This is a genomic window from Citrobacter sp. MGH 55 (assembly GCF_016906145.1).
GTDB lineage: Bacteria > Pseudomonadota > Gammaproteobacteria > Enterobacterales > Enterobacteriaceae > Citrobacter_A > Citrobacter_A amalonaticus.
Window position 1 is genome coordinate 3,570,161 of record NZ_CP070239.1, and the last position, 43,614, is coordinate 3,613,774.

Below are 43,614 nucleotides of genomic sequence, written 5' to 3' on the forward strand. Positions count from 1 at the left end.
AGATCACTTATTACTTCAATGTAGGTATATTCGTGACGCATTTATAACCATAACGATGGAGCGGATATGAAAAAATTAACAGTGGCGGCATTGGCAGTAAGTACTCTCCTCTCTGGCAGCGTTTACGCGCATGAAGCTGGTGAGTTCTTTATTCGTGCCGGTTCGGCGACAGTAAGACCGTCGGAAGGTGCAGACGGCACGTTAGGCCATTTAGGCGGCTTTAATGTCAGTAACAACACGCAGTTAGGTTTGACATTCACTTATATGGCGACCGATAACATCGGTGTTGAACTTCTGGCGGCAACGCCATTCCGCCATAAAGTAGGCACGCAGGCGACCGGTGATATCGCCACCGTTCATCACCTGCCGCCAACTCTGATGGCGCAGTGGTATTTCGGTGATTCCAGCAGCAAACTGCGTCCTTATGTTGGCGCAGGCGTTAACTACACCACCTTTTTCGACACGAAATTCAATGATGATGGTCAGAATGCAGGGCTGTCCGATCTTAGTCTGAAAGACTCGTGGGGTGTGGCAGGGCAAGTCGGTCTGGATTATCTCATCAACCGCGACTGGCTGATCAACATGTCGGTGTGGTACATGGATATTGATACCGAAGCCAAATATAAATCCAACGGCGCCGTACTGCCGGAAGGTCGTTACAACGACAACATTCGTCTCGACCCGTGGGTATTTATGTTCTCTGCCGGTTACCGTTTCTGATTGGCTTAAAAAAAGACCCCGTATTTACGGGGTCAACAGGGACATGACACACACGGTTTTATCGTTGTACTTGCTTATGCTTTGTCCTTTGGTTCGCCATCGCCCAGCTCAGCGCCGGTTAATGGGTCTGCGTTCGGATCGGACTGGGTCCTTTTCGCCATGGCTTTGACCATCGCCTGTTGCTCTTTGGTCAGTTTGACGGTCGCCAGGCCATCTCCGCCATCCACGGCAGGCTGCGGATCGGCAACATAATCGAAATAGTCATCGCTGTTCCAGCTTCCACGCGGATCGTCGCCTTGCGACATGTTGTAATACACATTCGTGTATTGCTCGACCGGCGGCAATTTGCCCGGCGGAAAATTATTCCGAATAGAGTAGAGCGCCTTTTCAAAGGAGAGCTGGTGTGCCGCTTCGCGCGTCATCAAAAATGCCAGTGCATCCTTAACACCGGGATCGTCCGTTACGTTGATCAGACGTTCGTAGATGATTTTAGCGCGTGCTTCAGCCGCGATATTGGAGCGTAAATCGGCTGTCACTTCGCCAATCGTATCGATATACGCCGCAGTCCAGGGCACACCGGCGGAGTTAGTGAGGGCCGGACCGCCGCCATACAGCAGCGAGGTGATATGGCTGTCATTCCCATTTGCCGTTAAGGATCGGTACAGTTCGGCTTCATTTTCCGTCCCCTCTGCCAATGCGCCTTTGGCCCCTTTATTCAGCATCCCGACAAGGGAGCCGATGATTTCAAGGTGACTCAGTTCTTCGGTCGCAATGTCCATCAGCATCTCTTTGCGTCCAGCATCATCATCACCCAGGCCCTGAGTGAAGTAACGACATGCCGCAGCCAGTTCGCCCTGTGGGCCGCCAAATTGCTCAAGCAAAAGATTCGCTAAACCAGGGTTAGGCTCGCTGACTCGCACCGTATATTGAAGTTGCTTAACGTGTCGAAACATTATGCCTCCTGATGTATTTGTTATTTTTTGGCTTCTACGCCGTCAGTTTCCGAGCGCAGTAAAAATTGTTCCGTCGTTTGCGGAATATGCTTAATCAGCCAGTCAGCCATTTGTTTCTCTTCATTGAGAATAGATTCAATAGCCGGAATTGAGGCGGTATCGCCTGCTTTTTGCGCCGCAGCAAGCAGGGAGGTATAGCAGGCAATTTCGAATTGTTCAAAAACATAACCGCTGATCGAACCTTTTACGATTTCATCAGATGGAAAAATACCACCAATGGATTGTCCCAGCGCCGCCATTTTACTCATGGAATCTTTAATGACAGAACGTGAGATATTATTGCGGTCGAGGATCTCTTCCAGAATCGTAATTTGATGTTTGGTTTCGCTAATATGTTGCTCAATTCTCGAGCGTAGATCAGGATAGTTATCGATACGACCCGCCATGGATTCCAGCATCGATTCGGCTTGTTTTTCCATAGCATGGGCGTCACGAAGCCAGTCATGATAATGTTCGATAGCATTCATTTGTAATGTCCTCTGGGAATGAATTAATTAAAAGCGGATATTTAATAACCAGGATAAAAATAATTCAGGATTTATTTTGCGCTTTCTGATTCACGTTGCCGATGGCTAAATCGGTCAGTTTAATATCGGTTGCTTTCTCTTCTTCCAGGGTTTCATTCAGCAGTTTCACTGCTTTGCGATAGCCCAGTTGCTCTGCGAGAGTGGCAAGAGTGCCGTAGCTGGCAATCTCATAGTGTTCAACTTTCTGTGCGGCGGCAATAAGTGCAGCGTCACGCACTTCGTTTTTCTCGGTGCTCTCAATGACCTCGTTGGCCTCTTCGATCAGACCTTCCATCGCCACGCACTTCATGCGTTTTACTTTAATACCCGCTTCGGATTCAACGATCTGATCAATACGTTCAATTTGCCCCTGTGTCTCTTCAAGGTGTGCCTGAAATGCCTGGCTTAATTTTTCACTGGAAGCGGCTCTGGCTAATTTCGATAATGCCCGAGTCAATTGTTTTTCTGCGCTGTAGGTGTCTGAAAGCAGGTGGATAAAAACATCTTCAACAGTTTTAATATTCATCTCTATTCTCCTGGGATGATACTGCGAGTCGAAAGACTCGCAGTGTTTGTAAACGATAAATCTTAAAAATTATAAAACAAAAGGATGTCTACGATTTGTCGGATTTATTTCCGCCACGGCTGTTTTGGCCGCCTTTTTTACCTGCTTCAGAAGCACGTTGCGGATCATTTTTAAAATTACCGCCGCTATGTTGGCCACCTTTACGGCCCGCTTCTGATGCTTTCTCACGATTCTCGGCGAAATTTCCAGAACCACCACGATGTTCGGCCATGTTATTTCTCCTGTTTCGTTGGTAAACATAATTGTTAATTTGTGACCAGTGTCGGTACCTTTCTAAAATTAGTCGCTATCCCGGGATAGTCAAATTGTTACGAATTTGTCACGTGGGGGAAATATAATGTGGTACAGCCATCAGAAAATAATAATGCTGCCCTTTAGAAATGAGCGACTTAACGCCTTATAATTCACTTTTCTATTAATAACGCAGGGTATCATAATGTGTGGTTATATTAATACTGTTAATGTAATTGACGTAAATTTACATTTATGTGGATGGGTTGACATTGTAAATAATCATAAGACTGTCTCTTTAAGAATATTCCTGGTCGCAGATCTGTGCTACAACCCAGAGGACGCAGGCATCAAAACCGCGCTTTCAGCCTGATGACAGGCTAACGCTGAGTGTTTGCGCACCACGTAAAGCGGCGCAGGTAGACTAAAATTATTTGTAGCGGGGCGGTTCTACTCACAAGTCGTCTGACAGAAGGGCGAGATTCTCCCGTGAGACCTGTACTGCCTTCTTAAAATCGAATAACGTAGTGTTAACTGCGTGTTGATGCTCAGGGTGCCTTAGTGAAAATCGTGCAGGACAGTTTAAGAAACAGACAGGCACTTATTATTTCAGCGCTAACCACGCTGCTATTTACATCACTTTTCTTGTTTATTATTTATGAGCAGCGACTGGCAGCAGTCAATGAAGGAATGAACCGCCTGCAAACGCGGATGCTTGATATCTTCAATGATAATGAAATGATCGCGGATGCGACCGGCGTGCGCTACCGGCAGATCAAAGCCGCCGATCAGTGTGGTGCCATGTCGCTATTTCTCCCTCGTGGTAGGGTCTGGGGAATTAACGCCGACAGGAAACGCATTCACTCCGCATCGGGCGCGATGGTGGCGCGTGAACCGACGTTGAACGCACTGTGCATGTATACCGCCGCTGAGTTTATTCGCGGTAGGGTGAATGCGCTTAACCCCGGAAATTTCGATGCTCATCGCTACGTTATTGCCGAGGATGCGAGCTATTTTTACTGGTTTACGCCGACTGACACCAAAGCGTTTAATTATCGTACGTCGCAAATGGCGCAGAATATCTCCGACTTCTTTTTACCTCCCGTCGATTTTTATACCCGCCTGTTGGAAAAGAGTGTCAAAACGAAGGCCTTAAGCTCCACGGATTTTTATAACGATAAAATCACGGATGAGAAAGCCTTTAGCGTCGTGAGTTATATTTATGACCTCTCGCGTACTGAGATTTCCGACCATATCCTTGGCTATCTGGTTTACGATCATGCGAAGCCGGAACTTCAGGAGGCATTACGCGACGCCTTTGATGGACAGGTGCCGCATGGGCTGAACGTTTCGCTGGTGAATACTTTGAATCAGCAGTCGCTTTGTCTGTGGGGGGAATGTAAAAAGCGTCCGGAAATTGCCTTCAAAGTGCTCTCTGAGAAATATGTCATTCACTACGCTATCTCGCTCAGTGGGTTTGCGATGCATGACACCCAGGCGGGGTTGCTGATCCTGATGGCGCCGTTCTTCTTTGTACTGATCATGATGGGGTTAAAATCCTGGCTAAATGAGAGCGATCTGAAAGTCTACATCGACTCGTTGACGGGCTGTTTCAACCGTAAAATTCTCGACATCATCAAGCGGCGGGATCTCTCTGACAGTTCGGTGGTGTTGGTTGATTGCAATAAATTCAAAGCAATTAACGACACCTGGGGACACGTTGCTGGGGACAGAGCGCTACAGATTATTGCCAACCGGATGTTGTCCAATACCCGCACCAGTGACGATCTGGTGATTCGCACCGGGGGAGATGAGTTCGTGATTGTGCTGTATAAGGCGAAAACGAGCGATGCGGTCGCCATCGCGGAACGTATCACCCAGCAAATCAATGAGTATCAGTTTCTCGTGAAGGAGACGCAGGTGCCGCTTTCCATCTCATGGGGCGTAGCCGAAGTGACTGAGGGCATTGATGATGCCATTCAGTATGCAGATGGCGAGATGTACAAAATGAAGCAGGCTAAATAATGGGACCGCCAGCGCGAGACTGGCGGTCTTTGGGTATTACTGACGGGTAGCGGCTTTTAATCTGCTGACGAATGATTTGAGTTCTGCGAGCATCTGATCAGGCTGCTCGACATTTTTCTCAATGATTTTGACGATCGCGGAACCGGAGATCGCGCCAGCGGCGCCGGCGTCAATGGCGGCAGACACCTGCTCCGGTGCCGAGATGCCAAAGCCCTGCAAAGCAGGCGCGGCGTTGTACTCTTTCAGTTTCTCTACCAGATGATGCAAAGGCAGCGCAGCGCGGTTTTCTGCGCCCGTCACCCCTGCGCGAGACAGCAGATAAGTATAACCCCGGCCATAAGAGGCGATCTGGCGCAGCAGATCATCATCGGCATTGGGCGGGCAGATGAAAATCGGCGCAACGTTGTGGCGCAGCGCCGCCTGACGGAATGGCGCGGACTCTTCCACCGGCACGTCGGCGACCAGAACCGAATCCACGCCGACCTCGGCACATTTGGCATAAAACGCGTCAATACCTTTGCTGAATACCAGATTCGCGTACATCAACAGACCAATGGGAATGGTCGGATGTTTTTCGCGAATGGCGGCCAGCATCTCAAAACAGCGGGTCGGCGTGACGCCAGCGGCAAACGCGCGCAGCGTGGCGCTCTGAATGGTCGGGCCATCAGCGAGCGGATCGGAGAAAGGGATCCCTAACTCCAGCGCATCTGCACCTGCCTCAATCAGGGCATCGATAATCTTCAGCGACTGTTCAACGCCAGGGTCGCCGAGGGTCACGAAGGGAACAAAGGCACCTTCCTTGCGATCGTTTAGTTGTGCAAACAAACTTTCATAGCGTTCCATCAGATTTCCCCTCGCGCTTTCAGAATATCGTGTACGGTGAAAATGTCTTTGTCCCCACGACCGGAAAGGTTAACCACCAGCAGTTGCGCTTTCTCCGGATTCTCACGCATCATTTTCAGCGCGTGGGCCAGGGCGTGTGACGACTCGAGCGCCGGGATAATGCCCTCGTGCAGACAGAGCGTTTTAAAGGCGTCCAGCGCTTCATCATCGGTGATCGACACGTAGTCGGCACGACCAATGCTGTTCAGGTACGCATGCTGTGGGCCGACGGACGGGAAATCCAGACCTGCAGAGACGGAGTAGGACTCCTCGATCTGTCCCTCATCGGTCTGCATCATTGGCGCTTTCATACCAAAATAGATCCCGACGCGACCGTGCTTCAACGGCGCACCGTGTTCACCGGTTTCAATCCCGTGACCACCCGGTTCTACACCAATCAGCCCAACGTTTGGCTCATTAATAAAATCGGCAAACATCCCGATGGCGTTGGAACCGCCGCCCACGCAGGCGATCACCGCGTCCGGCAGGCGCCCCTCTTTTTCGAGGATCTGCGCTTTGGTTTCTTCGCCGATCATGCGCTGGAATTCACGCACGATGGTCGGGAACGGGTGCGGGCCAGCAGCGGTGCCGAGCATGTAGTGCGCGGTGTCGTAGCTACCAGACCAGTCACGCAGCGCCTCGTTACAGGCGTCTTTCAGCGTGGCTGAACCGCTGTGAACCGGAATCACTTCCGCACCCATCAGACGCATACGGAAGACGTTTGGTGACTGGCGCTCAACGTCTTTCGCCCCCATGTAGATACGGCATTTCAGGCCGAGCAGGGCGCTGGCGAGCGCCGAAGCTACCCCGTGCTGGCCCGCGCCCGTTTCCGCAATAATCTCGGTTTTACCCATGCGTTTTGCCAGCAATGCCTGACCTAACACCTGGTTGGTTTTATGCGCGCCGCCGTGCAGCAGATCTTCACGTTTCAGGTACAGCGTGGTATTGGTCCCGGCGGTGATGTTCTGACATTTGGTCAACGCGGTGGGACGCCCTGCGTAGTTTTTCAACAGGTCGGTAAACTGGGCCTGAAACTCGGGATCTTTTTGCGCACTGACAAACGCGTCTTCCAGTTGACGCAGAGCAGGCATCAGAATCTGCGGCACATACATGCCACCGAATTCACCAAAATAGGGATTGAGTAATGTTGTCATGTCCTTTTCCTTAATATGCGCGCAGTGTCTGAAATACCGAGGCCAGAAGGCGTGCATCTTTGATGCCCGGCTGTGACTCTACACCTGAATTAAAATCGAGACCGGCACAGCCGGTTTTAGCCGCCTCAACGCAGTTATCCGCGCCAAGACCGCCTGCCAGCAATACGTTATCCAGCGATTGTCCTTGCAGTAACGACCAGTCAAAACGCTGACCGCTGCCGCCCTGGCCGTTATCCAGCACGTATTTGTCGACATGCTGATAATCGCGGGCCGGGAGAGTGTCACCGACGCTCAGCGCTTTCCAGATCTGTACGTTTTCAGGCAGCGCGGCGCGTAGCGCATCAACATACGCCTGATCTTCGCGGCCATGCAGCTGTACGGCTGTCAGCGAAAGCTGTGTTGCTTTTTCACAGACGTCGGCGATGTCGTGATTGCGGAATACGCCAACATACTGTAGCGGGGCGGCGGACTGCACTTCGCGGGCCTGTTCAATATTGACAAAACGAGGTGATGAAGGGACAAAAATCAGTCCACCATAGATCGCGCCAGACTCGCAGGCGGCTTTGGCATCTTCTGGACGCGTCAGGCCACAGACCTTATTCTCGCCCAGCAGAACACGGCGTACGGCGGCGTTAAGATCGTCATGCGCCATGAGTGCGGAACCAATCAGGAAACCATTGGCAAAATGGCTCAACTCGCGAACCTGAGCGTAGGTGTTGATCCCCGATTCGCTAATCACCGTCACACCCTGGCCCAGTTTCGGCGCCAGTTGGCGCGTCCGATTTAAGTCAATCGACAGGTCGCGCAGGTCGCGGTTGTTAATCCCGACCACTTTCGCGCCAAGCGCAATGGCGCGCTCCAGTTCGTCTTCATTACTGACTTCTGTCAGCACGCCCATTTTGAGGCTGTGCGCCACGGCAGAAAGCTGGCGATACTGCTCGTCGTCGAGGACCGAAAGCATCAGCAGACAGGCGTCGGCCTGATAGTGGCGCGCAAGGTAAATCTGGTAAGGGTCGATAATAAAGTCCTTACACAAAATCGGCTGCGGCGCGATGCGGCTCACGATCGGCAGGAAATCAAAACTGCCCTGGAAGTACTTCTCATCCGTCAGAACGGAAATGGCGGAGGCGTAATGTTTATACACCCCGGCAATCCGCGCCGGGTCGAAATCATCGCGGATCACGCCTTTAGACGGGGAGGCTTTCTTACACTCCAGAATAAAAGCCGTACGCGCGCCCTGTAAGGCGTCATAAAAGTGACGCGAGCTGGGCTGGACATCGTTTTGAAAACTGGCCAACGGTTGTTGCTGTTTGCGGGCTTCCACCCAAATCGCCTTGTCTGCGACGATTTTCGCTAAAACGGTTTGCATCATTTACCCTCTTGCCGCCAGAGCGGTGACTCGGTCATAAGCGGAACCACTGTGCAAGACCTCGAGAACGGTTTGCGCATTAGCCTTGAGATCTTCTTCACCATGCAGTCGCATTAACATTGCGACGTTTGCGGCAACGGCTGCCTCATGGGCGGCGTCACCTTTACCTTGTAGTAAGCGTGTCAGAATGTCACGGTTTTCTTCCGGCGTACCGCCTGCCAGTTGTTCCTGGTGGTAAGGGGTCAGGCCAAAGTCATCTGCCGTCAGCTGATAGCTTTTGATCTCGCCGTTATGTAGCTCCGCCACAATGGTCGGCGCATGCAGAGAGACTTCATCCATTCCGCCGCTGTGTACGACCGCGGCACGCTGGTAACCCAGCACGCGCAGGGTTTCGGCAATCGGCAAAACCAGTTCAGGGCTATAAACGCCAATCAGCGCCAGCGGCGGATGCGCCGGGTTAATCAGCGGCCCCAGTACGTTGAACAGCGTACGGGTCTTCAACTGCTGGCGTACCGGCATCGCATGACGGAAACCGGTGTGATATTTCGGGGCAAACAGGAAGCAAACGCCCAGTTCGTCCAGCGCCTGACGCGATCGGTCGGCATTCATATCGAGATTGATACCGAAGGCGGCCAGCAGGTCTGATGAGCCGGATTTACTGGAAACGCTGCGGTTGCCGTGTTTTGCCACCTTCAGGCCGCATGCCGCCGCGACAAATGCGCTGGCGGTAGAAATATTAATGCTGTTACTGCCGTCGCCGCCGGTGCCGACGATATCGGCGAACAGATAATCAGGGCGGGGGAACGGCGCAGCGTTTTCCAGTAAGGCGGTTGCCGCACCGGCAATCTCATTCGGATGCTCGCCGCGAATCTTCATGCTGACCAGCGCGGCAGCCAGCTGTTCCGGTTTCAGTTCACCGCGTACCACGGCGGAGAACAACTGGTGGCTTTCCTGCTGGCTCAGGGTCTGTGCCTGATACAGTCTTTCGAGGATCGGCTGCAAGGTATTGGTCGGCTCCAGCTTCTGCTGCGCCCAGGCCAGCGTCTGCTCAAGCAGACGTGCACCCTGGGTGGTCAGAATGGATTCCGGGTGGAACTGTAAGCCGCACACGCGATCGGCATCATGACGAACCGCCATCACCATGCCGTTAAAATGGGCGTTGATGGTCAGGCCGGCGGGGATATTGCTACCGATCAGAGAGTGATAGCGGGCAACCGGCAGCGGATTCGTCAGACCGGCAAACATAGCCTGTCCATCGTGTTCAATGCTGGATGCCTTACCGTGCAGGATCTCGCCGGCCTGTCCGACGTAGCCGCCGTAGGCTTCGACAATCGCCTGATGGCCCAGGCAGATACCGATAATTGGCAGCTTGCCGCGCAGACGGGTCAGCAGTTCCGGCATGCAGCCTGCTTCACTGGGTACGCCAGGGCCTGGAGACAGCACCAGAACCGGGTTCTTCATGGTGGCCAGACGCTCAATCAGAGTCTGAGCCGGAATATGGTTACGGTAAATCACCACGTTATGACCGTTGGTACGCAGCTGATCTGCCAGGTTATAGGTGAATGAGTCGATGTTGTCGAGCAGCAGAATGTCAGCCATCAGAAAGTCTCCTGTGCGTGGTGCGCGGTGGCAATGGCACGCAGGACCGCGCGCGCTTTGTTACGGGTTTCGTCGGCTTCTGACTGGGGAACAGAATCGAGCACAATACCGGCGCCCGCCTGGACGGTGGCGATACCGTCTTCCACCAGCGCGGAGCGAATCACAATGCAGGTATCCAGATCGCCGTGCGCGGTGAAGTAACCGACTGCACCGCCGTAGCTGCCGCGTCGACGGCCCTCGGCTTCGGCAATCAACTGCATTGCCCGCACTTTCGGTGCCCCGCTCAGCGTGCCCATGTTCATGCAGGCGCGGTAGGCGTGCAGGACATCGAGATCGTGGCGTAATTCGCCGACGACGCGAGAGACCAGGTGCATAACGTGAGAATAACGGTCAACTTTCGTCAGGTCTGCCACGTACCGACTGCCTGGCGTACAGATTCGGGCGAGATCGTTACGCGCCAGGTCAACCAGCATCAGATGCTCGGAAAGCTCTTTATGGTCGGTGCGCATCTCCAGTTCAATACGGCTGTCGAGGTCGCGATCTAACGTTCCGTCGGCGTGACGACCACGAGGACGCGTACCGGCAATCGGGTAAATTTCAATCTGGCGGCTGGTGGCATCGTATTTCAGTGAACTTTCCGGCGACGCACCAAACAAGGTGAAATCGTTGTCCTGCATAAAGAACATGTACGGGCTAGGGTTGCTCTTCTTCAGCACGTAATAGGCCGCCAGCGGTGACGGGCAGGGCAGTGAGAAGCGGCGGGACGGGACCACCTGAAAAATTTCCCCGGCGCGGATCGCTTTCTGCATTGAGCGAACGACCGCGCCAAATTCTTCATCGCTCTGATTACATTCACAGCGCATTTGTGGCACGGAAACGACCGGCAACGGCGGCGCAGGTTCCGTCAGCTGCTGGCTCAGACGCGCCAGACGTGCGGTGAGACGCTGTTTTTCCGCGTCATTGTCGCTGAACAGGCTGGCCTGAATGCGGGAGCTTTGTTTCTGGTGGTCGATCACCACAAGCGTTTCCGCCAGATAGAAACAGTAATCCGGGCAGCGGTTGCCAGCCTCAAGCTGTGGTAAATCTTCAAAACCGGCAACCAGGTCGTACGCAAACAGACCGCCAAAGAACATCGCTTCGCGCTCTTGCGCCGGGACGTTCACCAGTCCCTGCAGCAGGCGGAAGGCGTCAAAGACCGAGAGTGCGCACAGGCGTGCATCTTCGTCTAATAATGGGCTGACTGGCGGGAAACGCAGCACGCGACCTGCGTCCTGGCGTTCATTTTCAACGCCTGCGGGCAGGGCGGCATCGAGCAATGTCAACAGTGCGGCGCCATTGTCAGTTAAGGCCTGAATAGTGACAGTGTCACCGGTAGCGGTGATGCGTAGCGCGCTATCCACCAGTAACAGGCTTTTAAGGTCGTCTTTGCTGTCGATATCCGCAGATTCCAGCAGCAGCGTTGCCGGACGATTGCCGCAAACCTGGTGGAACAATTCCGTCGGGTTTTTGCGATAGGCGGCATCGCAGGTAATGAGTTCAAGTGTCGGTTTTGATGTCTGCATGGTTATTCTCATTAATTTTGTTCAAAAAAAAGCCCGCGCTGTTGGCGGGCCGGGTATCTGGTGGCGATCTACACGCGAAATACACTGCCCGAAATCAGGAAGTGCGCCACCCACCGTGCAGAACAAACGTTGCTTTCATTTCGATACCCTTTTGCTTGTGAACTTTCGTACTAGTTAACTAGTTCGATAGGTTATTGTCAACACCTGATTTCAGTAAATTTGCCGGAACCGTTATGATGCGCAGGAAAGACTATTTTTGAGAGACGGGAGTTCGCCTTGAGCGACACGAATTATGCAGTGATTTATGACCTGCACAGTCACACCACAGCATCCGATGGCCGGCTGACGCCAGAAGCGCTAGTCCACCGCGCCGTCGAGATGCGTGTAGGCACGCTGGCGATTACCGACCATGACACCACAGCCGCGATCCCCGCGGCAAGCGAAGAAATTTCACGTTCTGGCCTTGAGCTGACTTTGATCCCTGGCGTTGAGATCTCCACGGTCTGGGAAAACCACGAAATCCATATTGTGGGTCTGAACATTGATATTGAAAATCCGGCGATGTGCGCGTTTCTGGCGCAACAGACGGAACGCCGACAGCAGCGGGCACGGCTCATCGCTGACCGCCTGGAAAAAGCGCACATCACCGGCGCATGGGAAGGGGCATTGCGCCTGGCCGATGGCGGCGCGGTGACCCGTGGCCATTTCGCCCGTTATCTGGTGGAGTGTGGTAAAGCGACCACCATGGCGGATGTGTTTAAAAAGTATCTCGCGCGCGGGAAAACAGGATACGTTCCGCCACAGTGGTGTACAATAGAACAAGCTATTGATGTCATTCATCATTCTGGCGGTAAGGCGGTACTGGCCCATCCTGGGCGGTATGATCTTAGCGCTAAGTGGCTGAAAAGGCTGGTGGCGTATTTTGCGCAACATCGTGGTGATGCGATGGAAGTCGCGCAGTGCCAACAGTCCCCGAATGAGCGCACGCAACTGGCTACGCTCGCCCGCCAGCATCAGCTATGGGCATCGCAAGGATCTGATTTTCATCAACCTTGCCCGTGGATCGAGTTGGGTCGCAAGCTCTGGCTGCCGGCAGGCGTTGAAGGCGTCTGGCAGACGTGGGAGCAGCCACAGAACACCACAGTGAGGGAAGTATGAGCCAGTTTTTTTATATTCATCCTGATAACCCACAGCAGCGCCTGATCAACCAGGCGGTTGAGATTGTGCGTAAGGGCGGGGTGATTGTGTATCCAACCGACTCCGGCTACGCGCTCGGTTGTAAAATTGAAGACAAAGGCGCGATGGAACGGATTTGCCGTATTCGCCAGTTGCCGGATGGACATAACTTCACCCTGATGTGTCGCGATCTGTCCGAACTGTCGACCTATTCGTTTGTCGACAACGTGGCTTTTCGCCTGATCAAGAACAATACGCCGGGCAACTACACCTTCATCCTTAAGGGGACGAAAGAGGTACCGCGTCGGTTGTTGCAGGAAAAACGTAAGACCATTGGTCTGCGCGTGCCGTCGAACCCAATCGCGCTCGAACTATTGCAGACGCTGGGCGAGCCGATGCTCTCTACCTCGCTGATGCTGCCAGGCAGTGATTTTACCGAGTCCGATCCGGAAGAAATTAAAGATCGACTGGAAAAGCAGGTGGACCTGATTATTCATGGCGGTTATCTGGGCCAGCAACCCACAACGGTGATTGATTTAACCGATGATTCTCCGGTTGTCTTGCGTGAAGGCGTCGGAGACGTTAAACCTTTCTTATAAGGACGCAACTCTGTATACTACGCGGCCTTAAAATGGCGCTGAGAAGCGCCGTTGATTCTCCTGTTCGACGCCTGTGAAGGCGACAGCTAAAGGAAGCTCTATGAGCGAAAAGTTACAGAAAGTGCTGGCGCGCGCTGGCCACGGCTCCCGTCGTGAAATTGAATCCATCATTGCAGCAGGTCGCGTCAGTGTAGACGGCAAAATTGCCACGCTGGGCGATCGCGTTGAAGTGACTCCCGGCCTGAAAATTCGTATCGACGGTCACCTGATTTCGGTGAAAGAGTCGGCGGAACAAATTTGTCGCGTTCTGGCCTATTACAAGCCGGAAGGTGAACTGTGCACGCGTAACGACCCGGAAGGTCGTCCTACGGTGTTTGATCGCTTACCGAAACTGCGCGGTGCTCGCTGGATTGCTGTAGGGCGTCTGGACGTCAATACCTGCGGTCTGCTGCTGTTCACTACCGATGGTGAACTGGCAAACCGCCTGATGCATCCGAGCCGTGAAGTTGAACGTGAATACGCGGTGCGCGTCTTTGGCCAGGTTGACGATGCTAAACTGCGCGATCTGAGCCGTGGCGTGCAGCTGGAAGACGGTCCGGCGGCGTTCAAGACCATCAAGTTCAGCGGTGGTGAAGGGATCAACCAGTGGTACAACGTCACCCTGACCGAAGGGCGCAACCGTGAAGTGCGTCGGCTGTGGGAAGCCGTTGGCGTGCAGGTAAGTCGTCTGATTCGCGTACGCTACGGTGATATTCCGCTGCCGAAAGGTCTGCCGCGCGGCGGCTGGACGGAACTGGATCTCGCCCAGACCAACTATCTGCGTGAGCTGGTGGAACTGGAGCCGGAAACCACCTCGAAAGTGGCGGTAGAGAAAGATCGTCGCCGCATGAAGGCAAATCAGATTCGCCGTGCCGTGAAGCGTCACAGCCAGGTGAGCGGCGGTCGCCGTGCAGGCGGTCGTAATAACAACGGTTAATCCGCTATCCCGTAATTGCTAAAAGGCCCCAAGGGGCCTTTTTTAATAGTCAATCCCCATCTGGGCTTTGACCCCTGCCTCAAAGGCATGTTTGACCGGTCGCAGTTCACTGACGGTATCGGCCAGTTCGAGAATATCCCGATGGCAGCCGCGACCGGTGATGATCACCGTCTGGTGAGACGGGCGCGCATTCAGCGCGTTAATCACCTCTTCAAGCGGCAGATAGTCGTATGCCACCATATAAGTCAGTTCGTCCAGCACCACCATATCCAGTTGCGGATCGGCAAGCATGCGTTTGCCGTGATCCCATACAGCCAGACAGGCTGCGGTGTCAGCTTCGCGGTTTTGCGTCTCCCAGGTAAACCCGGTCGCCATCACCTGAAATTCAACGCCGTGCGGCTCCAGCAGGTTACGCTCGCCGTTGGGCCATGTCCCCTTGATAAACTGCACCACGCCGACTTTTTTACCGTGTCCCACTGCGCGAGTGGCGGTGCCGAAGGCGGCGGTGGTTTTTCCTTTCCCGTTGCCGGTGAAGACAATCACGATGCCGCGTTCGTCCTGGGCCTGGGCTACCCGGGCGTCAACCCGGTCCTTCACGCGCTGCTGGCGTTGTTGATAGCGTTCTTCACTCATTGGGCGATTCCTGGTTTGCGGCCCGGTTGGGCGTCGAAGGTCATACCGGTCTTGCGGCGGCTGTCGTCGCCCATTAGCCGCAGGTACAGCGGCATAATATCGGCGGGTGTTTTGAGTTTTTGCGGATCTTCCGTTGGAAAGGCGTTGGCGCGCATCCCGGTACGGGTGCCGCCCGGATTGATGCAATTTACGCGCAGCGGACGGTTTTGGTACTCATCTGCTAGCACCTGCATCATGCCTTCGGTAGCAAATTTAGAGGCCGCGTAGGCGCCCCAGTTAGCACGACCCTGCTGGCCCACGCTGGAGGAGGTGAAGACTAACGATCCGGAATCTGACTTAAGTAATAAAGGAAGCAATGCCTGGGTCAGCATAAACGTTGCATTGACATTGACCTGCATAACCTGTTGCCAGACCTGCGGGTCCTGCTCGATCATCGGACAGACGTCACCCAGTAAACCAGCATTGTGTAAGACGCCGTCCAGTCGTGGATACTGTCCGCCGATGCGCTGCGCCAGTTGATGACAGTCATCAGCGGTGCAGGTTAACAGATCGAGTGTAAACCACTGCGGCTGGCGGTCCGTTTGCTGGGTAATGCTGTCGGCGACGTGGCGCAATTTTTCATCATTACGGCCGAGCAAAATGACGTTGGCGCCGTAGCGAGCGTAGGTCAGGGCCGCTTCACGGCCAATGCCGTCGCTGGCGCCGGTCACCAGAATAATGCGATCCTGCAGGAGGTCTTGTTTCGGTTGATAATGCATGGGGACTCCTCGGCGACATGCCTGGTCGCTCTGCTTCTCGTTGGTGTGTCGGGTTTATGCCTGAAACAGGACTCAATTTCAATCAGCCAACGGCGATAACGCCCTAAAATGAACACTTTGTCATACTTTTATCCATCCGCATATCCCGCGAGACGACGCATTACACCTGTTGTACACTGAGCCGACGCTAAGTTGTTTAACCAAGGTGGGACGTGTGGAATTGTTGTCTGAATATGGCTTGTTTTTAGCAAAAATCGTGACCGTTGTGCTGGCTATCGCGGCGATTGCCACCATTATCGTGAATGTTGCCCAACGTAAGCGCCAGCGTGGCGAACTGCGGGTTACCAACCTCAGCGAACAATATAAAGAAATGAAGGATGAACTGGCGATGGCGCTTCTCGATAGCCATCAACAGAAACTCTGGCATAAAGCGCAAAAGAAAAAGCATAAGCAGGAAGTGAAAGCCGCCAAAGTAAAAGCCAAACGGGGCGACAGCGACACGTCGGATAAACCGCGCGTCTGGGTGCTGGATTTCAAAGGCAGTATGGATGCCCACGAGGTCAGTTCACTGCGTGAAGAGGTGACGGCCGTACTGGCGGTGGTGAAACCGCAGGACCAGGTGGTGGTGCGTCTGGAAAGCCCTGGGGGCGTTGTGCACGGCTACGGCCTTGCCGCATCACAACTGCAACGCTTACGCGATAAAAAGATCCCGTTGACCGTGACCGTGGATAAAGTCGCGGCGAGTGGCGGTTACATGATGGCCTGTGTGGCGGACAAAATTGTCTCCGCACCCTTCGCGATTCTCGGTTCGATTGGCGTGGTTGCGCAGATCCCCAACTTCAACCGTTTCCTGAAAGGCAAGGATATCGATATCGAGTTGCATACCGCCGGACAGTACAAACGGACGTTGACGCTGCTGGGTGAGAACACCGAAGAAGGGCGGCAGAAGTTTCGTGAGGATTTAAACGAAACCCATCACCTGTTTAAAGATTTTGTCCATCGTATGCGTCCGACTCTGGACATTGAACAGGTTGCGACGGGTGAACACTGGTACGGACAGCAGGCGCTGGAGAAAGGGCTCATTGATGAGATAAATACCAGCGACGAGGTGATCCTTGGGCTGATGGAAGGACGAGAGGTGCTGAACGTTCGCTATCTGCAACGGAAGAAACTGGTCGATCGGGTGACAGGCAGTGCCGCGGAAAGTGCCGATCGGCTGCTCCTGCGCTGGTGGCAGCGCGGACAAAAACCGTTGATGTAGGAGACGGTATTAATGAAAAACGCGGGGCTCTCAGGCCTCGCGTTTTTGCTTTAATCAATCAGGTGATACTTTTCAGAAAGTACATGCGCCAGATGTTTAAACATATTGAACACGGCAGTGCTCTTTGGCGTGGGTAAACCTTGCTCGTCTAAAAAGTAATCCCCACTGAAGACCAACACCCCATTTCGCTGGGTCACACCGGTGGCAACAATGCCCGCCAGCGTATCTTCATGCTCACGAATGATTTTGTTGGCTTCAATCAACAGCGTTTCGCGATCGATAGGTTGTGTCTCTTTGCGCATTTTTTACTCCTTAAACAAGGGCATTAGTCTACGCCGACCGACTCTTTTGGGCAAATATTCCCTCAGTGTGTACAAGGGGTTGTCAACCTTTGCTGACTGGCAGGATTTAGTTTTGCATGCTAATAAAGTTGCGTAACGAATTTTATCAGGTACAGTGTGACGCTTTCGTCAACCAGGCAACAGATTTGCTTGACATTCGACCGAAATTCCGTCGTGCTATAGCGCCTCTGTGCGAAAAAACCTGTCAACTCAGTCACCTGGCTATTTAGTGTACAGAGTCAGTACAAGGGGTTGATATCCGCAGACGCAGGGACCATATCCGTGGCTCGTCGCCAGTGGATGGTGTATCAACGTGCGACGCATTCCTGGAAGAATCAATTTAGGTAAAGGTGAATATGGGTAAAGCTCTTGTCATCGTTGAGTCCCCGGCAAAAGCCAAAACGATCAACAAGTATCTGGGTAATGACTACGTGGTTAAGTCCAGCGTCGGTCATATCCGTGACTTGCCGACCAGTGGCTCAGCAGCTAAAAAGAGCGCCGACTCTACCTCCACCAAAACGGCTAAAAAGCCCAAAAAGGATGAACGTGGCGCGCTCGTCAACCGTATGGGCGTTGACCCGTGGCACAACTGGGATGCGCACTATGAAGTGCTGCCCGGTAAAGAGAAGGTCGTCTCTGAACTGAAACAACTGGCTGAAAAGGCCGACCACATCTATCTCGCAACCGACCTTGACCGCGAAGGGGAAGCCATTGCATGGCACCTGCGGGAAGTGATCGGGGGTGATGACACGCGTTATAGTCGCGTGGTGTTTAACGAAATTACCAAGAATGCGATTCGTCAGGCGTTTGAAAAGCCGGGCGAACTGAACATTGACCGGGTTAACGCTCAGCAGGCACGTCGCTTTATGGATCGCGTGGTGGGCTATATGGTCTCGCCGCTGTTGTGGAAAAAGATTGCTCGCGGTCTGTCAGCCGGTCGCGTTCAGTCCGTGGCGGTGCGTCTGGTCGTTGAGCGTGAGCGCGAGATTAAAGCGTTTGTACCGGAAGAGTTCTGGGAAATTGATGCCAATACCACCACGCCTTCCGGCGATGCGCTGCCTTTGCAGGTGACCCATCAGAACGACAAGCCGTTTCGTCCGGAAAACCGTGAGCAGACGCTTGCGGCGGTAAGCCTGCTGGAGAAAGCGCGCTACAGCGTTCTGGAACGTGAAGACAAGCCGACCAGCAGCAAGCCGGGCGCGCCGTTTATCACCTCCACGCTGCAACAGGCGGCCAGCACGCGTCTCGGTTTTGGCGTGAAAAAGACCATGATGATGGCGCAGCGTTTGTACGAAGCGGGCTACATCACCTATATGCGTACCGACTCGACCAACCTGAGTCAGGATGCCGTGAATATGGTGCGCGGTTACATCGGCGACAATTTCGGCAAGAAATATCTGCCGGAAAGTCCGAATCAGTACGCCAGCAAAGAAAATTCGCAGGAAGCCCACGAAGCGATTCGTCCTTCCGACGTCTCCGTGCTGGCGGAAACGCTGAAGGATATGGAAGCCGACGCGCAAAAACTGTATCAGCTGATCTGGCGTCAGTTTGTCGCCTGTCAGATGACCCCGGCGCAGTACGATTCCACCACCCTAACCGTGGGTGCGGGTGATTTTCGTCTGAAGGCGCGCGGTCGTATTCTGCGCTTCGACGGCTGGACGAAAGTGATGCCCGCGTTGCGTAAAGGTGATGAAGACCGGACGCTGCCGGCGGTGAATAAAGGTGATGCGCTGTCTCTGGTTGAACTGATCCCGGCTCAACACTTCACCAAGCCACCGGCGCGCTTCAGCGAAGCCTCGCTAGTGAAAGAGCTGGAAAAACGCGGAATTGGCCGTCCGTCGACCTATGCGTCGATCATTTCGACCATTCAGGATCGTGGCTACGTGCGGGTGGAAAACCGTCGCTTCTATGCGGAAAAAATGGGTGAGATTGTCACCGATCGTCTGGAAGAGAATTTCCGCGAGCTGATGAACTACGATTTCACCGCGCAGATGGAAAACAGCCTCGACCAGGTCGCGAATCACGAAATCGAATGGAAAGGCGTGCTCGACAACTTCTTCAGTGATTTTACTCAGCAACTCGACAAAGCGGAGAAAGATCCGGAAGAGGGCGGGATGCGTCCGAACCAGATGGTGTTGACCAGCATCGACTGCCCCACCTGCGGACGCAAAATGGGAATTCGCACCGCCAGTACTGGCGTGTTCCTTGGCTGCTCGGGTTATGCGTTGTCGCCGAAAGAGCGCTGCAAAACCACCATTAACCTGGTGCCGGAAAACGAAGTCCTGAACGTGCTGGAAGGTGATGACGCGGAAACCAACGCCCTGCGCGCCAAACGTCGTTGTCAGAAGTGCGGTACGGCGATGGACAGCTACCTGATCGATCCGAAGCGCAAGCTGCATGTTTGTGGTAATAACCCGACCTGCGACGGCTACGAGATCGAAGAAGGCGAATTCCGTATCAAAGGGTATGACGGTCCGATCGTCGAGTGCGAAAAATGTGGCTCTGAGATGCACCTGAAGATGGGGCGTTTCGGTAAGTACATGGCATGCACTAACGACGAGTGTAAAAACACCCGTAAGATCCTGCGTAACGGTGAAGTTGCACCGCCGAAAGAAGATCCGGTTCCGCTGCCCGAGTTGCCGTGTGAAAAATCGGATGCGTATTTCGTGCTGCGTGATGGCGCTGCCGGGGTCTTCCTGGCCGCCAATACTTTCCCGAAATCCCGTGAGACGCGCGCACCGCTGGTGGAAGAGTTATACCGCTTCCGCGATCGTCTGCCAGAAAAACTGCGTTATCTGGCCGATGCGCCGCAACAGGATCCGGAAGGCAATAAAACGCTGGTGCGTTTTAGCCGTAAGACCAAACAGCAGTATGTTGCCGCTGAAAAAGACGGGAAAGCGACCGGCTGGTCTGCCTTCTTTGTTGATGGCAAATGGGTCGAAGGCAAGAAGTAACCGCCCACGGTGCAGTTGTGCTGAAGAGGGTCGCGTAAGCGGCCCTTTTTTTTGTTTTTATAGCGGACTTATTATTTTTTACTCACCGCTATACAGCCTGTTTATTAATGATATAGTGGTTATAGTTAACGGCTTTTTTATTATTAAATCGTATTAGCAGCGCATCACTGCCTGCTCTGAAACGATGACCTGATGGCGCTAATCTGGATGGTTTAACATGAAATTACAGCAGCTTCGCTACATTGTTGAGGTGGTGAATCACAACCTTAACGTCTCCTCCACCGCGGAAGGCCTTTATACCTCGCAACCGGGTATCAGTAAGCAGGTTCGCATGCTGGAAGACGAACTTGGCATCCAGATCTTTGCCCGTAGCGGTAAGCATCTGACTCAGGTGACGCCGGCAGGTCAGGAGATTATCCGCATTGCGCGCGAAGTGCTCTCCAAAGTGGATGCGATAAAGTCCGTTGCCGGTGAGCATACCTGGCCGGATAAAGGCTCTCTCTATATTGCGACGACGCATACCCAGGCGCGTTATGCGCTACCGAATGTGATTAAAGGCTTTATCGAGCGCTATCCGCGTGTGTCGTTGCATATGCACCAGGGGTCACCCACACAGATCGCTGAAGCGGTTTCAAAAGGAAATGCCGACTTTGCCATTGCCACGGAAGCGCTGCATCTGTATGACGATCTGGTCATGTTGCCATGCTATCACTGGAATCGTTCGATTGTGGTGACGCCTGAGCATCCGCTGGCCAATAAAGGGTCGGTGACCATTGAAGAACTGGCACAGTATCCACTGGTGACGTACACCTTTGGCTTTACGGGGCGCTCTGAACTGGATACCGCGTTTAACCGCGCAGGTTTGACGCCACGTATCGTCTTTACGGCGACTGACGCCGATGTGATCAAAACCTACGTGCGTTTAGGCTTAGGAGTGGGGGTGATTGCCAGCATGGCCGTCGATCCGCTGTCCGACCCGGATCTGGTTCGCGTGGACGCCCACGACGTCTTCAGCCACAGCACGACAAAGATCGGTTTTCGTCGCAGCACGTTCCTGCGCAGTTACATGTATGATTTCATTCAACGTTTCGCCCCGCATTTGACGCGTGACGTGGTGGATACCGCCGTGGCGTTGCGCTCGAACGAAGAAATAGAAGAGATGTTTAAAGATATCAAACTACCTGAAAAGTAATCGTCACAGAAAACGGTCGGTATCTTTTGTTGGCAGGAGATACCGAAAGTTTTAATTAAATCGCCATTGGTTTTATTAAGGCTGGCGTAATAATAATGTCCACATGATGATTATGGATAATCGACCGTAAAGTAGTGTCTTATTCCCCGCCTCGCAAATTTCCCTTTTCAAATATTTATTTTCGATCAAAAGATTGATTTATTCACTGGAAACGATTCGTAAATTCACTGGATTTTTGACTAAAGTTTCATTAGGATTTGTCTCATCTGATGATTAATTGTACCGATTGTTGGTGCTTAAATGATAAGTGATGCCGATTGTATGAGGTTAGCAATGCCGTCTGAAAATCAGGAGCCACGTCGGGACCCTGAGATGAAACGCAAAGCCTGGCTTGCGGTTTTCCTGGGCTCAGCGCTGTTTTGGGTTGTGATCGCACTGTTGATCTGGAATGCCTGGGGGTAAAAATGGAGATTCACGACCCACAACAGACGTCGTTACCTACATGTCACTCTGGTGACACCGTACGAGAAACGAAAAAAGGCGCGTGCGTGAAAACTGTTCCCAAATCCTGGAAGCTGACTCAGCAACAGCAAAAGTTTATTGAGTTATTCGACGAAGACGATCAACAGAAACAATAATCGTCACCATTCTTATTACCGTTTCTTTTGTACCGATAAATTATCACGGTGCGCTTTTACCTATACACCGCAGCAATAAAGCGTTGAGAAAGTCTCAACACAATGTATTAAACAAAACGGGTATAGCCGATGATGTCTGCAAATATGAAATACTGGTCCTGGATGGGCGCATTTTCCGTCTCTCTGCTCTTTTGGGCTGAACTGTTCTGGATCGTGATGAATTAATCTCAACCCTTCCGCCTGATGGCGCTACGCTTAGCAGGCTCATATGTGGCCTGAGCAACACATTGATATCGAAAAGTCTGTAGAACAGGTAAGCCTTAGCCGCCACCCGACATAAACACAAATCTACAGGTTGCCAGCAATCTGAAACCTCGCTACGGCGAGGTTTTCTTCCCTCTCATACACGCGCTCGCCCTCACTTGTATCTTCGCCGTTCGGTTTTTCCTCTTTTATCAATTTGGGTTGTTATCAAAACGTTACATTCTGTTTGTGTTATCTTTAATATTCACCCTGAGGAGAATCAGGGCATCGCAACCCTGTCATTAAGGAGGAGCTATGTCGTCAACCCTACGAGAAGCCAGTAAGGACACACTGCAGGCCAAAGACAAAACCTACCACTATTACAGTCTGCCGCTGGCTGCGAAATCTTTGGGCGATCTCACCCGTCTGCCCAAATCACTGAAAGTCTTACTGGAAAACCTGCTGCGCTGGCAGGACGGCGATTCGGTTACCCAGGACGATATCCAGGCGCTGGCAGGGTGGCTAAAAAATGCCCATGCCGATCGCGAAATTGCCTACCGTCCAGCACGCGTACTGATGCAGGACTTTACCGGCGTCCCGGCGGTGGTGGACCTCGCCGCAATGCGCGAAGCGGTAAAACGCCTGGGCGGCGATACGGCGAAAGTGAATCCTCTCTCGCCAGTGGATCTGGTGATCGACCACTCCGTCACCGTTGACCATTTTGGCGATGACGATGCATTCGAAGAGAACGTGCGCCTTGAAATGGAACGTAACCATGAGCGCTATGTGTTTCTGAAATGGGGCCAACAGGCCTTCAGTCGCTTCAGCGTCGTGCCGCCGGGAACCGGTATTTGCCACCAGGTTAACCTGGAATATCTTGGCAAAGCGGTGTGGAGCGAATTGCAGGACGGTGAATGGGTGGCTTATCCGGACACGCTGGTCGGCACAGATTCACACACCACCATGATTAACGGTCTGGGTGTTCTGGGCTGGGGCGTGGGTGGTATCGAGGCTGAAGCGGCAATGTTGGGGCAACCTGTCTCAATGTTGATCCCGGATGTGGTGGGTTTCAAACTGACCGGAAAACTGCGTGAGGGGATCACTGCAACGGATCTCGTGTTAACCGTCACCCAGATGCTGCGTAAGCACGGTGTAGTCGGCAAATTTGTCGAATTTTATGGCGACGGGCTGGATTCCTTACCGCTGGCTGACCGGGCCACCATCGCCAATATGTCGCCGGAATATGGTGCGACCTGTGGTTTCTTTCCGATCGACGGTGTGACGCTGGACTATATGCGGTTGAGCGGACGCAGTGAAGACCAAATCGAACTGGTGGAGAAATACGCGAAGGCGCAGGGTATGTGGCGCAACGCCGGTGATGAACCGATCTTCACCAGTACCCTGGCGCTGGATATGAATGATGTCGAGGCAAGCCTCGCCGGGCCGAAACGTCCGCAGGATCGCGTCGCACTCGGCGATGTGCCGAAAGCCTTTGCCGCCAGCAGCGAACTGGAACTGAACACTGCGCAGAAAGACCGTCGGCCGGTAGAGTATGTGCTAAACGGACAGTCATATCAGCTTCCTGACGGAGCGGTGGTCATCTCGGCCATTACCTCCTGTACCAACACCTCTAACCCCAGCGTGCTAATGGCGGCTGGTTTGCTGGCGAAAAAAGCCGTTACGCTGGGACTGAAGCGTCAGCCGTGGGTGAAAGCGTCGCTGGCGCCAGGGTCGAAAGTGGTGTCAGATTATCTGGCAAAGGCGAAACTGACACCGTATCTCGATGAACTGGGCTTTAACCTGGTGGGATATGGCTGTACGACCTGTATCGGTAACTCTGGACCGCTGCCGGAGCCTATCGAAACCGCGATTAAGAAGGGTGATCTGACCGTAGGCGCGGTGCTGTCAGGCAACCGTAACTTTGAAGGTCGTATTCACCCGCTGGTGAAAACCAACTGGCTGGCGTCACCGCCGCTTGTCGTTGCCTACGCGCTCGCGGGCAATATGAACATTAACCTGGAGAAAGATCCGCTCGGCCACGATCGCAAAGGCGATCCGGTCTATCTGAAAGATATCTGGCCGTCGGCGCAGGAAATTGCCCGCGCCGTCGATCTGGTCTCTTCAGAAATGTTCCGCAAAGAATATGCGGAAGTGTTCGAAGGGACGCCTGAGTGGAAAGCGATCAATGTTGACCGCTCAGACACTTACGGCTGGCAAAACGACTCGACCTACATTCGCCTGTCGCCGTTCTTTGACGAGATGCAGGCGCAGCCATCGCCGGTGACCGATATTCACGGCGCGCGCATTCTGGCGATGTTGGGGGATTCGGTGACCACTGACCACATTTCTCCGGCCGGGAGTATTAAAGCTGACAGTCCTGCAGGGCGCTATCTGCAAAACCACGGCGTGGAGCGCAAAGACTTCAACTCCTACGGTTCGCGACGCGGTAACCACGAAGTGATGATGCGCGGGACCTTCGCTAACATCCGTATTCGCAACGAAATGGTGCCGGGTGTGGAAGGCGGCATGACGCGACATCTGCCTGGCACCGAGGTGTTGTCTATCTATGATGCGGCTATGCAGTATCAGCAGGAGAACATCCCGCTGGCGGTGATTGCTGGTAAAGAGTATGGGTCGGGTTCCAGTCGTGACTGGGCGGCGAAAGGGCCGCGATTGCTGGGAATTCGTGTCGTCATTGCGGAGTCGTTCGAACGTATCCACCGCTCCAACCTGATTGGGATGGGGATCCTGCCTCTGGAGTTCCCACAGGGTGTTACGCGCAAAACGCTGGGGCTGACCGGGGAAGAGACTATCGATATTGCCGATCTGCAACAACTGAAACCTGGCGCGACGGTGCCGGTGACGTTAACCCGGACCGACGGGAACAAAGAGGTGGTGCAGTGCCGTTGCCGCATCGATACCGCGACCGAGTTAACTTACTACCAGAACGATGGCATTTTACATTACGTGATTCGTAACATGCTGAAGTAAGTCGTAAAAAAGCCTGCATGACACGATGCAGGCTTTTTTTAACGCATGGCTTATTTACTCAACAAGTGACCCATCTTGGCCGCTTTGGTATCCAGATAATGTTCATTATTGGGATTACGGCCCACAATCAGCGGGACCCGCTCCACGATATTGATCCCCGCTTCAGTGAGAATCTCAACTTTCTTCGGGTTATTGGTGAGCAGACGTACTTCGTCAACGCCCAGCAGCTTGAACATATCCGCGCAGAGGGTGAAATCGCGCTCATCCGCGGCAAACCCTAACTGGTGATTGGCCTCTACGGTGTCGTAGCCCTGGTCCTGCAATGCGTAGGCGCGAATCTTATTGAGCAGGCCGATGTTACGTCCTTCCTGACGATGATAAAGCAGAATACCGCGTCCTTCTTCCGCGATATGCGTCAGGGCGGCTTCCAGTTGAAAACCACAGTCGCAGCGCAGGCTGAACAAGGCATCGCCCGTCAGACATTCTGAATGGACACGGGCCAGAACCGGCGTCTGACCTGAAATATCACCATATACTAACGCGACGTGATCGTGTCCGGTTGCCAGTTCTTCAAATCCCACCATCAGGAAATCGCCCCATGGGGTTGGCAGTTTGGCTTCTGCCACTCGTTTAAGCTGCATGTGTTTCTCCAGATAATGCCGGCACGCGATGTTGTGCCGTTGCCTGTTGGCTTATCTTCTTATTTTGCCATAAGGCGACGGACTTCACCTAATCGCCGCCGCGCAATCATCCTGCGAATGGCACAAATCTGTCAATTTCCCCGAACAGGGGATTTTTCGGTTATGATTGTGACACTTATCCGTTAAAGAGGTGTTCATGCTGTCGATTGCAAAGCGTACTGCGGCTGGCGCGGGATTGTTGTTGATTATGCCCGTTACCGTGTGGGTGTCCGGCTGGAGCTGGCAACCGGGGCAGGATACCGGATGGCTAAAAGCGATGTACTGGATAACCGAAACGGTCACTCAGCCGTGGGGTATCATCACACATGTTATTCTCTGTGGCTGGTTCTTCTGGTGTTTGCGCTTTCGTCTTAAAGCAGCGGTAATGCTTTTTACTATTCTGGCGGGGGCGATCCTGCTAGGTCAGGGCGTCAAGTCGTGGGTGAAAGAGCGGGTACAGGAACCGCGTCCTTTCGTGATATGGCTGGAAAAAACGCATCATATCCCGGTTGATGAGTTCTACACTTTAAAACGTAAGGATCGCAGCGACCTGGTGAAGGAGCAACTTGCCACCCAGCAGGCTATTCCCCACTTTTTACGCCAACACTGGCAAAAAGAGACCGGGTTTGCGTTTCCGTCAGGTCACACGATGTTTGCGGCAAGCTGGGCGCTGCTCGCTGTCGGCTTATTGTGGCCGCGACGCCGGACGGTGACGATTGCCATTTTACTGGTGTGGGCGACGGGCGTGATGGGCAGTCGTTTGCTGCTCGGCATGCACTGGCCGCGCGATCTGGTGGTCGCGACGCTGATTTCATGGGCGCTGGTGACGCTGGCGACCTGGCTTGCACAGCGGTTCTGCGGGTCTTTGACGCCGCCGCCAGAAGAAAGGCAGGAGATTGCTGAACGTGAGCAAAACCGCTGACCAGGGTTGATTTTGACTGGTTTACCCTTAAATCATCCAATAGCTGACTGCTTTCCCATTTCGCACACGCCGTGAAAATGGTAATTTAAAAGGCTAAATGCGGTAAGTTGAACACGATTTATTCGCTTAAACCACATAACGGGAAGTAATGTGAAATATTTACTCATTTTCTTACTGGTGTTGGCGATATTTGTTATCTCGGTAACATTGGGTGCGCAGAACGATCAACAGGTGACCTTTAATTACCTGTTGGCTCAAGGCGAGTATCGTATCTCAACCTTGTTGGCCGTTTTGTTCGCTGCGGGTTTCGCCATTGGTTGGTTGATCTGCGGTCTTTTCTGGCTGCGGGTTCGTGTTTCTCTGGTGCGTGCTGAACGTAAAATTAAACGACTGGAAAACCAACTCTCGCCTGCGACAGACGTTGTGGTGACGTCTGGTACGTCGGTCGCGAAGGAATAATCGTTTATGCTGGAGTTGTTGTTTCTGCTTTTACCTGTTGCTGCCGCCTATGGCTGGTATATGGGTCGCAGAAGTGCGCAACAAACAAAACAGGATGAAGCTAACCGCCTGTCCCGCGATTACGTCGCGGGGGTTAACTTCCTCCTGAGCAACCAACAAGATAAAGCGGTGGATCTGTTCCTCGATATGTTGAAAGAGGATACCGGCACCGTTGAGGCTCATCTCACCCTCGGAAACCTGTTCCGCTCTCGCGGCGAAGTCGACCGCGCCATCCGTATTCACCAGACTCTTATGGAAAGCGCCTCGCTGACCTATGAACAGCGGCTGCTGGCGGTTCAGCAGTTAGGCCGTGATTACATGGCCGCCGGGCTGTATGACCGGGCGGAGGATATGTTTAATCAGCTTACTGATGAAACGGAGTTTCGCGTAGGCGCGTTGCAGCAACTGTTGCAGATCTATCAAGCGACCAGTGACTGGCAGAAGGCCATTGAGGTTGCCGAGCGACTGGTCAAACTGGGTAAAGATAAACAGCGTATCGAAATCGCCCATTTTTACTGCGAACTGGCGTTGCAACAGATGGGCAGCGACGATATGGATCGCGCCATGGCACTGCTGAAAAAAGGGGCCGCGGCGGATAAAAATAGCGCCAGGGTTTCTATCATGATGGGCCGCGTCTGGATGGCGAAGGGCGATTACGCGAAGGCCGTTGAATGTCTCCAGCGGGTGATTTCCCAGGATAAAGAACTGGTCAGCGAAACGCTGGAAATGCTCCAGACCTGCTATCAACAGCTAGGTAAAAATGATGAATGGGCGGAATTCCTGCGCCGTGCGGTAGAAGAAAATACCGGCGCGGCCGCAGAACTGATGCTGGCCGATATTCTCGAAGCGCGCGAAGGGACGGAGACCGCGCAGGTGTATATTACCCGTCAGCTCCAGCGTCATCCGACGATGCGCGTATTCCATAAGCTGATGGATTATCACCTTAACGAAGCCGAAGAGGGCCGTGCAAAAGAGAGCCTGATGGTGCTGCGTGATATGGTGGGCGAGCAGGTGCGTAGCAAGCCGCGCTACCGCTGCTCTAAATGCGGTTTTACCGCGTATACCCTGTACTGGCACTGTCCATCCTGCCGTGCCTGGTCAACGATTAAGCCAATTCGTGGACTTGATGGATTGTAATTTTTAAAAAAAATCCCGCTTTAGTTACAACATACTAATGGTTTTGTCCACTTCCTCACGTTGGCATCGGCGCCACATCGCCTGTCAGTTGTGTAATCGCGTCTGTTAATTTTTGCGCCTGACAGGTAGAATGCACGCCGTTTACCCATTTGCCCCCTTAGCAAGAAGGCCTGGTTATGACGTTAACTGCTTCATCTTCTCCCCGCGCTGCTACCGATTCTCCCGTCGTCGTTGCTCTCGATTATAATAACCGTGATAGCGCCCTGGCGTTTGTCGACCGAATCGACCCGCGCGACTGCCGTCTGAAAGTTGGCAAAGAGATGTTCACGCTGTTCGGACCTCAACTGGTTCGCGATCTCCAGCAGCGTGGCTTTGATATCTTTCTGGATCTGAAATTCCATGATATCCCGAACACCGCCGCTCATGCGGTGGCTGCCGCAGCGGATCTTGGCGTCTGGATGGTCAATGTCCATGCGTCGGGTGGGGCGAGAATGATGACCGCCGCCCGTGAAGCGCTGGTGCCGTTTGGTAAAGATGCGCCGCTGTTAATCGCGGTCACCGTGTTGACCAGTATGGAAGCCAGCGATCTGGCGGATATCGGCGTGACACTGTCACCTGCTGAGCACGCCGAGCGCCTGGCGGCATTGACGCAAAAATGTGGTCTGGATGGTGTGGTCTGTTCGGCTCAGGAAGCGGTGCGCTTTAAGCAGGCATTTGGCCGTGATTTCAAACTGGTTACCCCGGGTATCCGACCGCAGGGCAGCGCCGCTGGCGATCAGCGGCGGATTATGACCCCTGAGCAGGCACTGGCGGCGGGTGTTGATTATATGGTCATTGGCCGTCCGGTGACGCAGTCTGACGATCCGGCGCAGACGCTGAAGGCCATCAATGCGTCACTGAAGCGGGAGGCGTAATGAGCGATTCCAACAGCCGTCTGGTTTATTCGACGGAGAGTGGGCGGATTGATGAACCTAAAGCCGCGCCCGAACGCCCTAAGGGCGACGGGATTGTCCGTATCCAGCGCCAGACCAGCGGGCGCAAGGGGAAAGGCGTGTGCCTGATTACTGGTATTGATCTGGATGACGGCGAACTCAGCAAACTGGCTGCGGAACTAAAGAAAAAATGTGGCTGCGGTGGGGCTGTCAAAGATGGCGTAATTGAAATTCAGGGCGATAAGCGCGATTTAATTAAGTCACTACTGGAAGCTCGCGGCCTGAAAGTGAAACTGGCAGGCGGTTAACGAAAAAGCCACGATATAAATATCGTGGCTTTTATTGTTACCGCTAAATAAACTGTGTAGTGCAGACCAGAAAAAAATAATCGTATTATTATATCGAGCCGGACAACCGTAGATTATTTACGATTATTTACCTACCTGGTGGCCGATAATACCACCGACAGCGGCACCACCCAGCGTACCCAGTGTGCTACCATCCGTTAAGACAGCGCCACCTAATGCACCCGCACCCGCACCAATAGCGGTGTTACGATCACGTTTAGACCAGTTAGAACAGGCGCTCAGGGACATTGCCAGGGCAATCGCCAGCACGGCGGCGGTCATTTTTTTGCTCGTTACAAACATAATACTTTCTCCTGAATTAACGATTCACGGAAGTAAGCTCTCTTTAACTATAGTTAAAATATCGGTCATTAAAGAGGGCATCCGTGAAACCTTAGTGCGCAGGGTAATATCACGCAGGTGATAGTCACTTCCTGTTATATCGCTAATAGTAATTTTACGACTTTCGCCTGTGAACAACAGGTAAATAGTCTTAATTCGGGAGTCAGAATAGTCTCAGAGCGCAAATGATCTGCGATGAGCAAATCATTTGCGGATATTTTACTCAGCGTCGACGATATTAACGGTCAGACCACGCTGTTCCATCAGCTCCCGGTCACTGGCGCTAATTCTGGCATCGGTGATCACACGGCTAAACCGCTCGATAGGGCCAAGGGTGTAGGGATGGACCGCGCCGAATTTTGAACTGTCGGTCAGGACAATGGCTTCCGAACCTTTCTCCAGCACGGCATTGACCACATCAGCACGCATCATGTCGCGCCCCGTGAATCCCGTTTCGGTCTGCCAGCCATCAATGCCGATAAACGCCTTACTGAAGTGGACCTGCTGAATAAACTGGCGAGTCAGCGGTCCCACCATGCTTTCGCTTTTTTTCTGATAAATACCGCCAAGCAGGATCACTTCGCAGGGCGTCTCTTTTAGCAGGTGCGCAATGTAACTGCTGACCGTGATGATGGTGACGTCCTTTTGTTCCGCCAGCGTTCTTGCCAGCAGGGCATTGCTACTGCCATTTTCAATGAATACCGACTCGCCAGGGCTGACCAGCGACGCCGCAAACTCGGCAAGCTGACGCTTCAGGGTGTAGTTGGTCATCATCCTGGTTTCCACATCTTCGCTATCCAGCGAAACGGCGAAACCGTGCGCGCGGCGCAGAAAGCTCTGCTTCTCGAGGGTATTCAGATCCTGTCGAATGGTAACTTCAGAAACGCCAGTGATTTTGGCCAGTTCAGAGACGCTCATCTGGCCTTTATCAATGACCATTTGCAAAATTTTTTGTTGTCGGGAGTTCATAGCGTTAGTTTTTATAGCGGTAATGATACCGCGAGATTAAACACATGCGGCGGTGTGGCATCCAGGCGACACAAGCCGCGCGCGAAAAATTTAGATCTCCCACGGTGCCCGGGGCTTGTTCGCCGCTGATATGGCGTCATCCTGCACCTTACTCAACAATTCCGCCTTCAGAATTTCGAGATTATGGATGGCGGAGTGGACATCACCGGCCACCAGGATATCAAGCACGGTATCAATACGCTCGGCAACCCGTTTAGCATCGATATCAGACATGGGGGGATCCTTGGTCAAAGTATGAAAGAATTTAATGATGCAAAAAATGGCGGCAAAAGAGAAGGGAAAATTCAGCCAGACCTGAACCTTTGGGGAATATTATATATTCCGCGATTACAGACAGATATGAATAGGGCGAAAAGCGAAACTTCCCGTTTCGCCCGGATGATCATATTGCTGTCTTAGCGCTTTTTCTTGTTGAGGTAACGTTTGTACCAGCGCTCAAACGCAACGGCAGGCATCGGTTTGGCAAATAAAAAACCTTGTCGCTCATTGACGCCGTTTTTCGTCAGAAAAGCATCCTCTTTGGCGCTCTCCACACCTTCGGCAATCACCTGGAGATTCAAAGCCTGTGCCACGGCGACGATCGCGCGCACCATCGATTGTGACACCGACTTTTTGTGAATGTCGCGGACAAAAATCTGATCCAGCTTAATGGCATCAATTGGGAAACGCGTCAGTTGCGAAAGCGAGGAATAACCGGTACCAAAGTCATCCAGGTGCACCTGAGCGCCAAGCTGGCTAAACTGCTGAATGACGGATAGCGCAAGTTCTTCGTTCTCAATCAGGCAACGCTCCGTCAGCTCGACATCAATAGGGCAATATTCGAAATTGAGCTCGCGCAATACGCGCTTCAGATCGGTGAAAATCGTTTGATCAGCCAGTTGCCGGGCAGAGATGTTAACCGCCACGCGCAGGTTTATGCCTTTATCCCGCCATTTCGCGACCTGGCGTATAACATCGAGGATCACCCAGCGGCCGAGCGGCACAATCAGCCCGGACTCTTCAGCGTATGAGATGAACTCCAGCGGAGGGATAAGCCCACGTTCAGGGGACTGCCAACGCACCAGCGCCTCAAGGCCGCGGACTTCACCTCGCCAGGTCACTTTCGGCTGATAGTGAATCAGTAACTGATCGTTTTCCAGCGCTTTGCGCAGGTTGGTGTCCAGCCACAGGTATTCGAATACCCGCTCGTTCATTTCTGGCGAGAAGACGCAGAACTGACCACGTCCGCCTTCTTTGGCGGTGTACATTGCAGTATCCGCATTGCGGATCAGGTTGCTGCTGTCCTCGCCGTGCTGAGGTGCCATCGCGATACCGACAGAACAGCCGGTATAGACTTCTATGAGGCCGATACGAAAGGGCTGGCGCAATCGGGTGAGGATCCGCGAGGCGACCGCCTCAAGCGAGCTCTGAGACGTCTGGCTGGCAAGCACAATAAACTCGTCACCGCCGAGACGTGCCAGCAGTTGATTCTCTTCCAGACAGCTCAGGAGGGCTAACGATACCGCCTGCAAAAGCTGATCGCCAAACATATGACCATAGGCATCGTTCACCTTCTTGAAGTTATCCAGGTCGAGATAAACAATACCCACCTGACTGTCGCCAGCCTGTTCGATGGCCTCGTTGATCAGTTCATGGATAGCGTTGCGGTTTGGCAACCCGGTAATCGTGTCGGTATTCGCCAGCACGCGCAACCTTTCCTGCGCACGTCGTTCTTCCGTGATGTCCGTACCGGAACAGATCAGGTAGATTTCGTTTTTACCGCTGCCGCTGTGGACAAATTTATTGCGAAACAGAAACAGACGCTGTCCCTTGCGGGTCTTTACCCAGCGTTCCATTTCATACGAATTGCCGTTGCGAAAGAAGCCGCTGATGTTGCGACGCGAAGCGGCGGCTTCCCGACGGCTCATGAAGAGTTTAAAGACGCTCTGTCCAATCACTTCCTGCTCTTTCAAGCCGGTGTACTCTTCACACAGTCGATTGAAGCGCTGAATGTTACCCCGACTGTCGAGGATCACAATCGCCGAGTTGGCTTCTGTCACTACCTGTTCAGCAAATGAGAGTCCCTTGACCAGGTCACGCGCAACAGAAGGGGTGTCGTGCCAGGCCGACGCACTGCCAGCCCATTCATGTTTGTTAATTTTGCGGCCTACCAGGTGCACCGGGACATCGTTGTCTTCAAAGGGGAGTGTCATCATTAGACCGGAGGTGATGACGGTCATTTCACGGATCCGTTCGGCTTGCTCGGGCGCAAGCTCAACGCTCTCCACTCGGTCGGTCGCTTCGGTGACGGACAAATGCAGGGTGTTGGAATCTTCTGACAAACGCCAGTAAGGCGCGTGAGTACCCAAAAAGCTATACAACGTTGTGGACTCCAGACTGTCTTTCATCATGAACACCCTCCCGCTTAAAGCACAAACAACCCTGAATGGAAGGGATTAGCCAGCGTTAATTAAAAATTACGGTAGCTGAACATCTTGTTTTGTTTATGTATTTATTTGTAATTCAGAACCGGGAAAAAGCATAGGCGCTGTAGAAAATATATCCGGCTGACAGTCAGAGTGTAGTGAGAGAATGGCGATTTGGGGGAAAGAAAACGGCCTTTCCTGAAAAGAAAAGGCCGTTACTGGGCAGGTCGTCAGGCGGCAGGACGGGCGATGATGCTGCGGGTTTCCATCCGCACTTCGGCGATGGTGACATCAATCACATCCGTCACTTTATAGACGGTTTCACCTTTGATCTGGATGGTGCCGCTCTCCTGGCTGCAAACCAGTTCATCGCGCACCGCATGCAGGAATGGCGCAGGGATAAAGGCTACCGCGCCGTTATCCACCAGACGTACACGCATCCCGCCACGGCTGACATCAGTGATTTCCGCCGAGAAGCGCGTATCCGTGCCCGCTTTATCACTCAGGAAGCGGGCATATAACCAGTCGCCAACATCGCGTTCCGCCATGCGGTTCAGGCGACGACGCTCAGCCATCTGTACGGTGATCTCTTCCTGCGGACGGTTAATGGTTTCACCTTTGATGACGGCTTTCAGCAGGCGATGGTTGATCATATCGCCATACTTACGAATCGGTGAAGTCCAGGTGGCGTAAGCCTCCAGACCCAGCCCGTAGTGCGGACCCGGCTCAATGCTGATTTCCGCAAAAGACTGGAAGCGACGAATACGGCTGTCGAGGAAACCCGACGGTTGCGCATCCAGTTCACGACGCAGCTTGCAGAAGCCTTCCAGAGTTAATACTTCTTCGGCGTTCACATGCATTCCGTGAGATTGCAGCAGCGCGGCCAGCGCATCGGCATTGGCCGGGTCAAAGCCCAGGTGAACGTTGTAAATGCCAAAGCCGAGTTTGTCGCGCAGCACGCGTGCGGCGCAGATGTTGGCCGCAATCATGGATTCCTCGACAATCCGGTTCGCGATGCGACGCGGTTCTGCGACGATATCGAGCACTTCACCTTTTTCGCCGAGAATGAAGCGGTAGTCTGGGCGATCTTTAAACACCAGCGCATGCTGATGACGCCACTCACCACGGCTCAGGCAGATACGCTGTAGCAGTCGGATCTGCCGGGCGATGTCTTCACTTTCAGGCTGCCAGCGACCGCTGTTTTCCAGCCAGTCAGAGACGTTGTCATAAGCCAGTTTTGCTTTTGACTCAATGGTGGCAGCGAAGAACGTGATGTCATTTTCAATGGTGCCATCAGCGGCAATGGTCATGCGACAGGCGAGCACCGGGCGCACTTCATTGGCGCGCAGCGAGCAGAGGTCGTCAGACAGTTCGCGTGGCAACATTGGAATGTTGAAGCCCGGCAGATAGTTAGTGAACGCCCGGATTTTCGCGGCGTTATCCAGTTTGCTGCCTTCGGCGATCCAGGCGGTAGGATCGGCAATCGCCACGGTCAGTTGCAATTTGCCGTCAGCCAGTTCTTCGGCATACAGCGCATCGTCCATATCTTCCGTGCTGGCGCTATCGATAGTAACGAAATTCAGCGCCGTCAGATCCTGACGTTCCAGCCCTTCATCCAGCATTTCCGTCGCTACGCCATCCGGCGCTTCTTTTTCAAGATTATGCCGCGCCAGGGTGACCCACCAGGGGACGAAGTGGTCGTCGGCAAACGTGATGAACTGGGTTAATTCGGCGAAGAAGGTGCGATCGCCTTTGAGCGGATGACGGCGCATTTCAGCAACGGCCCAGTCACCCTCTTTAAATTCATGCTCCACACCGCGAGCGGCGCGGCAGGGAATGGCGTCTTTCAACAGCGGGTGATCCGGCACGATGGACAGGCGATCGTTCTTACCCTGTACTTTACCGACAAAGCGGGTCAGGAACGGCTCAACCAGCTCTTCCGGCTCCGCAGATTCGCGATCTTTTTCAGTGTGGATGACGGCGATGATACGGTCGCCATGCATCACTTTTTTCATCTGCGGCGGTGGAATGAAATAACTTTTTTGCGCATCGACTTCCAGGAAGCCAAAGCCTTTTTCCGTGGCTTTTACCACCCCTTCAGCACGTGGCGTCTGGGAATGCAGTTGCTGTTTAAGCTGCGCTAGCAGCGGGTTGTCCTGAAACATATTTGTCTATTTTCGTGGCCATAAGAGCGGCTGACAGTTTTACGCGAAAGTACCTGATGCGGCAAGCGCTCTTTATGGCAATGAAAGGGTTAATGTGTCTCGCCCAGCGCGATTTTCAGACGATTCAGCCATCCGCATAACCCCGACCAGGCCAGCAGGTTGATTGCCTGTTCAACGGAGGTACAGGACTCGCTGAACGGGTTGAACTGCGCGGCACTAAAACGATCGGGGGCACGCGTCAACAATTGTATCGCCTGGAACAGCGGGCGCTCAACCGGCTGCTGTTGTTCCCGGCGTTCTATTTCGTGTTCGCTCTGGCGCAGTAAGTCGGCGATTTCCACTGACGTCGCCTGCTGGTTAAAGCAGCTTGCACTGCCGTTAATTCGCGATGTCAGTAGTGTGGTGAAATTGTGCGCGGGGGACTCAATGGACAATGTGCTTTTAAGCAGGGTACCGAGCAGCGTAAGCAGCGTCGGTTGATGAACCAGATTAGGAGCGATGGGCTGAAGGGCGGCGATTGGCTGATAACACGACAGACACTCCAACTGTTCCGCCGTTGCGTAGCGCAGTTCGACCTGCTCGTGCGCCGAATGCCAGGTGGCATCGGGTTGCTGAAACAGGGATACGTCGGCGAATGATTGCGTGTCCAGACCTGGCACCCAGCGTACCGGTTGCCCCAGCCATGCCTGAAACGTAGCGACGACACGCGCCTGAAAACCGACATAGCCGATGATTTGGTTCATCAATGCGATATCCCACGCAGAAAGGCCAACATCGCATAAATGCTGGCGCGCGCGGTTATCAATCACTGAGGGTGAACTGGCGAGCTGGCGCGCGTACTGAGTAATCTGTGCCAGCCGGTGATTACTTTCACGCGACGAATCCGGGCCGGGAAGCGGCGTCAAACGGGCGGCATAGTGGTTGCAAAGCCGCTGAACACCATACACCTGGGCGACCGTCAACGCGGTACTCATGCGTTCATAGGCGCTGAAGGTATGTAGGCGGTTCAATAAAACGGTGTCAGGGAACAGTTCATGAGCAAGCTGGCGGGCCGGTTGCAGCCAGGACTGAAAGGGTAAAAGCGCATCTTCAGGGATCACCAAATCCAACAGAAAGCGGTCTTCAACGTGTGCGGCTTCGGGCACCAGCGGCAACACGTCCTGCGGACCGGTGCTGGACTGGGTTTCATGATACCAGTGGCTTTTGCCGTTGAATCGGCGTTGTTCCATGGGCGTTCCTTGGTCTGTATGTGGCGACCCGGACACGTCGTCGTCGAATCACGCCGGATCGTTCTCGCTGCTTTATCCTGGCGTAAGCGGGGGAAGGGATGAAAGATTGTTGCGTGATAACAAAGATCAAAAAGCTATATTGCTGGGAAGAGTTAAGAGCATGGGCGGCAGGGCGCCGCCCACGGGGGAAGCCGGCACGATTATTTCAGTTCCAGTTCGTTCATTGCAGCGATACTGAATCCGCCGTCAACGTGAACCACTTCGCCAGAGATACCGCCGGACAGATCGGAGCACAGGAAGGCTGCTGAGTTGCCCACATCTTCAATAGTCACGGTACGACGAATCGGGGTCACCGCTTCGCAATGCGCCAGCATTTTACGGAAATCTTTGATGCCGGAGGCGGCCAGAGTCCGGATCGGACCGGCAGAGATGGCGTTAACACGTACACCTTCCGGACCCATCGCGTTCGCCATATACCGAACGTTCGCTTCCAGAGACGCTTTTGCCAGACCCATTACGTTGTAGTTCGGGATCGCGCGCTCAGCGCCCAGATAGGAAAGTGTCAGCAGGGCAGAACCCGGATTCAGCATAGAACGGCAGGCTTTCGCCATTGCCACAAAGCTGTAGGAGCTGATGTCGTGAGCGATTTTAAAGCCTTCGCGGGTGACCGCGTTCACGTAGTCGCCGTCCAGCTGATCGCCAGGGGCAAAACCGATCGAATGAACGAAACCGTCAAATTTCGGCCAGGCTTTGGCCAGCTCTGCGAACAGGGTGTCGATGCTTTCATCTTCTGCAACATCGCATTGCAGAACGATGTCTGAACCCAGTTGAGCAGCAAATTCTTCCACACGGCCTTTCAGTTTATCGTTCTGGTAGGTGAATGCCAGTTCCGCACCTTCGCGGTGCATCGCCTGAGCGATACCCCAGGCGATGGACAGTTTGCTGGCAAGACCGGTCACCAGAATACGCTTACCGGAAAGAAAACCCATAGCTTAAATCCTTATGTGAATGTTGTGGCGACCGGCCTCGGTTAGGGGGCCAGATGCCGTTAAAGCGCGGTCATTCTAACATGTGACATCGGGCGATCGAGTCCGACCACAACCGGAGAGCGGTTAACGGTCTTTTCGCCAGGCATCGGCCGTTAGCGCTTCGCCAAAATGACCGGCGATTAATCGTTTTGTCAGTTCATGCAGCGGAGAGGCCAGTACATCGGCGGTACTGCCGCGTTCGACGACTTCCCCCTGATGCATCACCAGAACCTGATCGCTAATGTGTTTCATCATGCCAAGATGCTGGGTGACGTAGATATAAGAGATACCCTGTTTCTCCTGCAATTCCAGCATCAGGTTGATTAACTGCGAGCGCATCGACATATCGAGCGACGCCAGCGCTTCATCGGCAATAATGACTTTCGGGCGCAGTATCATCGCGCGGGCGAGTCCCAGACGCTGTTTTTGTCCTGGCGCCAGCATATGCGGATAATAGCTGACATGATCGGGCAGCAGTCCTACCATCCGCATGGTCTCAATAATCTGCTTGCGTCGCTGTTCCGGCTCAAGGTCGGTATTCAGGCGCAACGGAAAATCGAGGATTTGCGAAATACGCTGACGCGGGTTCAACGAGGTCGACGGGTCCTGGAAAATCATGCGAATGCGCTGACTGCGAAACGAATAATCACCAAATTCGAGCGGATGATCGTCAATCAGTAACTCGCCGCTGGTTGGTTCAACCATTCCTGCCAGCATTTTGGCCAGCGTGGATTTGCCGGAACCGTTCTCGCCGATGATGGCCAGCGTCTGTCGCTCACGGAGGGTAAAGCTCAGCGGTTTTACGGCTTCTACGGTCTGACGGCGAAACCAGCCTGTCCGGTAGCGGAAGGTTTTACTCAGATTGCGGACTTCAAGTAAGGTCTCAACCATCTCACTCTCTCTCCATGTTGAGGGGGAAATGACAGGCGTAGAGATGATTTTTCGCTCCGGTCAGACGCGGCGTTTCTATACATTCGCGCTGTGCGTAAGGACAGCGTGGCCCAAGACGGCAACCGATGGGCAATTGTTCCAGCAAAGGGATGGCTCCGGGCATGGTGTTCAGACGACTTTTGTGCGGCATGGCGCTACCAAAGTCAGGAATAGCGCGGATCAGCGCCTGGGTGTATGGGTGATGGGGCGTCGTCACCAGCTCTTTACTCGGCGCGGTTTCCACCGTCTGACCACAGTACAACACGTTAATCTTATCCGCCCACTGGCTGAGCATCTGCAGGTCATGGCTGATCAGCAAAATGGTAGTATTGCTGTTCTGATTCAGGCGCGTCAGCAGGCGGAAGATCTGCGCCTGAGTGGTCGGCTCCATCGCGTTGGTCGGCTCATCCGCAATCAACAGTCGCGGTTGATTCGCCAGCGCAATGGCAATCATGACTTTCTGACATTCACCGTCGGTCAGTTCATACGGGAAGCTGCGCATGGCGTCTTTATGATCTTTAATCCCCACGCGGTGCAGCAGTTCAATGGCGCGACGTTTCCGCCAGCCAATACGCTGCCACCAGCGGCCTTTGTACGTCCATGCTGGAATGTTTTGCATCAACTGGCGACCCACGCGCTCGGACGGATCCAGACACGACTGCGGCTCCTGGAAAATCATCGAAACGTTATGTCCCACCAGTTTACGTCGCTCACGCGGCGAAAGGCGCAGCAGGTCGATATCGTCAAAACGCATCCGGTCGGCGGTGACGCGCCAGTTATCTTTGGCAACGCCGCAGATGGCTTTGGCAATCAGGCTCTTACCGGAGCCGGATTCACCCACCAACCCACGAATTTCCCCTTCGCTTAAGGTCATGCTGACGCGGTCGACGGCTTTGACCCACTCTTCACCGGCCTTAAATTCAATGGTCAGGTTGCGGATATCCAGTAATGGCATTATTCCACCCCCGCAATGATAGCGCGGCGAACACCGTCACCCAGCAGGTTGACCAGCAGGACGCTGATCATGATGGCCGCACCGGGCAGCATCACCGTCCACGGCGCAACGTAAATCAGCTCCAGCGCATCGCCCAGCATCGCACCCCATTCGGGAGAGGGGAGCTGCGCGCCAAGATCGAGAAAACCGAGCGCGGCAATATCCAGTATCGCCATCGACAGCGCGCGGGTGATTTCGGTGATCAGTCCTGCGGTAATGTTGGGCAATATGGCGAACCAGAGGATGTTCAGCGTCGAGGCGCCATCAAGACGCGCCGCGATGACGTACTCTTTTTCCAGTTCGTCATGCACCATGCTGTAGACCGAACGGACCATGCGTGGCAACAGCGCCAACCAGACGGCAAACATGGCATGGGTTAAATGCGGCCCGGCGAAGGCGACAACGATAATCGCCAGCAGCAGAGACGGAATCGACAGCAGCGTATCGAGAATATGATTCAGCACGGCAGAACGCAGACCGTGCGTTGCTCCGGCGACCACGCCGAGAAACAGCCCGCACAGCGTTGCGGCGAGCGTAACGACAAACGCGCCGCCCACGGTGGGGGCTGCGCCGCTGAGCAGTCGGCTCAGGACGTCGCGTCCCAGATCGTCAGTACCGAGGAAGAAAGAGACTTCGCCATAGCGTGACCAGGAGGGCGGCAGCAACTGATAGCCAAGGAACTGCTGATCGATGCCATACGGCGCAAACCAGTTGCCGAACAGGCACAGTACCACCAGCCCTGCACAGCCGTACAAGCCAACCATTGCTGTAGTATCGCCATAAAATTTGCGCCATGCGGTGCGCAGCGTACCTGGCGGGCGCTTTTCGCTATAAACGCTATCGTAAGGCATACCATTCCTTATGTTTCAGAGGGTTAGCCATAGCACCCAAAATATCGGAAATCACGTTGACGATGATGACCAGCGAACCAATGACCATCACGCCTGCGGATATCGCTGCGTAGTCCTGCTGACGGATGGCGTTAATCAACCAACGACCGAGACCAGGCCAGCTAAAGACCATCTCGGTGATCATTGCCAGCGTCAGCATCGTTGAGAATTGCAGGCCCAGGCGGGGGATCACCGGCGGTAAGGCGTTATGCAGTACATGGCGGCGCAGGATCGTAAATCGTGACAAACCGCGCGTGGCCGCAGCTTTCACGTAGTTCTGATCAAACACCTCAATGGTACTGATACGCATCAGGCGAATCACTTCTGTGGTCGGCGCAACCGCCAGCGTCAGCACCGGCAACACCATATGGCGCACGGCGCTCATCACCATCTCATCCCGCCAGGGAGAGTCAGAGATCCACGCATCGACAATAGCCAGACCGGTGACCGGTTTCACTTCGTAAAGCAGATCGAATCGGCCCGACACCGGCAGCCAGCCGAGAGTCAGGGAAAAGAAAAGGGTCAGCAGCAGCGCCAGCCAGAACACGGGGATTGAAAATCCGAGCAGGGCGAGGGCGCTGATCAAGCGGTCCTGCCACTTGTTGCGGGTAATGCCCGCCAGCATACCCACCGGAATCCCCACCATTAGCGCAAAGCCGAACGCCAGCGTGCATAGCTCCATCGTGGCCGGGAACACCTCTTTGAGCTGTTCAGTGATAAGCTGTCCGTTGATGCTGGAGACGCCAAAGTCCCAGTGGATGAGGCCATTGAACCAGAACACCCAGGCATTCCACAACGATGCGCCTTGTAGCGGCGCATGCGGCGTAAAATAGCTCAGACTGAAGCCGATAAAGGTCAGAAAAAACAGCGTGACCATCAGCAACAGCAAACGACGCAAGGTGAAGATAATCATGGTTTTTTCACCTCATCGTTTTTTTCGCGCGACACGCCGGCGAAAGAGGCATTACCAAATGGGCTCAACACCAGGCCTTTAATGTCATACCGATAGGCCTGCAGGCGCAGTGACGAGGCGAGCGGCAGGATGGGCAACTCTTTAGCGAGAATGTTTTGCGCTTCATCATACGCATCAATACGCGCAGAAAGCTGCTGAGAAGAGAGCGCTTTGCGCAGCACGTTGTCGAACTCCGGGTTGCACCAGTGGGCGAAGTTAGTCTGTGAATTGATGGCCGCGCAGCTGAGCAACGGGCGGAAGAAACTGTCCGGATCGTTACTGTCGGTTGCCCAGCCGGACAACGTCAGATCATGGTTCATGTCCATCAACCGCGCCTCCTGGAAACGACCTTCAACCGGTACAATCACCACGTTCACCCCAACCTGCGCCATATCCGCCTGGATAAGTTCAGCGGTTTTCAGCGGGCTCGGGTTCCACGCCTGTGAACTGGTCGGCACCCACAGGCGCAGCGTCAGATTCTCCAGCCCCAGCGCTTTGAGTTGCTCACGAGATTTGGCCGGATTGTATTCTGTTATTTTAGCCTCGTTATCATAGGCCCACGAGGCGCGAGGTAAAATAGAGGCCGCCGTTTCTGCCGTGCCGTAATAGATAGATTGCATCAGACGCTGGTTATTGATGGACAGCGCCAGCGCGTGGCGAACCGCCGGATTATTCAGCGGAGGCTTGTCGGTATTAAACGCCAGGTAGGCGATGTTCATCCCCGGACGCAAGGTCAGGCGCAGGCGTGGATCGTCACGCAGGATCGTCAACTGGCTGGCGGCGGGCCAGGCCAGCACGTCACATTCGCCGGTAAGCAGTTTCGATAAACGTCCGGTTCCGCCGGATCCCAGATCCACCACCACCTGCGGCATCAGCGGCTTGCCCCGCCAGAATTTGTCATGACGTTGCAGGCGGATGTATTGTCCGGCGCGATACTCGGAAAGCTGGAACGGGCCGGTGCCAACCGGCTGGCGGTCAAGCTGTTCCTGGCGATCCTGTTTTGTCAGTTGATCAGCATACTCCGCCGACATCACGGACGCATAGTGGGTTGCGAGGTGCCATAAGAAAGAGGCGTCCGGTTTCGTCAGGCGAAATTCCACGGTGTGACTGTCGAGCTTACGCACGCTCTGCACGTTATCGGCGAACTGCAGACTGTCGAAATAGGGGAAATTGCCGCCGTTGACGTTATGCCACGGATGGTTGCGATCAAAGATGCGCTGAAAGGTAAAAACCACGTCATCGGCATTCAGTTTACGCGTAGGCGTAAACCAGTCCGTTTTCTGAAACGCCACGTCGCGGCGCAGATGGAAGCGGTAAGTGGCGCCGTTATCCAGCACTTCCCAGCTTTCCGCCAGTTCCGGGACCAGACGATAAGTATAGGGATCGACATCCAGCAGCCGATCATAGAGCTGGGCGGCGAGCGTGTCGACTATCAGCCCGCTGCTCACTTTTTGCGGATTGAAGGTGTTAACCTGCCCATTCACGCAATAGACAAAGCCGCTGTCACGAATATCTTCACGCGGGGCGGTTTCAGGCGCAGCAGTAGCCTGCCCACTCAGAAGTCCAGCCATCACGATCAGAGACGATAAAACCAGGCGCATAATTTTTAAGGTTTTTAGGTACGATTTGCAAAGTGTATCGCACTATCGCCCGCGAGGTACAAATGTCTGCGGGCAACTGGCGTAAATATGCGCAATCAGGGGGTGGGACGCGCTAAATCTGATC

41 protein-coding genes and 1 other annotated feature are annotated in these 43,614 nt (G+C 53.8%); of the genes, 16 read left to right on the forward strand and 25 right to left on the reverse strand.

Annotation, left to right across the window (positions count from 1 at the left end):
• The first annotated feature begins 66 nt into the window (after window positions 1–66).
• Window positions 67–720 carry an outer membrane protein OmpW gene (ompW, locus tag JTI98_RS14565; RefSeq protein ID WP_044327868.1) on the forward strand — a complete coding sequence of 218 codons (654 nt, stop codon included), beginning with the start codon at window positions 67–69 and terminating at the stop codon, window positions 718–720.
• A gap of 74 nt (window positions 721–794) precedes the next feature.
• Here the strand turns inward: ompW and JTI98_RS14570 are convergent, their stop codons facing one another.
• The 4 genes from JTI98_RS14570 to JTI98_RS14585 all read right to left on the reverse strand — a co-directional run bounded on the left by JTI98_RS14570 (window position 795) and on the right by JTI98_RS14585 (window position 3,036).
• Window positions 795–1,673: a manganese catalase family protein gene (locus tag JTI98_RS14570; protein ID WP_044267184.1), complete on the reverse strand. Its 879-nt coding sequence runs from the start codon at window positions 1,671–1,673 to the stop codon at window positions 795–797.
• 20 nt (window positions 1,674–1,693) lie between these two features.
• Entirely contained in the window at window positions 1,694–2,200 is a 507-nt protein-coding gene (locus JTI98_RS14575) for a ferritin-like domain-containing protein (protein ID WP_043000521.1), read from the reverse strand.
• Between the two features lie 64 nt (window positions 2,201–2,264).
• Window positions 2,265–2,765, reverse strand: coding sequence for a ferritin-like domain-containing protein (locus JTI98_RS14580; protein WP_216081419.1), 501 nt, complete (start codon window positions 2,763–2,765; stop codon window positions 2,265–2,267).
• A gap of 88 nt (window positions 2,766–2,853) precedes the next feature.
• Entirely contained in the window at window positions 2,854–3,036 is a 183-nt protein-coding gene (locus JTI98_RS14585; protein ID WP_044257720.1) for a general stress protein, read from the reverse strand.
• 581 nt (window positions 3,037–3,617) lie between these two features.
• Between JTI98_RS14585 and JTI98_RS14590 the strand changes: the two genes are divergently transcribed.
• The gene (locus tag JTI98_RS14590) at window positions 3,618–5,081 is read left to right on the forward strand and encodes a GGDEF domain-containing protein (RefSeq protein WP_043000524.1); all 1,464 of its coding nucleotides are present in this window, start codon (window positions 3,618–3,620) and stop codon (window positions 5,079–5,081) included.
• 36 nt (window positions 5,082–5,117) lie between these two features.
• Here JTI98_RS14590 and trpA read toward each other — a convergent pair whose 3' ends face one another.
• Genes trpA through JTI98_RS14615 form a run of 5 tightly spaced genes read right to left on the reverse strand, consistent with a single transcriptional unit; the run spans window position 5,118 to window position 11,647 of the window.
• Window positions 5,118–5,924: a tryptophan synthase subunit alpha gene (gene trpA, locus JTI98_RS14595; RefSeq protein WP_044327870.1), complete on the reverse strand. Its 807-nt coding sequence runs from the start codon at window positions 5,922–5,924 to the stop codon at window positions 5,118–5,120.
• A complete protein-coding gene (gene trpB, locus JTI98_RS14600; RefSeq protein WP_044257721.1) occupies window positions 5,924–7,117 on the reverse strand; it encodes a tryptophan synthase subunit beta in 1,194 nt (397 codons plus the stop codon). Before trpB ends, trpA begins: the two co-directional genes overlap by 1 nt.
• Window positions 7,118–7,127: 10 nt before the next feature.
• On the reverse strand, window positions 7,128–8,486 hold the full coding sequence (trpCF, locus tag JTI98_RS14605; protein ID WP_044267225.1) for a bifunctional indole-3-glycerol-phosphate synthase TrpC/phosphoribosylanthranilate isomerase TrpF: 1,359 nt from the start codon (window positions 8,484–8,486) through the stop codon (window positions 7,128–7,130).
• A 3-nt stretch (window positions 8,487–8,489) separates the two neighbouring features.
• Window positions 8,490–10,085, reverse strand: a complete 1,596-nt coding sequence (gene trpD / locus JTI98_RS14610; RefSeq protein WP_058588135.1) for a bifunctional anthranilate synthase glutamate amidotransferase component TrpG/anthranilate phosphoribosyltransferase TrpD — start codon at window positions 10,083–10,085, stop codon at window positions 8,490–8,492.
• Window positions 10,085–11,647: an anthranilate synthase component 1 gene (locus JTI98_RS14615; protein ID WP_216081420.1), complete on the reverse strand. Its 1,563-nt coding sequence runs from the start codon at window positions 11,645–11,647 to the stop codon at window positions 10,085–10,087. Before JTI98_RS14615 ends, trpD begins: the two co-directional genes overlap by 1 nt.
• Window positions 11,648–11,670: 23 nt before the next feature.
• Window positions 11,671–11,765: a sequence feature (Trp leader region), on the reverse strand.
• 158 nt (window positions 11,766–11,923) lie between these two features.
• Between JTI98_RS14615 and rnm the strand changes: the two genes are divergently transcribed.
• The 3 genes from rnm to rluB all read left to right on the forward strand — a co-directional run bounded on the left by rnm (window position 11,924) and on the right by rluB (window position 14,398).
• The gene (gene rnm, locus JTI98_RS14620) at window positions 11,924–12,805 is read left to right on the forward strand and encodes an RNase AM (RefSeq protein ID WP_043000529.1); all 882 of its coding nucleotides are present in this window, start codon (window positions 11,924–11,926) and stop codon (window positions 12,803–12,805) included.
• Window positions 12,802–13,422 (forward strand): L-threonylcarbamoyladenylate synthase, encoded by a 621-nt coding sequence (locus JTI98_RS14625; RefSeq protein ID WP_043000530.1) that lies wholly within the window; start codon window positions 12,802–12,804, stop codon window positions 13,420–13,422. Before rnm ends, JTI98_RS14625 begins: the two co-directional genes overlap by 4 nt.
• Before the next feature lie 100 nt (window positions 13,423–13,522).
• Window positions 13,523–14,398: a 23S rRNA pseudouridine(2605) synthase RluB gene (gene rluB / locus JTI98_RS14630; protein WP_043000531.1), complete on the forward strand. Its 876-nt coding sequence runs from the start codon at window positions 13,523–13,525 to the stop codon at window positions 14,396–14,398.
• 42 nt (window positions 14,399–14,440) lie between these two features.
• On the opposite strand, the gene cobO is transcribed toward rluB, so the two are convergent.
• Complete coding sequence (gene cobO / locus JTI98_RS14635) at window positions 14,441–15,031, reverse strand: cob(I)yrinic acid a,c-diamide adenosyltransferase (RefSeq protein WP_044257724.1); 591 nt, start codon at window positions 15,029–15,031, stop codon at window positions 14,441–14,443.
• Complete coding sequence (locus JTI98_RS14640) at window positions 15,028–15,789, reverse strand: YciK family oxidoreductase (protein WP_216081421.1); 762 nt, start codon at window positions 15,787–15,789, stop codon at window positions 15,028–15,030. Before JTI98_RS14640 ends, cobO begins: the two co-directional genes overlap by 4 nt.
• A gap of 214 nt (window positions 15,790–16,003) precedes the next feature.
• Here JTI98_RS14640 and sohB point away from each other — a divergent pair, with 214 nt between their 5' ends.
• Window positions 16,004–17,050 carry a protease SohB gene (sohB, locus tag JTI98_RS14645; protein WP_216081422.1) on the forward strand — a complete coding sequence of 349 codons (1,047 nt, stop codon included), beginning with the start codon at window positions 16,004–16,006 and terminating at the stop codon, window positions 17,048–17,050.
• Between the two features lie 50 nt (window positions 17,051–17,100).
• On the opposite strand, the gene JTI98_RS14650 is transcribed toward sohB, so the two are convergent.
• On the reverse strand, window positions 17,101–17,352 hold the full coding sequence (locus JTI98_RS14650; RefSeq protein ID WP_042318668.1) for a YciN family protein: 252 nt from the start codon (window positions 17,350–17,352) through the stop codon (window positions 17,101–17,103).
• Window positions 17,353–17,747: 395 nt separating this feature from the next.
• Between JTI98_RS14650 and topA the strand changes: the two genes are divergently transcribed.
• The 5 genes from topA (at window position 17,748) to acnA (ending at window position 25,409) form a co-directional block, all read left to right on the forward strand.
• Entirely contained in the window at window positions 17,748–20,345 is a 2,598-nt protein-coding gene (topA, locus tag JTI98_RS14655; RefSeq protein WP_043000535.1) for a type I DNA topoisomerase, read from the forward strand.
• A gap of 217 nt (window positions 20,346–20,562) precedes the next feature.
• Window positions 20,563–21,537 carry an HTH-type transcriptional regulator CysB gene (gene cysB / locus JTI98_RS14660; RefSeq protein WP_043000536.1) on the forward strand — a complete coding sequence of 325 codons (975 nt, stop codon included), beginning with the start codon at window positions 20,563–20,565 and terminating at the stop codon, window positions 21,535–21,537.
• A gap of 321 nt (window positions 21,538–21,858) precedes the next feature.
• Complete coding sequence (locus JTI98_RS14665; protein WP_212807457.1) at window positions 21,859–21,999, forward strand: YmiA family putative membrane protein; 141 nt, start codon at window positions 21,859–21,861, stop codon at window positions 21,997–21,999.
• Between the two features lie 305 nt (window positions 22,000–22,304).
• Window positions 22,305–22,400 (forward strand): small membrane protein YmiC, encoded by a 96-nt coding sequence (gene ymiC, locus JTI98_RS21245; protein ID WP_230633025.1) that lies wholly within the window; start codon window positions 22,305–22,307, stop codon window positions 22,398–22,400.
• A 333-nt stretch (window positions 22,401–22,733) separates the two neighbouring features.
• Window positions 22,734–25,409, forward strand: coding sequence for an aconitate hydratase AcnA (gene acnA, locus JTI98_RS14670; protein ID WP_044327772.1), 2,676 nt, complete (start codon window positions 22,734–22,736; stop codon window positions 25,407–25,409).
• 50 nt (window positions 25,410–25,459) lie between these two features.
• On the opposite strand, the gene ribA is transcribed toward acnA, so the two are convergent.
• Window positions 25,460–26,050, reverse strand: coding sequence for a GTP cyclohydrolase II (gene ribA / locus JTI98_RS14675; protein ID WP_044257729.1), 591 nt, complete (start codon window positions 26,048–26,050; stop codon window positions 25,460–25,462).
• A gap of 196 nt (window positions 26,051–26,246) precedes the next feature.
• Here ribA and pgpB point away from each other — a divergent pair, with 196 nt between their 5' ends.
• The 5 genes from pgpB (at window position 26,247) to yciH (ending at window position 29,886) form a co-directional block, all read left to right on the forward strand.
• The gene (gene pgpB, locus JTI98_RS14680; protein ID WP_216081423.1) at window positions 26,247–27,011 is read left to right on the forward strand and encodes a phosphatidylglycerophosphatase B; all 765 of its coding nucleotides are present in this window, start codon (window positions 26,247–26,249) and stop codon (window positions 27,009–27,011) included.
• A gap of 150 nt (window positions 27,012–27,161) precedes the next feature.
• On the forward strand, window positions 27,162–27,470 hold the full coding sequence (locus JTI98_RS14685; protein ID WP_042318731.1) for a LapA family protein: 309 nt from the start codon (window positions 27,162–27,164) through the stop codon (window positions 27,468–27,470).
• Window positions 27,471–27,476: 6 nt separating this feature from the next.
• Window positions 27,477–28,646, forward strand: a complete 1,170-nt coding sequence (gene lapB, locus JTI98_RS14690; protein ID WP_043000540.1) for a lipopolysaccharide assembly protein LapB — start codon at window positions 27,477–27,479, stop codon at window positions 28,644–28,646.
• 176 nt (window positions 28,647–28,822) lie between these two features.
• Window positions 28,823–29,560: an orotidine-5'-phosphate decarboxylase gene (gene pyrF, locus JTI98_RS14695; protein WP_043000541.1), complete on the forward strand. Its 738-nt coding sequence runs from the start codon at window positions 28,823–28,825 to the stop codon at window positions 29,558–29,560.
• Window positions 29,560–29,886, forward strand: a complete 327-nt coding sequence (yciH, locus tag JTI98_RS14700; RefSeq protein ID WP_043000542.1) for a stress response translation initiation inhibitor YciH — start codon at window positions 29,560–29,562, stop codon at window positions 29,884–29,886. Before pyrF ends, yciH begins: the two co-directional genes overlap by 1 nt.
• 123 nt (window positions 29,887–30,009) lie before the next feature.
• Here the strand turns inward: yciH and osmB are convergent, their stop codons facing one another.
• The 12 genes from osmB to sapA form a co-directional block, all read right to left on the reverse strand.
• On the reverse strand, window positions 30,010–30,228 hold the full coding sequence (gene osmB / locus JTI98_RS14705; RefSeq protein WP_042318738.1) for an osmotically-inducible lipoprotein OsmB: 219 nt from the start codon (window positions 30,226–30,228) through the stop codon (window positions 30,010–30,012).
• A gap of 258 nt (window positions 30,229–30,486) precedes the next feature.
• Complete coding sequence (locus tag JTI98_RS14710) at window positions 30,487–31,236, reverse strand: DNA-binding transcriptional regulator YciT (protein ID WP_058588131.1); 750 nt, start codon at window positions 31,234–31,236, stop codon at window positions 30,487–30,489.
• 90 nt (window positions 31,237–31,326) lie between these two features.
• Window positions 31,327–31,509, reverse strand: a complete 183-nt coding sequence (locus tag JTI98_RS14715) for a hypothetical protein (protein ID WP_044257733.1) — start codon at window positions 31,507–31,509, stop codon at window positions 31,327–31,329.
• Between the two features lie 182 nt (window positions 31,510–31,691).
• Window positions 31,692–33,683, reverse strand: coding sequence for a cyclic di-GMP phosphodiesterase (gene pdeR / locus JTI98_RS14720; protein ID WP_044327773.1), 1,992 nt, complete (start codon window positions 33,681–33,683; stop codon window positions 31,692–31,694).
• A 248-nt stretch (window positions 33,684–33,931) separates the two neighbouring features.
• Window positions 33,932–35,866, reverse strand: coding sequence for an exoribonuclease II (locus JTI98_RS14725; RefSeq protein ID WP_216081424.1), 1,935 nt, complete (start codon window positions 35,864–35,866; stop codon window positions 33,932–33,934).
• A gap of 89 nt (window positions 35,867–35,955) precedes the next feature.
• On the reverse strand, window positions 35,956–37,095 hold the full coding sequence (locus JTI98_RS14730) for a carboxymuconolactone decarboxylase family protein (protein WP_216081425.1): 1,140 nt from the start codon (window positions 37,093–37,095) through the stop codon (window positions 35,956–35,958).
• A 200-nt stretch (window positions 37,096–37,295) separates the two neighbouring features.
• On the reverse strand, window positions 37,296–38,084 hold the full coding sequence (gene fabI / locus JTI98_RS14735) for an enoyl-ACP reductase FabI (protein WP_043000547.1): 789 nt from the start codon (window positions 38,082–38,084) through the stop codon (window positions 37,296–37,298).
• A gap of 123 nt (window positions 38,085–38,207) precedes the next feature.
• Entirely contained in the window at window positions 38,208–39,014 is an 807-nt protein-coding gene (gene sapF, locus JTI98_RS14740) for a peptide ABC transporter ATP-binding protein SapF (RefSeq protein ID WP_043000548.1), read from the reverse strand.
• Window position 39,015: 1 nt separating this feature from the next.
• Entirely contained in the window at window positions 39,016–40,008 is a 993-nt protein-coding gene (sapD, locus tag JTI98_RS14745) for a peptide ABC transporter ATP-binding protein SapD (protein WP_043000549.1), read from the reverse strand.
• Window positions 40,008–40,898, reverse strand: a complete 891-nt coding sequence (gene sapC / locus JTI98_RS14750; RefSeq protein ID WP_043000550.1) for a peptide ABC transporter permease SapC — start codon at window positions 40,896–40,898, stop codon at window positions 40,008–40,010. Before sapC ends, sapD begins: the two co-directional genes overlap by 1 nt.
• Window positions 40,885–41,850, reverse strand: coding sequence for a peptide ABC transporter permease SapB (gene sapB, locus JTI98_RS14755; RefSeq protein ID WP_043000551.1), 966 nt, complete (start codon window positions 41,848–41,850; stop codon window positions 40,885–40,887). The genes sapC and sapB overlap by 14 nt, the downstream gene beginning before the upstream one ends.
• On the reverse strand, window positions 41,847–43,490 hold the full coding sequence (gene sapA, locus JTI98_RS14760) for an ABC transporter substrate-binding protein SapA (RefSeq protein ID WP_044257738.1): 1,644 nt from the start codon (window positions 43,488–43,490) through the stop codon (window positions 41,847–41,849). Before sapA ends, sapB begins: the two co-directional genes overlap by 4 nt.
• Window positions 43,491–43,614 lie beyond the last annotated feature (124 nt).

Excerpts from the sequence above, each read along its gene's own strand:
- ompW (WP_044327868.1), top strand. The coding sequence starts at position 67 with ATGAAAAAATTAACAGTGGCGGCATTGGCAGTAAGTACTCTCCTCTCT.
- JTI98_RS14570 (WP_044267184.1), bottom strand. The coding sequence starts at position 1,673 with ATGTTTCGACACGTTAAGCAACTTCAATATACGGTGCGAGTCAGCGAG.
- JTI98_RS14575 (WP_043000521.1), bottom strand. The coding sequence starts at position 2,200 with ATGAATGCTATCGAACATTATCATGACTGGCTTCGTGACGCCCATGCT.
- JTI98_RS14580 (WP_216081419.1), bottom strand. The coding sequence starts at position 2,765 with ATGAATATTAAAACTGTTGAAGATGTTTTTATCCACCTGCTTTCAGAC.
- JTI98_RS14585 (WP_044257720.1), bottom strand. The coding sequence starts at position 3,036 with ATGGCCGAACATCGTGGTGGTTCTGGAAATTTCGCCGAGAATCGTGAG.
- trpA (WP_044327870.1), bottom strand. The coding sequence starts at position 5,924 with ATGGAACGCTATGAAAGTTTGTTTGCACAACTAAACGATCGCAAGGAA.
- trpB (WP_044257721.1), bottom strand. The coding sequence starts at position 7,117 with ATGACAACATTACTCAATCCCTATTTTGGTGAATTCGGTGGCATGTAT.
- trpCF (WP_044267225.1), bottom strand. The coding sequence starts at position 8,486 with ATGCAAACCGTTTTAGCGAAAATCGTCGCAGACAAGGCGATTTGGGTG.
- trpD (WP_058588135.1), bottom strand. The coding sequence starts at position 10,085 with ATGGCTGACATTCTGCTGCTCGACAACATCGACTCATTCACCTATAAC.
- JTI98_RS14615 (WP_216081420.1), bottom strand. The coding sequence starts at position 11,647 with ATGCAGACATCAAAACCGACACTTGAACTCATTACCTGCGATGCCGCC.
- JTI98_RS14625 (WP_043000530.1), top strand. The coding sequence starts at position 12,802 with ATGAGCCAGTTTTTTTATATTCATCCTGATAACCCACAGCAGCGCCTG.
- rluB (WP_043000531.1), top strand. The coding sequence starts at position 13,523 with ATGAGCGAAAAGTTACAGAAAGTGCTGGCGCGCGCTGGCCACGGCTCC.
- cobO (WP_044257724.1), bottom strand. The coding sequence starts at position 15,031 with ATGAGTGAAGAACGCTATCAACAACGCCAGCAGCGCGTGAAGGACCGG.
- JTI98_RS14640 (WP_216081421.1), bottom strand. The coding sequence starts at position 15,789 with ATGCATTATCAACCGAAACAAGACCTCCTGCAGGATCGCATTATTCTG.
- JTI98_RS14650 (WP_042318668.1), bottom strand. The coding sequence starts at position 17,352 with ATGCGCAAAGAGACACAACCTATCGATCGCGAAACGCTGTTGATTGAA.
- topA (WP_043000535.1), top strand. The coding sequence starts at position 17,748 with ATGGGTAAAGCTCTTGTCATCGTTGAGTCCCCGGCAAAAGCCAAAACG.
- cysB (WP_043000536.1), top strand. The coding sequence starts at position 20,563 with ATGAAATTACAGCAGCTTCGCTACATTGTTGAGGTGGTGAATCACAAC.
- JTI98_RS14665 (WP_212807457.1), top strand. The coding sequence starts at position 21,859 with ATGAGGTTAGCAATGCCGTCTGAAAATCAGGAGCCACGTCGGGACCCT.
- ymiC (WP_230633025.1), top strand. The coding sequence starts at position 22,305 with ATGATGTCTGCAAATATGAAATACTGGTCCTGGATGGGCGCATTTTCC.
- acnA (WP_044327772.1), top strand. The coding sequence starts at position 22,734 with ATGTCGTCAACCCTACGAGAAGCCAGTAAGGACACACTGCAGGCCAAA.
- ribA (WP_044257729.1), bottom strand. The coding sequence starts at position 26,050 with ATGCAGCTTAAACGAGTGGCAGAAGCCAAACTGCCAACCCCATGGGGC.
- pgpB (WP_216081423.1), top strand. The coding sequence starts at position 26,247 with ATGCTGTCGATTGCAAAGCGTACTGCGGCTGGCGCGGGATTGTTGTTG.
- lapB (WP_043000540.1), top strand. The coding sequence starts at position 27,477 with ATGCTGGAGTTGTTGTTTCTGCTTTTACCTGTTGCTGCCGCCTATGGC.
- pyrF (WP_043000541.1), top strand. The coding sequence starts at position 28,823 with ATGACGTTAACTGCTTCATCTTCTCCCCGCGCTGCTACCGATTCTCCC.
- yciH (WP_043000542.1), top strand. The coding sequence starts at position 29,560 with ATGAGCGATTCCAACAGCCGTCTGGTTTATTCGACGGAGAGTGGGCGG.
- osmB (WP_042318738.1), bottom strand. The coding sequence starts at position 30,228 with ATGTTTGTAACGAGCAAAAAAATGACCGCCGCCGTGCTGGCGATTGCC.
- JTI98_RS14710 (WP_058588131.1), bottom strand. The coding sequence starts at position 31,236 with ATGAACTCCCGACAACAAAAAATTTTGCAAATGGTCATTGATAAAGGC.
- JTI98_RS14715 (WP_044257733.1), bottom strand. The coding sequence starts at position 31,509 with ATGTCTGATATCGATGCTAAACGGGTTGCCGAGCGTATTGATACCGTG.
- pdeR (WP_044327773.1), bottom strand. The coding sequence starts at position 33,683 with ATGAAAGACAGTCTGGAGTCCACAACGTTGTATAGCTTTTTGGGTACT.
- JTI98_RS14725 (WP_216081424.1), bottom strand. The coding sequence starts at position 35,866 with ATGTTTCAGGACAACCCGCTGCTAGCGCAGCTTAAACAGCAACTGCAT.
- JTI98_RS14730 (WP_216081425.1), bottom strand. The coding sequence starts at position 37,095 with ATGGAACAACGCCGATTCAACGGCAAAAGCCACTGGTATCATGAAACC.
- fabI (WP_043000547.1), bottom strand. The coding sequence starts at position 38,084 with ATGGGTTTTCTTTCCGGTAAGCGTATTCTGGTGACCGGTCTTGCCAGC.
- sapF (WP_043000548.1), bottom strand. The coding sequence starts at position 39,014 with ATGGTTGAGACCTTACTTGAAGTCCGCAATCTGAGTAAAACCTTCCGC.
- sapD (WP_043000549.1), bottom strand. The coding sequence starts at position 40,008 with ATGCCATTACTGGATATCCGCAACCTGACCATTGAATTTAAGGCCGGT.
- sapC (WP_043000550.1), bottom strand. The coding sequence starts at position 40,898 with ATGCCTTACGATAGCGTTTATAGCGAAAAGCGCCCGCCAGGTACGCTG.
- sapB (WP_043000551.1), bottom strand. The coding sequence starts at position 41,850 with ATGATTATCTTCACCTTGCGTCGTTTGCTGTTGCTGATGGTCACGCTG.
- sapA (WP_044257738.1), bottom strand. The coding sequence starts at position 43,490 with ATGCGCCTGGTTTTATCGTCTCTGATCGTGATGGCTGGACTTCTGAGT.